A 47,910-nucleotide genomic window follows, 5' to 3' on the forward strand; every position below is an offset into this window, starting at 1 on the left:
AGTCGTAGCGTCACGTCTCACGATCATGCCGCCGTGGCGCATGGCGCACGATCACCGCAGGTCAGCAGCCCAGTGCAGAGTTCTGGCACCCCACAGGGTCGGAGAACGCGAACCGGGCTCCGTGCCGGGCGCTGCGGCCGCGGGCGCCGGGTTGCCGTGGTGGGGCGGGGAAGGCCAGCACCCGGTCGGATCGCAGTCGTACCAGTACCCGGACCGGGAGATCGGCCAGCAGGAACGCCAGACGAGGGCCGTCGTAGCCGCTGTCGCCGATGATCCAGATCTCCGGGTCGCCCTCGCGTCGGTGTCCGGCGGTGATCAGCGCGTCCACCACGGTGCGCAGTTGGGTGGCGGCCATATCGGTGTGATCATCGCTCGGGCGCACGACATCGAGCAACGCCGTCCACGACGTGCGACCGGGTTCCAGGGCGGCCACGAACGAGTAGGGCCAACCGGGGATCATCCGGGCTTGCCCCCTGCCGCGTGCGTAGGTGTGGCAGAACAGCCTGTCGGGACTGGTGTTCGCGTCGGGGCGTAGCCAGTGGCTGATATCGATGGCCAACATGATCCGGCCATCGTCGCCGCGCGGAACCTGCTGGCGGGCAACAACATTGCGGAACCGGTCGATATCGATCCCGCCTTTGTTGAGCCCCTCGTACAGGCTGCCGTGACCGCGCCGGTGCTCGGGTTCCAACGACAGTTCGACCAGCGAGGTGACCGGCCCCTCGGCGCACAGCGCCGCGTCAGCCAGCTCGAACAACGCGTCCGCCCGCGCGGTCACACACTGGTAGAAGTCCTGACGGAACCCGGACAGGTCCCCCAGCGCGGCCGCCGCACCGGTGTAGTGCACACTGATCAACTGAAGCCCTTGGTCGATCTTCCGTCTGTCGCAAGAAGGAATGATCAACCAAGGGCTTCACCCATGATCAACCGGGTGCCCCGTCGGCCTTGAGACCTTAAAACTCAAGCTAAGTCACTGGTATTGAGGCTAGGGCGCGTATCGAGTCGTGATCAATCTGTGGGATTCGCCCTCACGGTGGGGCCTGGGTGGCAGATCGTCCTGCAGGACGCACGTGCACTCACTGTGGCCGTCCTAGGCGCACGCCGCGGCAGCGATCCGGATCAGGCGTTCCCCGACGGTGCCGTTACGGCCGTCCTGCGGTAGGTGGCGGGGCTGGTCCCGAAGCGGGACTTGAACGCCCGGGAGAAGTGGGAGGCGTCCTTGAACCCGACGCGCGGCGCGATGCTGCTGATGCTCTGAGCGTCGTATCCGGCCCCCGACAGCATCGTGCGGGCGCGGTCGAGCCTCTGGGCGTAGAGCCATGCGCGAGGTGTGGTGTCGGCCTCGCGGAACAGCTCGTGCAGATAACGCAGTGAAAAGCCCAGGTCGTGGCTGGCGGCGAGCAGCGTCAGGCCGGGGTCGTGGAGCCGGTCGGCGAGGTAGGCTTTGGCCCGCCGGAGATCACGTCGATGAACGGCCGCACTCGTTTTCCCGGAGACGTCCGAGCCAAGAGCGTCGCACGCGGTGGCCAGGAGATCGAGAAGGTTCCTCATGAACGATTCGGCGGTCGCCTCGCCGAGGTCATGACCTTGTTCGGCCAGGGCGCGCAGGACGGGACTGACGAAGGCACCCATGCCGCGCGCGGTCCGGAACGGTACGGCGGTGACGTGCTCGGCGACGGCGCAGCGGGAGGTGAGCATCGCGCGGGGTATCTGCAGGACCACCGAGCGGAACGGGCGGTCGAAGCGGAACACGTAGGGGTGGGTGCTGTCCACGAGGGCGAAGTCGCCGGGACCCACCTCGGCGGCGCGGTCGCCTTGCCGGAGCCTGGCCGACCCCTCGGTGAGCAGCGTGAGGAAGAAGTCCTCTCCTGCCGCTCTCCTGACCAGGTCAGGCGTACGAGCGGCCTCATGCGGATCCGCCCGCATGGTGCTGACCAGCAGCCCGCCCGTCACCCGGGCGACAGCGGAAGCGGCGAAACCGTGCTTCGCGGAGACGGGGACCGCGTCGGGCAGCGCGGCCGCGCGCATGGCGACGAACGCCGTACGGGTCACTTCGCTCCAGTAGTCCCACTGGTCATGGTCGAGACCGAGCGTGGTGAAACGCCGTTCGGCGTCCGCGCCGGCGTCGTCGCTGCGTTGTGGTGCCGGAAACGGCGCGTTCCCAGTCATGTCACGGACTCCCAGGTTTCCTTAGCGTTACCGCACGGCTCAGAGGATGCCACGCACCGAGTGGAACGAAAAGGGCCGGTCAGAGAGGAATGACCCATGCTCACCACTATCTTCTCGGAGCAGCGGAACGGGCTTCGTTTCGATGTGTTCGCGGGTTCCGAAGCGGCTCTGTCGCCGAACTGCGTCCTCATCAGCGGCGAGCACGACGCGATCCTGATCGACGTGCAGTTCGTCATCGACGAGGCACGCGAACTCGCCGACCGCGTCCGTGACAGCGGCAAGCAGCTCAAGGCGGCCTTCATCACGCACGCGCACCCGGACCACTACGGCGGCATGGGTGAGATCGCCTCCGCCTTCCCCGACACCCCGATCCTGGCCCGGCAGGGCGTCATCGACGGGATCCTGGAGTGGCCGGCCAAACGCCTGCACTGGCAGGAAGCCTATGGCGACCAGATCCCGGACGAGATGCCGGTGCCCGAGCCGCTGACCGGGGACAGCTATTCCCTGGAAGGGCACGCAGTGGTCTTCGTGGACCTCCCGGTGGCCGAGACGGTGCACGCGACCGCCTTCCACGTGCCCGACGCGCAAGCCGTGATCGCCGGGGACCTGCTCAACCACCACTCGCACTGCTACATGGCGGACACCAACAACCCCGCGTCATGGCTCACCGCCCTGGACCAGGTCCAGGCACTGGGAGAACACCGGATCGTGGTCCCGGGCCACGGCTCGGTGGGCGGGGAAGAGGTGATCGACGACACCCGTGCCTGGCTGGAGGACTACCAGGAGGTGGCCAAACCACGGGTACCCGTCGCCGACATCGCCCGCGAGATGAGCCGCCGACACCCCGACCGGGCCCTGCCCCTGCTGCTCTGGCTCACCCGCGGCCCCTCCTTCGGACTTGTCGGACCCAGGGAACTGGGAGTGCCACCGGAGGTGTTCGGAGGCTGAGCCGGAACGTACCCACCTCGCAGCCTCTTGCGACACGGCTGCGCAACAACGGCTATGGAGGTTCTGCCCCGGCGTCAGCGACGCCAGGGCGGAGTCTTTGGAAGGGCGAACTGACCAGCTCCAGGTGCTGACGTCGGTTGCCCCACGCCTCGACCGCGCGGTGCGATGATCGGGGCGGTGGGCCGCTTATGCGAGGCAAACTGGACTGGGGGTTGGAGATGAGCGATGACCGGCCGCGCCGCGGTCTGCTGGGCCGCCTGTCGCCACCCGCGGCACGGGCTCTGCTCGACTCCGGCAGCCCGGTCGGCTACGGGCCGGGCGACGTTCTGATGCGGCAGGGTGCCGACGACGGTCACGCCGTGCTGTTGCTCACCGGTGCGGTCAAGGTGCAGGCCATTGACGAATCGGTCCCGGCTCTGCTGGGCGTGCGGTCCGCGGGCGATCTGGTCGGCGAAATGGCCGCCCTGGACGACAAACCCCGCTCCGCCACGGTGATCGCCTGCGGCCGCGTCGCCGCCCGGCTGATCCGTCGACACCAGCTCCGAGCCGTGCTCGACAGGCACCACGAACTACTCGTGGAGCTGGCCAGGGTTAGCGCCGATCAGATCCGCTGGGCCAACGACCTGTGCCGGGCCATGTCCCGACCGGCCGCCACCCGCATCGCCCAGGTGCTGGTCCACCTCGCGCATCACCACGGAGACCGCAGCCCGGACTGATCCTCCCCTGGTTGTACGGAGTCGGGTTACTGGATGATCAATCACTCCAGTGGTCCGGAGGACAGCCCACGATACCCAAGAGGTGCCCACCCGGGTTCCGGCGCAAGGTGCTCGACGTGGTTGATGGCGGTGACTTCCTTGTGGGTCAACGCCCGGCGCACGGTGGGCAGCGGCCGGGGGATCGCCACGTGATGGCGGGGTCGACGCCGGATCTGAGCAGGCGCTGGCGATGGTGAGCCGGAAGAACATGCGCATCGTCCGCACCGCGGACTCGCCTGCGCGCCTGCCTCTGCGTTCGTTCGAACACACTTGTGCCTGTCGGGTCGCCCGTTGCCGCAGCGCCAACACGTCGCTGGACTCCGGTGAGTCAATCGGATCGAGTGCCACCCGGCCGTGGTCATGTCGCGTCGTGATCCCGGTTCGAAGGCCTCGGAGGACGGCGACGGCCGTTGGTCCGTCTGGGTGGGAACACGTCGACCCCCGTCACGGCTTCCGGTGCGGGTCGTCCCATCGGTGTCTTGTCGGTCGATGCGAAGGTGGTCACGGTGATGGCGTCACGATCGGAAGATCCGGATTTGCTCGGTGCGTGGTTGCGGACTACGGGACCTACTGTGCGCCGGAAACGGTCGGAGGATCCGTTCGTCCATCTTGGACTGCGTTTTGCGTTCTACGGAAGGATGTCCACTTCGGAGTTTCAGGATCGGCGGACGTCTCGGTTGTGGCAGCGGGAGGTCGCGGAGCGTCTGGTGGCGGGTCACGGTGTGATCGTCGCCGAGTATTTCGAGGCCGGGTGCACCCGGCTCAGGGCGTGGGCGGATCGGCCGCAGGCTTCCCGGTTGTTGGCCGCGTTGGAGGATCCGGATCGCGGGTTCGACGCGATCGTGGTGGGGGAGTACGAGCGGGGGTTCTGCGGTGACCAGTTCGTGCGGATGGCGCCGTTGTTCGAGCGGCTCGGGGTGCAGGTGTGGTTGCCGGAGGCGGGCGGACGTGTGGACATGGCGCGTCCGGCGCATGAGGCGTTGGTGGTGATGTTGGGGGCGCGGTCGGATCTGGAGATCCGGCGGGTGCGGCATCGGGTGATCGGGGCGATGCGGGCGCAGACCTACGACCAGGGCCGCTATCTGGGTGGCCGTCCGCCCTACGGGTACCGATTGGTCGACGGTGGCCCGCATCCGAACCGGGCACACGCGCGCTGGGGACGGCGACTCCAGCGGCTCGCGCCGGACCCGGCGACCGCGCCGCACGTCCGGTGGATCTTCACGGAGCGGCTGGCGGGGCGCAGCATCGCCGGGATCGCCCGGGAGCTCAACGAACGCGCCGTACCGTGTCCGTCGTCCGCCGACGCGGATCGCAACCCGCACCGGTCGGGCGAGGCGTGGACGTTGATCACCGTCGCGAAGATCCTGGAGAACCCCCGCTACACGGGGCGGCAGGTGTGGAACCGAGTGGCCAACGACCGCGAACACCCGCATCCGACGAGCGGCCGGCCGGCCCAGCGCGCCAACGACCGCGAGGACTGGGTGATCTCCGCGAACATCGCCCACACGGCACTGGTGAGCGAGGCCGACTTCCTCCTGGCTCAGGCGCGCCGGGCGGCACGTCCGACCGCGGACGGCAGCGTCCGGAGGTATCACCTGTCCGGGCTGCTGGTGTGCGGGGTGTGCAGGCGGCGGTTGGAGTCGCACTGGGTCCACGGGCGTGCGGGCTACCGGTGTCGGCACGGGTACACCAGCGCACGGTCCCGCCCGGCCGACGCGCCCCGCAACGTCTACCTGCGTGAGGACCATCTCGTGGACGTCATCGTGGAGCAGCTCGTGAGGGAAAGGCACCACGTCGGGGTGGAACCGGCCCAAGTGGCCGCCTACCTACTCGACAACCGGCTGACGGTCACCTGCGACGCGCACGGCGTCGGTCTCCGACTGGTGCCCGTTGTGTGAGCACCGGATGAAGCCGCAGGTCAGCGCCCCAACGTACAAACCCCACGAGGCCCTGATCTGGTAAACTCAGATCAGGGCCTCGTGGGGTAATTATATGTCCGAAAACGTGGGCTGCGGCCCACCTCCACAGTGGTGGTGGCAGCGCATGTGTCAAGTATAGCAACAACTTCCGCCGATTGTCCAGGTGGGCCGGAGCCCACATCGGCGACAGCATTCGTCGCCTCACGGGGTAGGCGAGCAATGATTCTCCAGCGCTTCAAGGAATTTTTTCCCGAAGTGGGTCACGAAGTCATTCTTCGAGGCTCTGTCCATCTTGAACAGGGCCCGTGTCGTTTCGGTGGCGCAGCTTCGTCGGATCGGTTCGGCGGTCGGCGGGGTGTGCGGGCGGCTCGGTGGGACTCTTCGTCCTCGGCCGGATCTCGTAGGTGTTCTGGGAAGCACTTGGACGTCCGACTGGTGTCGATGATTCGGCGGGAGGCAGCCGGGCGGCATTCGGGTTGACGCTCGCGATGGAGCGCCGCCTGGGCGGCCTGCACGCGCTGATCAGGTAGGCCTCCGAGGTGTACCTGCCGCAGGCGGTTCGTCGGTTGGTCGAGGTCTTGTGGCGGGGTTGCGGCGGGAAGTCGTTGCCGGACAAGCGCTCCGCGTTGGGGTACGGGGCGTGGTCCGCGTTCACGACATTGTCTTCGACAGCGGGCATCCGGCGTCGTTGGCCCGTTTCTGGGCTGCGGTCCTGGACGGTTACCGCGTGGCGCTGTACGACGAGGCGGAGTTGCGGCGTCTGAGGGAGAAGGGGGTCGACGATCCCGAGGACGATCCGACGGTGCTGGTGGAGGCCGGTCCCGGCCTGCCGCGTTACTTCTTCGTGCTGGTGCCCGAGGGCAAGGTGGCGAAGAACCGTGTCCATCTGGACTTGGGCGCCGACGACCCGGCCGCCGAGGTCGCCCGTCTGGTGGGCCTCGGCGCGGTGGCGGTGCGGGAGTTCGAGGGTTGGGTGCGGATGGCCGACCCCGAGGGCAACGAGTTCTGCGTCCTGCGTTGACCTGTCGCCCGGATGGTCCTCCAGAACGCGTCGTCGATGGGGTGAGGGTGTGCCCGTCAGGTCGTCGGCGGCAGTCGGTCGGTGACCTCGCGTTCAACGGTGCCGACGAACCGTTCGGCGTAGCAGTTCGCTTCGGGCAGCGTGGCGGGGTCTTCACGACCTGGATGCCGGGGTCGGCGAGGACGGTGTCGAACGACGTGGTGAATCGGCCGGCTCGATCGCGGATCGGGAAGCGGGAATTGTCCGTCTGCTCGCCGAGGTCCATCGGCAGGTTGCTTGTGGCCTGGGGGCGGAGGGACAGCAGCCAGGAGGTGTCGGTGTTCCGGGTAGGTGCGGGCGGTATCCGCAGGCGCTTGAGCATGCGACGGACGGTCGACGCGGCTACCCGGTGGCCGAGCTTGAGCAGCTCGCCCTGGATCCTGCGGTAGCTCCAGCCGGTGTTCTCCCTCGCCATCCGCTGGATCAACGCCACGACGGTGTCGTCGACCGGCGGGCGCCCGGTCCGGTTCGGGTGGGTCCGCTTCCTGGCCACCAGGCGTCGGTGTCATCGCAGGACGGTGCCCGGTGTCGCCAACCGGTGCTCGCGCAGCAGCCGGGGGAGTTGCCGAGCCAGTGCGGCGAGCACCGCGCGATCGGCCCGGTCCAGCCGCGTGCGGGCTCGTCCGGCGCAGCACGGCGACCTTGTGCCGCAGCACCGGTAACTCGACGTCCTTGGCCGTCGACGAGCGACCGAGCAGAACCAGCCAGCCGACTAGCCGGACGAAGATCAGGTACAGCAGTCGTAACGCCACGCTTCACGATCACGCCTCTGTGATCCATGGCGCACGATCACCGCAGCTCAGCGGCCCAGTGCAGAGTTCTGGCACCCCACAGGTCGGCGAGGTGCCGGACCAGGCTCCTGGGAATGCGGAATGGGTTAGTGCTGCGTTCCTCAATTATGCCGTATCTTGATCGTCGATCATGGTCGGTGGACGAGGAGTGGTTCGTGCCGAAAGTGCTGGTAGCGCGGTTACCGATCGACGCTGCGGAGGAGCGGGCGGTCCGGAAACTGGCCGGTGCCCGACACGCTCCCGGTGACTGGATCAGGCGGGCGCGGATCGTGGTCGCCAGTTGGGAGGGCGGGTCGACCAAGGGCGTCGCCGCCGAGGTCGGGTGTCATCCGCAGACCGTGCGTGAGTGGCTGCATCGGTTCAACACCAACGGGTTGGACGGTCTGGGCGACCGTCCGGGAGCGGGCCGGCGCCCTCGGTTGACCGAGGACGAGCGCAGCCGGATCGTGGCGATGGCGCGCACCCGGCAGCCGCCGGGCCGGTTGACCCGGCAGTCCGACGGCACCCTGGACGCCGAACAGGAGGGCGGTCCGGCGCACTGGACACTGGACTCGCTGAGCGAGGCCCTGCAAGCCGAGGGCATCACGGTCGGACGCAGCCAGGTCCGTCGCATCCTGCTCGCCGAAGGGGTGAGGTGGCGGCGGACCCGTTCCTGGACCACGAGCAACGACCCGGAGTTCGTCCCAAAAGGACACGCATCGTCGGGCTCTACACCGATCCGCCGGAGAACGCGACGGTAGTCTGCGCCGACGAACTCGGCCCCGTCATCCCCCGCACCTTCCCACCCGCACCCGGATGGTCCGGCGACGGACACCGCATCAAAGCACCCCTGGACTACTCCCGCGGACCGGAGAGAACTTGGGTCTACGGAGCCGTCCGCGTGCGCGACGGCCAGGCCGTCACCCTCACCGCATCATCGCGCAACAGCCTCTACTACCAACGGTTCCTGGAGATGCCGGAACAGGCCAACCCGGTCGGCGACATCCACGTCATCACCGACAACCTTTCCAGCCACAACAGCAAGTCCACCCGCGAATGGCTGCTCGACCACCCCCGCATCAAACACGCGTTCATCCCCGTCGGCGCCTGCCGGCTCAACCTCCAGGAACCCTGGTGGCGCCTGTTCCGCCGCGAGGGACTGGCCGGACAGAGCTTCGCCGATCCCAACGAGATCGACCACGCCACCCGACAAGCCACAGCCGCCCTCAACGCCCGCGCCAGACCCTGGGTATGGGGCCGCCCGGCACCCAAACCCAGGAAGCTGCGACGCCGGTTTATCTACCACCTTTGAGGAACGCAGCATTAGGCGCGGTTGCCGCGGCGTCGGGCGAGGTAGCGCTTGCCGGCGCTGGCGGCCAGGGTGCCGCCGGCGCCGATTCCGGCGGCGGCGGTGGAGGTGCCGAGGATGATCATGCCCGTCGTGATGATCGCTCCCAGGAGCAGCATCAGGATGATGGCGCGGATGAACGGCGCCCAGGCGTCGTTGTTGAGCATGTGGTTGAGCAGGGACCAGCCGTTGTGGTCCGGGTCGTTGGTCATGGCGACCCCTTTCGCGGTGCTGTCATCCAGTGACTCTCGTGACCGGGCCGAATGTGAACCTGTGGTGTCGAGACTGGTCTCGACACCACAGGCTGGTAGGGGTCGTGTTCCGGTGTGGCCGGGCGGTCGCCCGGTTCATGGCGCGTCCGGAGTTGGGACGTCTGCGAACGGGCGTGTGGCGTTCCTGCGGCAGGGGCCCGGTGGCCTACTGCGGCTGTGCCCGCTCCACGAGTCCCGCCACGAAGTTGTGCAGCTCGTCGAGCGTCATCTCCTTCAGCTGCGCGATCTGGTCCGCCTTGGTGTTCGCGAGGTCGCGCAGCTCGGCGCGCACCTTCATCCGCGCGTCGGCCCAGGTGTCCGCGGTCGCCGCGTCCGCGTCGGCCCGGCGCAGGGCGGCGTACTGCGGGCCGCGGCGTGCGGCCGGGCAGCCTGTACTCGGCCACGAAATGGGCCGTCACCGGCCTGGCCCAGTCCATCCGCGCCGAGTGCGTCGGCACCGGCGTCCGGGTCACCCTGGTGCAACCCGGCCTGGTGGACACCGGCGGAATTCCTCCCGAACGGTCCCACGACGCCACACTCGATCCCGCTGACATCGCCCGCGCGGTCCTCTACGCGGTCAGCCAACCGACCACCGTGGACGTCAACGAGATCCTGATCCGCCCGGTCGGTCAGGACTCCTACCGCTGAACCGCACCGGTGTTCCGGGTCCGTCCCGACCTCGGCGCCGCGTGGTGAGGACGCCGTGCTCGCCGATCTTCCGGTACCGGGGGTGGGCGTCCCGCTCGATCGTCCCCTGTGGCCCGACCAGGTATCTCCCGACCAGGTATCTTCGGGGGGTGTCCCGGGGGAGTCGTGTCCGCGCCGCACCGTCCTGGCCGCGCCTGTCCGAGACGGGACGTGACGTGCTGCTGGAGCTGCTCGTCCACGGCGCCAGGCCGCGCAGTGAACTCGCCGACCGGCTGCGGCTGTCCCGGCCCACGCTGTCCCGCGTGACCAAGGCCCTGGTCGCCCAGGGGCTGCTGGTGGAGGGCGCCACGGAACTGCGCTCCACCACCGGCAGGCCCTCGGAGCTGCTGCACGTGCACGGCGCGTCCCACCGGTTCCTCGGGGTCAAGCTCACCGGCGACCGGTTGTTCGCCGCGGTGACCGATCTGACCGCGACGGTGGTGGACTCGGTCGAGCAGCCGCTGCCCAACCGCGACCCGGACGAGGTGATCGCCGCGATCACCGAGGTCTCGGCCGGGTTCCCCGGGCTGACCGGACTGGGCGTGGTCCTCGGCGGCGTCGTGCGCGCGGGCCGGGTCGTCCGGGCCGGTTTCCTGGACTGGACCGACGTCCCGCTGGGCCCGCGGCTGACCGAGACGACGGGCGTGCCCACCGCCGTGGACAACGACGTGCAGGCCCTCACCGCGGCCGAGCACTGGTTCGGCGCCGGCGCCGGGACGACGTCCATGGTGGTCGTCACCATCGGCGCGGGGGTCGGCACGGGTCTGATCGTCGACGGCAGGCTGGTCGAGGGCTCCCACGGCCTGCCGCCCCGGCTCGGCCACATCCTCGTCGACTCCACCGGCCCGCACTGCGGCTACGGCCACCGGGGCTGCGCCGCCGGCTTCCTCATGACCCACGTGATCCTCCGACAGCTCGACGGCTCTCCCACCTACGACGAGGCAGTCGCACGGGTCCGCGCCGGGAACAAGCAGGCCAGGGACGTGTTCGAGCGCTCCGGCTACGCACTCGGCGTGCTCATCGGCACCGCGGCCAACTTCCTGGACCCGCAGAAGATCCTGCTCACCGGCGAGGGACTGCCGCTCTACGAGCTGACCACGCCGACGGTGCACAAGGGCATCGAGGACACCTACGAGGACGACCCCACGCTGATCGACCTGGACGTACAGCCGTTCGACTTCGGCGAGTGGGCCCGGTCGGCAGCCGCCCTCGCCATCAGGAAGACGATCACCGGAGCGGCTTGACGACAGGCGATGAGCGCGGTCGAGCTTGTGACAGGCATTGTCAGGTTTGCGACGAAACAAAGCCGAGGAGGCCGTCTCGACCGGTCCAAGGGGTTGACTTGGTTTCGTCGTGAACCTAAGAATCGTGGGGTCAGTCCGCTCTTCGAGCCATCAAAGGAGAGGTTCGATGACCGTGAGGAGCATGCCGGCCCGCTTGGGCCGGCCGGCCATGATCGTCGCCGTGATCGCCGGGTTGCTGAGCTTCGCGTCTCCGGCGCAGGCCGCGGTGTACTCCACCTGCGACCGGTGGGGTCAGCACACCCAGGGCACCTGGACGATCTACAACAACATCTGGGGTGCGAACCACGGCACGCAGTGCCTGACCGTCAACAGCATCAAGTCCTGGTACGTCGATGCGAACCACTCCGGCGGCGGGATCAAGTCCTACCCGAACACCTCGGTCCGGCCCCAGACGCCGCTGTCGCAGTTGAACTCGGCGGGCTTCTGGTACAACACGTCGTCGGCTCCCGCCACCAGCGGTGACAACTGGGGCTGGACGGCCGACCTCTGGTCCACCAACAACCAGGACGAGATCATGATCTTCACCAGCTGGAACCCGGGACCGCTGGGCGGCTGGGGAAGGCAGATCGCGTCCAACGTGACCATCGGCGGCGCCCTGTACGCGTCGGTCTGGCAGGCCGATCCCGGCTGGAACGTCCTGCAGTTCATCCCCGCCCAGCAGAGCAACACCGGCACCATCGACGCCGCGCAGGTCTGGCGATGGGCCGCGTCGCGGAACCTCCTGCGCAACACCACCTTCGACACGATGCAGTTCGGCTTCGAGGTCACCTCGACCAGCGGCGTGCAGAAGCGGTACTCGCTGAACGCCTACAGCGCCTGGTGGTCCAACACCTCCGGCGGCGGATCGACCATCTGACCGCAGCCTGCGACGGCCGAGGGCTTCCTCGGCACCGTGCCGCCGAGCCTCGAACGACGGGGCCCGGCGGCATCGCGTTCATCGGGGCGCCTGGCCTGTGAGCACACCGCCGCCGTACAGGGAGCTACCGCTCCGGCCGCGCCGAACTCGACGTCGCCTTCCGGCCGACGAGGCGTAATTGGGCCGTCATCAACCTCCCACCGGAACGGGAGCAGGGTCTGTCAATCGAGCGGCTCTGGCCCGTAGTCGGTGGTGACTCCGGGTATCTGTCAGGTAGGAGGATGCGGTGGCGGAGAAGGTCGAATCCGGCGCGCCCGTGCATCTGTCTCATGATCCTTTTGGTGCGGGTGTTGACGCCTTCGGTGCGACCGTTGTGATAGGGCAAGGTAAGACCGGCGTCCACAGCGGACCGATCGATTTCGAGACCGTTGGTGAGACTGCGCAGGTGCGGCAGGTCGACCGCGCGGGCCGCCGCGATCCAACATCGCTGCGCCGCGTGAACTCAACCCGCAGAATTCAGAATCGGCAGGTCCACGTCTGTGACGGGCCCGTACGCTGACAGCATTGGGCTGTGCCGCTCGGAAAGTCATCGCTGCTGGTCAAGCGGCGTGCTTGTACTCGTTGACGACTCCGCCGAGGATCCGCGTGCGCGCCAGTCCGAGGGCACCGAGGTCGTGTACGGCGGTGGGGTGCTGCCGGACAGCAGGAACACGATCACCCGGGCATGCTCTCAAGCGGGTGTCTGCACTGCTCTACCAGCGGCGATGACTTTTCGAGCGGCACAAGGTATCCCGCCCTGTTCGACGACATCCTCACCGATGCGGGCATCCAGGTCGTCCTCAGCGGCGTTCGCGTCCCGCGGATGAACGCGATCATGGAACGCTGGATCCGGACCTGCCGACGCGAACTCCTCGACCGCACCCTCATCTGGAACCGGCGGCACCTGCTCCACGCCCTGCGCGAGTACGAGAAGTTCTACAACACCCACCGACCCCACCAAGGCATCAACAACACCCGACCACTACAGCCGCTGCCGCAGCCAGCCACCGATCAAGCAGCCGCCACCCGGCTCGACATCCGCCGACGACAACGACTGGGCGGCATCCTCAACGAATACCACCACGCCGCCTGACCAGCACGGACGACATTTTCGGCAAGCACAGAGTCCTCCGATGCAGCGGCGGCGCCGTGTCGGGGTCGGCCAGTAACTCCGCCATCCGCAGACACTCCACACACGGCGGCAACGCGGCGATGTCGACGCACGTGTCACTGCGATACATGTCGTACGCAGTGTCGATCGCCCACTGATCTTTGCCCCAGACCGGACGCTCCGGAGCCGAACACAGCGTGAGACCCGTCTTCCCGCCCTCCACGCTTGCGTCGTCGAGATCCACGGACAGATGCTGCAACGTGCCGTCCGTACACGGTTGAGGTGACATCGGGTCCTCCTCACCACCGGATGCTTCGCCGGTCGCCCGTGACAACAAAGCCTATCCATGCCCGCAACGGGCCCGCCCCACGCCGTGGAGGGATGCGTCGGGTCCTGACGACGCAGGCTGGAAACACCTCCGCGTCATCGGCTCCTTCCTGCCGGTCTACGACAGCGCCACGATCCCACCCGACATGGCCAAGCCCGGCAATGTCGATGGTGCCCGATCAGCATGGCGCTGATCGACAGGAAGATCCCCGCGCGTGCGGGGACGAGGTGATTGGCTCGGCGCAGCAGGGCGACCTCGTGTCGCAGCACCGGTAACGCGACGTCTTTGGCCGCCGACGAGCGGCCGAGTAGAAACAGCTGGCCGGCGAGCTGGCCGAAGATCAGGTACGGCAGTCGTAACGCCACGCTTCACGATCATGCCCCTGTGGTCCATGGTGCACGATTACCGCAGCTCAGCGACCCAGCGCAGAGTTCTGGCACCCCACAGGGGTGTTCCTGGGCCTCGGGTGGTAGCTGGTCGTGGGCTTGGTGGGGCCGGTGCCGGTTGTAATGGACTTCGTAGGTCTTGAGGATCTGACGTGCGTGGGCCTCTCCCGCGACGAGGACGTGGTCGAGGACCTCGCGGCGGATGCTGCCGACGACCCGTTCGCAGTGCGCGTTCATCCGAGGCGACCGCGGGGCACTGGTGAGCACCCGCAGTTCGTCGGCCTCGAAGACGGCGTCGAACGCCTCGCCGTACTTGCTGTCACGGTCCGCAGTGGGAAGCGCAGGGACTCGATGCGGGTGCCGAGGTCGGCGGCGGGGTTCCTGGCCTGCTGTCCATGCCCGTGTCGAGTGGGCGGTGATGCCGGTGATGTGCAGGCGTCGGGTTCCGTGTTCGAGGAAGACCAGTGCGTAGAGGCGTGTGCCGAGCATGGTGTCGATGTGGGGGAAGTCGGCCGCGATGGTGCCGTGGGTCTGGGCGGCGGGGAACTCCCGCCGGGTCGGGCCGGTGCGGCGGGGTGCCGGGTCGACGTCTGCGGTGTGGAGGTCCTGCCGTTCGACCACGGCGGCACGATCACCACGTACCGTCCGACGACCTGAACGCCCCGGTCACCTGCGTCGGCGGTCCCACCCGCCGCAACCCGCTGCCGCCGATCCTCCGGGCGGTCGCCGACGCCGGACACACCGTGCTGTGGGTGGCATCCGACTTGCTGCGCGGGCTGGTCGACCGGGCAGGGTTCGCCTTCCACCGGCCAGCCCCACCGCCACGGCCGGCCCGCGCACCCGCATGCCGCTGCTCGTACCGGACGCCGAGCAGTACACCGCGCCCCGCCGTGCGTACGGGGTGCAACCGCCGCCCACCGCCGCGCCTCACGATCATGCCCTGCGGCACATGGTGCACGATCACCGCAGCTCAGCGGACCTGTGCAGAGTTCTGGCACCCCCACAGGACCAGCAGCACTCTCTCCGGCCGGCCAGATAGTCCAGGACGGCTTCCGCCGGATGACGCGCTGTGCGCGACCGTAGGCCCAGAGTGTCCGCCAACGCCTGGGCCAGCAGGTCCTCCCTGTCCAACTGGGCGAGGCCGACCCACCGGACGTCGTCGACGAACCCTGTGCGCAGGCTCGACGCCACACGGAGGGCGAGACGGGATTTCCCGACACCACCGGCGCCGGTCAAGGTCGGCAGCCGGGTGCGGGCGAGCATCCGCTTCACCGCCGCCACTTCATGGCGACGAAACTGGTCACATCGGCGAGCAGGTTACCGACCAGCCCAGCCGACAGGGCTTCGGGCATGATGTTTTCACGCTATGTCCACATGAGCCCCTCGGTGAGATTCACCAACGGTAACAAGCCACACGCTCTCCGCGAAGTCGCGGTCGAGAGGTCGGCCCCTTGCTCACAGGGTAACCCTGGCAACAGCTGCCACTGACGAGGGCACGCCGGGCGCCGTGGTTGCGTCGGGCCGGGGCAGTGGGACAATGGTGTTGAAATGGGAACTATCCCAGGCTCGAACGAGCAGTTTGGTAAGCCATGGTCGCAAAGCCACCGTTGGGAAATCTTCCCGATGACGTGTCGAGTTTCGTCGGCCGCACCCATGAGGTCGCCACGGCGGGCCAGCTGTTGTCGGGAACTCGGCTGCTGACCCTGACCGGTCCCGGCGGGGTGGGCAAGACGCGGTTGGCGCTACGCATCGCCGCTAAGGTGCGCAGAGCGTTCCGGGACGGCGCCTGGCTGGTGGAACTGGCTCCGCTGGAGGATCCGGACCTGCTGGTGCAGTCCGTCGCCACGACACTGGGAATCCGGGACTGGTCGTCCCGGCCCACCCTGGACGTGCTGCTGGACTACCTGGCGGACAAGCACATCCTGCTGGTGCTGGACAACTGCGAGCACCTGATCGAGGCCTGCGCGGACTTGGTGCAAACGTTGTTGGGCATGGCCCCCGAGTTGCGGGTACTGGCCACCAGCCGCCAGTCGCTGCGGACCTCCGGCGAACAGCTCATGTTCGTGCCGCCGCTGTCGCTGCCGGACCCCGACCACATGCCGCAACCGAACGAACTCGACCGGTACGAGGCGATCAACCTGCTGAGCCAGCGAGCCGCGGTCGTGGCCCCCGGCTTCGCCATCACCTCCGACACCATCTCGCCCGTGGTCCGGCTCTGCCGGCGGCTGGACGGAATCCCGTTGGCCATCGAGCTTGCCGCCGTACGGTTGAGGACGCTGTCGATCGAACAACTGCTCTCCGGGCTGGAGCACCGTTTCAGCTTGCTCGCGGGCGGCAGCCGCACCACACTGTCCCGCCACCAAACCCTGCAGGAGACCGTTGACTGGAGCTTCGACCTCTGCCCGCCCGACGAACAACGGTTGTGGGCCAGGACATCGGTGTTCGCCGGGGAATTCGACCTCGACGCCGCCGAGAGCGTCTGCTCGGGTGACGGCATCGCCATCGAGGACGTCGTCGTCCTCGTGGAGGACCTGGTGGACAAGTCCATCCTGGTCCGGTCCGACCCCCCACACAGTCAACACGCGCGCTACCACATGCTGGATACGCTTCGTCGGTACGGACAGGAAAAGCTCCGCGCCGCAGGCGAGGAGCGACGGATGCGGCAGCGGCACTGCGAGTGGTACCAGCGCCTTGCCGAGCAAGCCGCGGCAGAGTGGTTCGGCCCGAATCAGGTGCAGTGGGTCACCCGCCTGCGCAGCGAGCACACCAACCTGCGGGCAGCCATCGAGTTCTGCCTCGCCGAACGGACCGAAGTTCAGGCCGGGTTGCGCATAGCCGGAGCGCTGTGGTGTTACTGGATGCCGTGCGGGGTCCTCGCGGAAGGACGGCAGTGGATCGACCGCCTGCTCCCACTGGACCACGAACCGACCAGGGCACGCGGCAACGCTCTGTGGGTCTACAGCTGGGCGGCATCCCACCAGGGCGAACCGGCCGCGAGCGATGCCAGCGCCGAGCAGTGCCGCAGGGTGGCCGAGCAGTTGGCGGACTCGCAGATGGCGGCCTACGGCCTGCAGGTGGCCGGGCTGAGCGCGCTGAGCAGCGGTGATCTCGCGGGCGCGCGGTCATTCTGCGCCGAGGCGTGGCGCAGCCACCGTGCTCTCGGCCAGCTCGCCAGCCCCGCGGTCATGGCGCTGATGCAGCAGGGTTTCGTCGCGGGGCTGCAGGGCGACTTCGACCAGGCCGTCGCGTACGCACAGGAGTGTGTCCGCATCGCCAAGGAACACGGCGAAGACTGGACCCGCTCATGGGGGCTCGTTGTACTCGGCCTCGCCCTGTGGCTTCGAGGCGACCATCAGCAGGCTATCCCGCCACTGCGGGAGAGCACCGCGACCAAGCGCACTCTCCACGACCTCTTTGGTCTCGGCATGGCGGTGGAATTCCTCGCCTGGTCGCTGACCTCTACCGGCCGCCACGAGGACGCGGCCCGGCTGTTCGGGACGCTCGAGCGCATCTGGCCGTTGGTCGGTGTCCCGCTGATGGGAATCGAGCCGCTCGCCGAATACCACCGGGAGAACGAGGCGAAGGTCCGTGCCGCCCTCGGTGAAGCGGCTTTCGACAACGCGTGCAAGAAGGTCGCAGGGTTGGATCCGTACCAAGCGCTGGACCAGGTACTTGGCGACAAAGCCACCCGGCGAGAGCCTTCACCGAAGCGCGATGACCAAATGTGGTCACCATTGACACGCCGGGAGCGCGACGTGGCCCTGCTGATCGCCGAAGGCCTGTCGAACAAGGACATCGCCGCAAGGTTGCTCATCGGGCAGCGTACTGTCGAGTCACACGCGGAACACATCCTGTCCAAGCTCGGCGTGACCTCACGCTCCCATGTCGCAGTCTGGGTCGCCGAACGACAAGCCACCCACTAGCCCGTGCTTGCTTTTCGATGTGACTGGTGTCATGAACGGTGACTGGTGTCATGAACGGAGAAAGGAATCAGCTGATCGCGTTCGCGACCAACACCTACACGGACAGTATGCCGATCTCCGGAACGGTGTCACCGCCGCCGGGCCACGGCGAGGGCGCCGCGCCGTCAACAGACCGGCCCGACCACTCCCGTGTCGCCAGGACCGCACCGCCAACCGCCAAGCAGAACGACCCCATCACAGTCGGAACGTCGGTAGGCCACCCAGACCTACGCGGCGTCTCACGAGAGATCCGGCTGTCTAGCGCTCAGCGAGGCCCATACCGGTCGAGGCGTTCTCCTCGCCGCGCATCTGGCCGAGCAACGTTTCGTTGTCGTAATAGACGCGCTCAGCGACGAGCTTGGCCGACTCGTCCCCGTCCCCGAAGAGATAGAACGCGGCCACTTCCACTGAAACCGGCCTGCCCTGCGGCATGACTCCGCAGTACTCGCCGCGGTGTGTCCCCGCGATCGTCACCTCACGGACGGATGCGCCAGGGGTGTCGTATTCGCCGGTGACGATGACACGAAAGTCCGGTATGGCCGCTTCGATGAGCTGGTAGAAGTCCTGGACACCCTGAAATCCAGGGAAACTGGTGCTCAGGGGGACGACGTCGTAGTATGCCCGGTCGTCCTTCAAAAAGGTTCCATATACGCGCGCCCAGTCATGCTCATTCTCGCCTTTGATGTGCTCGTCGATCGTCCGGCGTTGGGCAGCGATCCGCTCCTGGTCGGTCATGGTCATGATTTTTCTCCTGCTCCACCAATGTTTTCAGTGTTCCACCGCCGGTCTGCGCCGGCAACCGGTCGTGCCCTTCAAGCCTCCACATTCGACGATCATCGATTTCGGGGCGCGGCAGGGCTAAGACCTTGGCTCATGTGGCGTTGACGGACATGTCATGATCCTGGTTCGTGGTTGATCGTCTGTCGTTGCGGTTGGTACCTGACGAGTTGTGGGCGTTGGCGGAGCCGTTGATTCCGAAGTTCGCTGCTCGCCCTGTACCGCTCGAAAGTCGTCGTCGCTGGTAGACCAGGGCCGACACCCGCTTGAGAGCATGCTCCCGTGATCCTGTCCCTGCTGTACGAGGTGACCCGGAAGCTGCTGTCCGTGCCGTCGGTGCTGCTACGCAGCGAGGCCGCTGAGGACGACGAACTGCTCGTGCTGCGCCACGAGAACGCAGTCCTTCGGCGGCAACTCGCGGGCCCAGTCCGTTATGAGCCCGCGGACGGTTCTGGTTCGCGGCTCTGTCCAGGCTGATGGATCGTCGGCGATGACAGGAGGTCTTCCCGGTCACGCCCGGCACCCTGCTCGCCTGGCACCGCAGATTCATCGCCGGACGGTGGGACTACACCGCTCGTCGACACACCGGGCGCCCACCGACCAGAGCCGCGATCAAGACGGTCGTGCTGCGACTCGCCAGGGAGAATCCGCGGTGGGGACACCGCCGCATCCAGGGTGAACTCGCCAGGCTCGGCCACAGGATCGCTCACTCGACGGTCTGGCAGATCCTGCACGAAGCGGGCATCGACCCGGCGCCACGCCGCACAGGCCCAACGTGGCGGGAGTTCCTCGCCGCCCAGGCCGACGGCATCATCGCGGCGGACTTCCTCCACCTCGACACCGTGCTCGGCAAGCGGCTCTACGCGTTGGCGTTCCTCGAACACCACACCAGGCGCCTTCACATCACCGGCGTCACCGTCCACCCGACACAGGCATGGACAGCGCAGCAGGCCAGAAACCTCGCCGCCGACCTCGGACACCGGATGAAGTCCCTGCGCTTCCTGCTCCGCGACCGCGACGGCAAATGCGGCCAGACCTTCGACACCGTCTTCCGGGCCGACGACATACGGGTGATCAAGGGCGCGCCGCAGGCACCCCGGATGAACGCCCACTGCGAACGAGCCATCGGCAGCATCCGACGCGAGGTCCTCGACCACATCCTGATCGCTCAACGAGTACAGACATGGCGTTTGACCAGCAGCGATGACTTTTCGAGCGGCACAGGGTTCCAGCGGGCACCACAAGCCGTTGTCACGCGATCTCTTGACAGAATCAGGACCCTGGCTGAGTATCGAAGCGCTTCGATGATGAGGGTGGATCCTCCGCTACTGCGGGGAACACCCACCGCTCCGCACCTTCGGCTCTCGGTCCCCCCCCCACGCGTGAGGAAGCTGATCTCGTATGTCCTGGCTCCAACACCCCCACAGCCGCCGGAGAGTCATGGCGGCCACCGCCGGCCTGGTTGCGGGCGCCACGCTGCCGGCGATGGGCGCGATGCGCGCGGTGGCGGGCACGACGGCCCAGCAGGAGCAGTTCACCAACCCGGTGATCTGGCAGGACTTCGCCGACCTCGAGGTCATCCGCGTCGGCGACACGTACTACTACACCGGTTCGAGTGGATCGCCCTTGGCCTGCGCGCGGGCATGGAAAGCGTCCTGGCCGTGTGGCGGCGGCCCGGCGCGGATGACGTCGTCGACCTCCCGATGCCGCACCTGCGCGGCATCGACGCGGAGATCGACGTGCTGTATCCGCGGCGACTGACCGCCTGGCCGGCCGACTGGGACGCCGACGCCGGCGTGCTCCGCCTCGTGGGCGGGCCGGCGCCCGCCGCCCGGGTCCTCCGGCTCCGGAATCCGAACTGACGCGCCTCCCCGCGAGCGCGCGACGCGCTCACGGCGTTCCGGCGTCCGTTCACGGGGTGGCGCCGACAGCCCCCCGTACGTCCTGAAAGGACAGGTCATGAAGACCTTCACCCTGCCCGGCACCGAGATCATCGCGCCGAACGTCGTGCTCGGCCTGATGCGTATCGCCGACAAGACCGATGACGACATCCAGGAACTCGTACGCACGGCCCGCGACGCCGGCATCGACTTCGTCGACCACGCCGACGTGTACGGAAACGATCTGCACGACTGCGAGCGTCGCTTCGCCGAGGCATTGCGGCTCACCCCATCGCAACGCGACGAGATCACGATCCAGACCAAGGCGGGGATCGTCAGGGAGGGGCCCTACTTCGACTTCTCCTACGAACACCTCATCGACTCGGTCGAGGGATCGCTGCGGGCCTTGCGGACCGACCGCATCGACATCCTGCTGCTGCATCGCCCGGACGCGCTGGTCGAGCCCGAGGAGGTCGCTCGCGCCTTCGACGATCTCGAGTCGTCGGGAAAGGTCCGCCATTTCGGGGTCTCGAATCACACGCCACGCCAGATCGACCTCCTGCGGAAGTCGGTGCGCCAGCCGATCGTCGCCAACCAACTGCAACTGTCGATCACCCACCAGCCGATCATCGCCCAGGGGATCGCGGCGAACATGCTCGACGAGCAGCAGTCGGTGACCCTCGATGGCGGCGGAATCCTCGACTACTGCCGGCTGAACGACATCACCGTCCAAGCGTGGTCGCCGTTCCAGGCGGGCTTCTTCAACGGCGTCTTTCTCGGCTCTCCTGACTACCCCGAGCTCAATACCGTGATCGACCGGCTCGCCGCTCAGTACGAGGTTCCGGCGATCGCCATCGCGACAGCGTGGATCACCCGCCATCCCGCGCAGATGCAGGTCGTGCTCGGCACCACCACCCCCGACCGTGTCAGCGGCGCCGCCGAGGGGTCCGACCTGCCGCTCACCCGAGCCGACTGGTACGAACTCCTCCGCGCCGCCGGGTATCGAGTGCCATGACCTGCACAACCGCCGAGAAGACGAGCGGTATGACCAGTGAGAACACGCCACGACCGGCCCTGCCGAGACGACTGAGCCCAGGGCTTCGGCGGCGGTGGAACAGCGGTTGATCGACCCGGATGCGGCGCCGATCCGGCCACGCGCTGCCGCTTACCGGGGGTCGGTGCCGCACGGCGTCGCGGAGGAGGGCGTGCCGCCCCAGGCCATCGCCGAGGCGATCGGCCGGGGCCTCGGCCTGTCGAGGGCGTCGCGCGGCTCTCCCCGCTCAAGCACAAGAACCTCAACGTGCTCGGCCGCTACAGCTTCACCGCCTCTACCCCGGTTGGCGGCGGCCTGCCCCCGCTGCGCGACCCTGACGCGCCGGAGCTGGACGAGGACGACGACGGTGAAGAGGGCTGAGCGTCGGGAGCCGACCAGGGCGCTGATCAGTTCGCGCGCCGCCGCCTTTGTCAGCCGCTTCGCGACGCCCGGATCGACAGGCGGTAGGCATTCCTGATGTGTTCCCCGCCGACGCGGGGATGGTCCGCACGAGCAGCGCGCGGTGGCCATCGTGTCCGCGTGTGGGCCCTGGCAGCGCGTACGGTGTGCTGCTCGGCGGCTCCACGCAGGCTCCACCGCCTGTGCAGGTACGGGTCTCCTGCGCGGAACTGGCGCAACCGGTGTTGCTGATGGTGCCGCCGCCGCACCGGTAACTACCGATCACGATCACCGCGCCGCCGTGCTGCGCTGTCCGCCATGCCCAACCCAAGCGGCGTCGCTTGGCCTTGTGTTTGCTGAAATCAGTGTCCGTGCAGGTCAGCTGACGTGGTGACGGGCCGACTTCTTGACGATGCCGCTCAACCATTGCCGTCGGCGGATGTCGGGTTGGGTCATTCTTCTGGTGGCCGGTGATTGGCGATGGCAGTGGTATTGCGGCACTGTTCGAGCATCGGATCGTGCGTGGTGGGGAGGAATTGTCAAATCCTGTGGACTGACCGGACAGTCAAATGACCGGTTGATCAAGCAAGCGGCTTGCGGTAACGGACGTACTCGTTCTGCCGCCGGAACCCCACACTCTCGTAAAGATCGTAGGACCGGTGCGGATTTGCCGTGCCCGTGAACAGCCGCGCAGTCGTTGCACCCTGCTCGCGAAGACTTCGCAGCCCATCCAGCAGCAGGACCCGGCCGATTCCTAGGCGTCGTTGGTCCGTCCGGACACTCAACTCTTCGACCTCGCCCACAGTGTGGTGGTGACGGCGGATGGAGCAGAGGACGACGCCGACCATGTCCTGCCCGTTCCATGCTGCTCTCCAGCATGCCGGGTCAGCGGTGTCGACGAAGTCCTGGAAAGTCCATTTCCGAGTGAAACCGGTATCCGCATACGAATCGACGACCGTCCTCCAGGCGGCACGGTAGTGGCTTGTCCCGATCGGCCCCGTCCGTATCCCGACCGGCAGTTCGCTGCCCGGCTCGGGCAACTGCTGGAGATCGCCCAGCTCCAGCTCGACCAGGCTGAAGACACGTCGGTAGTCGGCTGCGAGCAGTAGCGCCGTGGCGTCCTGTTCGGAGGCCATGGCGTTCGCGCCGATCACTGCCGTGCGGGCCGTTCCATGCTGTTTGACGAGCTGGCGGATCCGCTCTTCGGCCCAGCTCAGCATGGCTGAGCCGATGCCCTGACGGCGATGTTCGGGCAAGAGGTAGCCGCGGTGCAGGTACAGCCACGTGTCGTCCCGCTCCCGCCACCACCGGATCGTCGAGTAGCCGACCACGCTCCCGTCGTGCACCACCAGGATCTGGTTCTTGGACGGCTCCTCCAGCTTGGCAGAGGCTTCGGCGATCTCGGCCGCTGTCGGGAGCCCTTCCACAACCGAATGGGCATCGATCCGGTCCCGTTCAGCACACCCCAGCCGCACCGCGGCCATGGGGCCGTGGTCTTCGTCGCCGCGATACGGCCGGAACCCGAAGCCCACCGGAAGGATTTGTCCTGGCGCGTCATCCGACATGGTCGGATGATCTCGAACTTTGAGGAAGGTCCGCCACCCTGTTCATGCCGCAGTCATCCGTGGCCGCTCAACGAGCCGGCCGCGTTCGAAGCGGGCTCCGGCGCGGACGAGGGCGACGAGATGGGGTGCGTTCACGGCCCGCCACCGATGCTGGGCGGACTCGACGAGCTTGAACACCATGGCCAAGGCGGCGGCCGCGCTGCCGGCGCCCTTGGTGACCTTCGTGCGCAGGCGGACGGTGGCGAACGTGGACTCGATGGGGTTCGTCGTGCGCAGATGGATCCAATGCGCGGCGGGGAAGTCGTGGTACGCCAGCAGTTCGTCCACGTCGTCGGTGAGCTTCTTGACGGCCTTGGGCCATTTCTCGCCGTAGGTCTTCTCAAACGCCGCGACCGCTGCGAGTGCGTGGTCGCGGTCCTCGGCGTTGTAGATCTCCCGCAGGGCCTTCTTCCCTCCCGGCTGGGCTGACCTCGGTAGGCCGTCGAGCACATTTGCGATCTTGTGAACCCAGCACCTCTGATGGCGGGTCTCAGGGAACACCTCGGCCAGGGCCTTCCAGAAACCGAGCGCGCCGTCGCCGACCGCCAGGACGGGAGCGCGCATCCCGCGCCGCCGGCAATCGCGCAGCACATCGGCCCAGGAGTCGGCTGATTCGCGGTAGCCGTCGCTCATGGCGATCAGCTCCTTGGTGCCGTCCGCGCGCACGCCCATCAGCACGAGCACGCACGACTTCGCCGCCTGCAGGCGTATGCGCAGGTGGATGCCGTCGGCCCAGGCGTAGACGTAGTCGCTGCCGGACAGATCGCGCTCGCCGAACGCCTGGTGGTCGGCCTGCCACTGCTGGGTGAGCCGGGTGACCGTCGCCGGTGACAGACCCGCCGAGCTGCCGAGGAACTGCTCCAGGGCGGGCACGAAGTCGCCGGAGGACAGGCCGTGCAGGTAGAGCAGCGGCAGCACCTCGCTGATCTTCGGGGACTTTCGGCACCACGGCGGCAGGATCGCGGAGGAGAACCGCTTGCGTTCGCCCGTGGCCTCGTCGACGCGCTTGTCGTTCACCCGTGGCGCCTTCACCTCGACCACGCCGGCCGCGGTGGTGACCTGCCGGGGCTGGTGATAGCCGTTGCGCACCACCAGACGGCGTCCGTTGTCGTCGCGCTCATCGGCCAACTCGGCGATATAGGCGTTCACTTCGGCCTCCAGCGCGGCGGCCAGCATCCGCCGCGCGCCCTCCCGGACGATCTCGTCGATCAAGGAGGAGACGCTGGTCGTGCCCTCGTCGTTCACTACGCTGAGCACACACGTGCCTTCCCGACCGGTGCTGCGAACACCGGTCTTGCTCGGTGACCTATCGATCAATCGCCCGGGAAGGTACGTCCTCCCGAGCCGATCCACAGGTCATGAGCATTGCTCGATCGCTACCGACGGCAGCGTCTGGGCTCCAAAGACGGCCTGTTCGGCGTCGCCGTGGACGGGCCCGAACCGCAGCCCTGTCAAGCAGTTCCTCACCGTGCCCATCGGCGCGGAGACTCGCGGCCCGACCATCCAGGACCACGGGTCGTCGTAGCCGTGCAGCACCCCGGAGAGGTCGACGGCGCGACCGTGGAGAAGCGCGCCCACCTGGCCCGACAGTCCCGGCGCGCTCGTGCGGCCCTCGGTGGTTGTGGTGACGCCGTCGCGGCGCGTGCGTGAGCGACTGGAAGAAACTCCTGCTCCCGATGGCCGGGTAATCCGTCAGTGGGAACGACTGACCTCCCGGGCGTCCGCATCGGGGCTCCGGGAATCGCCCGCAGCTCACCTTTCGAGAATCACCTGCGCGCCGTACTGGCGATGTACATCGTCGAGACCGCCGATGATCTGGAAGTACAGGATCACCGCCCTATCGACAGACGGCATGTCTTTGACCAGGTTCCACAGTTCCTTCAACGCCCGGTGGATCACCGCCTGACCGAGTTCGGGCATGACCAGGTCGAGCGCTGCGGTGGAGGCTGCCGCCCGGCTTGCTCGGCCTTGACCGGAGAGGAACGTCAGAACCGCGAGGTTGGCGAGCACCTCCTCGTGATGGTCCTGGGCAGTCGCGTCCCGTAGCCCGCTGATCGCCCAGAATGCCCAGGACTTCAGGTGGTCGTCGGGCGCGTTGCGGTACGCGGTGAGGAAGAGCTCGAGCGCCTGTCGACGGTCGACCCACGTGGGACCACGCCCGAGGATGATGGCAACTGACCCAGCGTGCCAGTCCTGTTCCGCTGCGACCGCCTCAAGCATCGCGTAGTCGGCTGGCAGGTCGACGACGTGCTCGCGGATCAACTCACAAATGGTCTGGTCGAAGGTCTCCGCGTCGATGCGCTGGCGCTCGTACGCGATGGTCAGCAGGGCGTGGGTGCTGAACGTTTTGATGCCCAACGAGTGGGCCACTCTGCGCAGGCCGGTGTCGTCTGCCCAAAGCGGGATGTTCCCGTGCTTGGCGGCGTCCAACGTAAGCGCCCAAGCGGGTTCCCGGTCCTCCCGCATGGACTTCAACACCACCATCTCGGGATGCGGGATGCGGCCGTCCGGGGTGCGCAGACCAAGGCCCGCGAGGTGGGACAGGGACGGGCGGAAGCCGGTGCACCAGATGATGGCGTCGGCGGAGCGCAGGACCTCGGAGTCCATCGGCCGGGCGAGGAGAAGTCCCCGGTCGCGGGCTTCGCGGACTGGTGGCACCATGACGATGTCGCCCAGCGCCCCGACTCCGCCGGGGTTGTGGGTGGCGATGTCGAACAGCGCCTTGCCGTCGATCTCGTCGGGCAGGTAGCGCTGTGCCTGCCGATAACCTCATCCATGCAGGTAGAGAGCGTATGAAGCTCAAGACCTCGAAGCGTTCACGGGCAGGGTTGCCATCCGCCGTAACGTCGACCAGCACGGCATGATGACCGGCTGTGCTGCTTCGACTGGCCTACCTGGGCGTGGCCAACGCGTTCGCGTTGCTGCGCCTGCTGCCCATGAGCGACCGGGACAAGGACGCGGAGATCCTGGCGCTGCGGCACCGGATCACCGTCCTGGAACGCCAACTCGCTGAGCGCCCTCCGGACGAGGGGCTGAACAGCGCGTTTTCGTGCGTCTGGGACACGAAACGATTACTGCGGCAACGAATCGCGCCCGTGCTCGGATAGTTCTCCCGTGGGGCACCGATGAGGGAGGGGACTTGGCCGAGTCTGCGTTCCGTGGTCTGTACGCCTTGCTGTCGGCGGTCAAGGACCTGAGCGAACGACCGCTGTGGTCGAGGTCGAAGCACGGCGGTCTGCGCGGCGATCGGCCGCTGCCGCTGTTGTGCCTGATCAACGGCCAGACGGATGGGTTCCTCGCCGACCTCGGCAAGCTCATGGACGGCGCGGGCGCGGCCAGAATTCCGGTCGTCCGCGTCGACGTGGACGAAGCGAAAGCCGCCTCCGAGGCCCGGTGGGCGGGTCTTGAGAGCGAAAGCCCTCTGCTGAAGCGCGACAGCCCTTTGTTGCCGTTGCTGGACGAGATCCGGCACAGGTTGTCCGCCGACCGGTTCGGCACGCTGCGGCCGAGCCGGTTCCGCCGCTACCGGCTCGTGGACTGGCTCACCGGCAAACGGCTCAACGAGGGTGACAACCGCAACGAGCTGACCGACATCACCCACCTGTTGCGACTGTGGCACGCGCGCTGGGAGCGCCCGGAGGCGGCTCGCCAGGCGGCGATCGAGGTGTCGGCGTCGTTGCCCGCACCGGTGCGGTTCCTGGTGGCCCTGCTGTTCGCGTGGCACCGGCCGTTGCGGTTCTGGTTGTGGACGCGGGGTTCCCGATTAACCGGCGGCGAGCCGAGGTGGCTGATGCGCCAGCCGTTCATGCTGCCGGGGCACTCGACCAGCTTCACCGGTTTCGCCGAACTCCTCACGGTGGGCAGGCAGAACGACGACAACCTGCCGCAGCTCAAAGAGCTCCTCGTGCACGCCTTCCTGCAAGATCTGCGCGAACTGTACGGGCCGGGCACGTGGCGGCTGCGGCGCTGGCGCCGGACCGCCTACACGGTGGTGCTCCTGGACAACGTCCGGGAGGACAACGGCGGCTGGGAGCTGCTCGGCCTGATCAACGATGTCCGCAACCAGTCCACCGAGCACGACCCCGTGCTCGTCGTGGCCACGTCGCCGTCGCTGCCGGCGCGGCTCGAGCAGCGGACACCGCAGCCGGCGAGCGAGATCACCGACGAGATCCGCGACTGGTACCGGGAGCTGCCCGCACGCAGGCAGACCCTGCGCCGGGACGCGCGGTTCATCACCGTCGCCCTGCCGTCGACCGGCGGCGAGGAGGCAGGGGAGCGGGACCGCCGTGCCTGGGACACCCACCGCGACCTCCTGCGCCCGCGTCCCGTCCCGGTGCCCGCGCGCCGGTCGTTCATCGCCGTCACCGTGGCGTTGGCGCTGCTCGCGGCGGGCTTGACCGGCGGGCGGTGGCTGGTCGCCCGGATCGCCGAGGACTGCCTGCCGTCCGCCCGCGCCGGCGTGGTGACCGCGTGGATCGAGACCCAGAACGGCGGGGAGTGCGTCGGCTACAGCGACAGCGCGGCACAGGTGTTCGGCAAGGACGAGCGGCTGCGGAAGGCGCAGCTCGCCGTCTTCGAGCTCAACCGGGAAGCCGAGCGGCTGGCCGAGGCGTCCGGCCACAGGCCCCTGGTGACCGTCGTCTACTTCGCCGAGTTCACCAGCCCGACCGTCCCGGACGACTCGGCCGGCGCGATCACCGAGGAGCTGACCGGTCTGCTGATCCGGCAATCGCACGACAACACCGAAGGCGACCTGCCGCTGCTGCGGGTCGTCGTGGCCAACGGCGGCCACAAGATGCGGCACGCGCGGACCGTCGTGGACCGGCTGCTGGCACCGCTGTTCGCCGCCGACAGCACCGCGATGGGCGTCATCGGGATGGGGCGGACGGTGCCCTCCACGGAGAGTGCGATCGGGGCGCTGGGCGACCTGGGCATCCCGGTGGTGGCGACCACGTTGACCGGGCAAGGGCTCGGCGACCGGTCCCCGATGTACTTCCAGCTGGTGCCGGGCAACGAGAAGCAGGTCGCGCTGCTGCGCGAGTTCTCCGAGCGGCAGGGCAAGGAGGTGACGGTCTACCAGCCCGCGGACGTGGAGGGCGACAGCTACATGAAGACGTTGCGGGAGAGTCTGAAGAAAGCCCTCGGCGCGGACGAGTCGTGGCTGGTGACGTGGCGCGGCCCGGTACGCGGCATCGAGCCGCGCTGCGACACCGAGGAGGTCGACCGGATCGCGTACTTCGCGGGCCGGGAGTACGACTTCGACGGTTTCCTGGACACCCTGTTCGAGGAGTGCGAGGGTCGGACCCCCGTGGTGGTCGGCAACGACACCACGTCACGGTTCATCGCCGACGGCGGCAAGCGTACGGAGAAGCACCGCGGGCGGTCGATGTCGTACGTGTCGCTGGCCAACGCGGTCGTCCACGAGAACCGGACGTGCCTGTCGTCCGATCGCGAGGGCGCCGACGAGCCGTCCCGGTTGTGCGCCGGTCTGCTGGACCTGCGCTCCGGCAAGGCGGGCCGCCCGGCGTGGAGCGAGTTCGGGCGCAAGCTCGAGGAGGACGCCACCGTGCTGCCGTGGATCGGCGAGCGCATCGGCGTGGCCTACGACGGCGCGGGGCTGTTCGTCCACGCGGTCAAGGAGAACCGGTTCAAGCGGCCGCGCGTCGACGCTGCGGGCGCGCCGCTCGACGGGGCTGCGGTCGGACCGCCCAACCGGGCCGCCATCGGTCAGGAGTTGCGGGAGCTTTCCTGCCCACCGGAAGACCGGGACGCAGTGCGCGGCAGCTGCTACAAGGGGGTCTCCGGCAAGATCGGCTTCAGCGTCGACCGGACCGGCGAGTCGCGTCCCGTGGCGTTGCTGGCGATAGCGGACATCGCCGACCTGGGCATGGTGCCGACCTGCGTCTACATGCTCCCGCCCGCCGACGCCTTGTGCCCGCCGCCGACGCCGTGACCGCGGGCGCGGAACCGGCCGAACAGTCAGTGACCGGGCTTGTCCGGGGCCGGGTCAAGGCGGAACTCCCTGGTGGCATGAACTGTTCGTGCGTCTCGACGGTGCCGCGGCGGTCGGCGTCCACGGCGCCGGTGTGGCCTTGGAGCGGGACGCCGAGGCGACGTCTCGTGCCCACGTCCCACAGTTGTGCCTCGGCGGGTCGTTCCGGTCCGACCAAGGACGCGAACGTGACCGTGGCGAAGGTCCCCCCGTCGGGGCTGAACGCGATCGACCGCACGTCGTTGCCCAGACCTATCAGGGGTTCACCGTTCTGGGTGCGGGTCGCCACGTCCCAGAACTGCACGACCTGCGCGAAGCTGCCCACGGCGAGGGTCTTGCTGTCCGGGCTGAACACCATGCGGGACACGCTGGGGGATCGGGATCTGCTCGCCGAGCGCTTGGCGGGTGTCGAGGTCCCACAGGCGTACTCCGATGCTGTCCGACACGGCCAGCACGCGTGCGTCGGAGCTGATCGAGACCTCCGCCCGCGAATCGTTCGGCGGCAGGTGTGACACGACTTGGCGTGTCGTGGTGTCGACGACCTGGACACCGTCTTCGGTGGCCACCACGAGGATGTGGCCCTTCGGGCTGATTGCCATCTCGGTCGCGTCGAGGTCGAGCGGATCGCCGATCCGGTGGTGTGTGGTCGCCTCCCAGAGGCTGATCTCGCTGTCTTTCACGAGACCGGCCAGCAGTCGGCCCTCGTCGCCGAACGCCGCGCCGATGACGTTGGCCCTCGATGAGCGGTTCGCCGAGCCACCGGTGGCCGGTGGTGTCCCACAACCGCAACGACGAGCCCGTGGAGACGGCCAGCGACCGGCTGTCGGGGGAGGGGAACGCGTCGGTTCACCCCCCCATGCGCCGGTTCGAGGTCTGCCATTCGTGGTCGACGCCTGGGGAGCGCTTCCCGCTGGCGGGGCAGCGCCACCGGTCGACGGCGCCGAGCACCCCTTTTCGGCAGTGGGGATCACTCGAATGGCACAGAGGCGAACGGGTGACGTGCGAACGCTCCTCCTGGTGTTCCGATCGCCCGCCGGCAGAGTGCGGCGCGAAAGCGTTGCCTCCCGACAGCCGGAGGGGGATCCGGTTCGAGGCGGCGTTCTCGACCATGATCGGGGGATCGGGGCAGGTGTTCTCGCCATCGGCTTGCGCCGACCTCTCGTTCCACCCGGAGGAAGAGGGGGATCTTTCTCGTGCGCAGATCTCGTTCCGCGGTCGCCTGGGTACTGGCGGCCTTCGCCGCCAGCCTGCTGACAACGGGCACCGCGACCGCTCAAACGGCCACATCGGACACACCGGCCGGCCTGGTAACCGACCGGGTCACTCCTGCTGGTGACGTCGTCAGGGTTCCCGTCGAACAGGTGACCCAGACCAACCCCCCGCCCGCGACGTTGCACGAACGCACGTCCTGGGAGCAGACCGACAAGCAGCAGAGCTTCACGAGGGACATCGCGGACATCGTGACCCCGGGTCCTTCCGCGCAGATCGCGGTCGATCCCGTCACGCTCGACGAGTGCGACGACCACGACTTTCCGTCGGGTGACCCGGTCTGGTGGCACAAGAACCACTACTCGACGTGCTACGCGGGCTACGACAACCTGGTCAAGCCGGCGTCCTGCCCGATCCTGTGCAGCCCGTCGATCAACTCGTTCCGGCTCGTCGTGATCGGGGTGGGCGACACCAACGTCGTTCCCCCTGGTGACACGAGCGCACCGGTGCGCAAGGCCCGATTCACCATCCGCACCGACACCGGTCAGAAGTCCGGTCCGGAACCCGCGCCGGACAGCACGTTGATCCAACTGCGCCTGGACTGCGTCGCACTCGATGACTCGACCTGCCAGAACTCGCAGAGCGGTGGCGTCACCAAGACGCTCGGCGAACTGCGCGCGGGGTTCGAGACCAGCTTCGACCTGACCATCTCCGGCAACGGGGCGTTCCCGGACGACCCCGACAACAAGACCTACTACAACACCTCGTTGACGATCACGAACTTCGCTCCCGATTACCTGCCGCCAGAGGTGAAGCTGCCCAACGACGCCCTGCGCTGCGACACCTCGACGTACACGTACAACGTCGACACGCAGCGTCGTGACAACGGTGCATGCATCTTCACCGACGTCGACGCTGTGCTGACCTACTCCAAGGCGACGGGTTCACCCGTGAAGGCCGTCGCGGAACACATCGAACTCGCGCAGACCACACCGGAGAACACCAAACCCGGCGGGGTCGGCAGGATCATCCCGGGTGCCAAGGAGTCCGGGCGCAAGCTGTCGAGGCTCGTACCGGAATTGGGCGTTGGTCGTGACGACAGGTACGAGGCGAACCGGCTGCTGGCTGTCGCGAACTGCATCCGCTTCTGGGGCCTGAACTACTCACAGGGCGGCACGCTCGACTGCGACGAATACCCGTTCGCCTCGACCTACGAGGGTGCGGCGTACAACCTGTGGAACGGTGGTGGCACCGCGGTCTCGTTCTCGTCGATGCCGCTGGACAGGAGCCAGAACCGTGCCGCGGGCCGGGCGCTGGGCATCTGGTACGCCGTGGACCACATACTCGAAGGCGACGCGTTCTACGTCGATATCGTCGGGTGACGTGATCCAGACGAAGCCGGAGGTCGGGAGTGCCGAACCTGCTTTCAGCCCGGGACACCCCGGTGCCCGTGACGTACGGGGCGTTCTCCCTGGTCACCGGCGCGGGTGGCGATCCGCTCGCCGTCGAGCGCCCCGTGGCGTCCGTGACCGGTGGCGGTGTCGGCTTCTTCAGCGCCGCCAACGACCACACCGCGAACGTGCGGGTGGAGTTCTGGGACGGCGAACCGTCCGAGGACCCGTCCGGTTCGGAAGCCGTGACCGGCGCCGTTGACCTGGAAGCGCCTGTCGTGGTCCTGCTGGCGATCGACACCGGCTTCTCCGCGGAGATCCCCACACCGTTCACCGGCCGAGCCGGAGTTCGCGTGAGCTGCACCGGCCGTGACGAAGCGGCACGGCTCGCGTTCGAGGAGCACGAGTTGTTCTTCACCGACGTCGAGCACTGGCTCGTGAGGATCTGGCCACTCGAATGAGCACCGCCTGGTGGCGGCGATCGCGCCCTTGCGGCCGGTCGCCGCCACCGCCGTGGTTCGGCCGAGATCGAGGTGGTGTCCACAGCGGACTGCTCAGCGCGCCCGACGGGGTGTGACTGACCCCAGTGGGTGCACCCGACACCGAGCCCTTTCATCGTGACATTGCGGGTTACGGAGCAGGCGAGTGGCGGCAGGCGGGGCTCTCAGTAAGAGGGCATCTGATCTTGGTTTGTGGTGGTCTGTCCGGTTTCGTGGCCGCCCTAGAGTTGATCAACTATGAGCTCTCGACGTGGGTACCCCAGTGACCTGTCCGATGCCCGGTGGGCGTTGATCGAGCCGACGCTGACGGCGTGGCGCGCGGCCCGGCGCGGGCCGGGGACCGCAGCGCGGGTGCACGACTTGCGGGAGATCGTGAACGCGATCCTGTACGTGTGTCGAACCGGGATCGCGTGGGCGTATCTGCCGCACGACTTCCCGCCGTACAAGACGGTCTACGACTACTACGCCAAGTGGGAGGCCGACGGCACCGCCGAGGCGTTACACGACCTGCTGCGAGAGCAAGTTCGTGTCGCGAATGGACGGTCGGCCGCCCCGACGACGGCGATTCTGGACTCCCAGAGCGTGAAAACCTCCTGCAACGTCAACGAATCCAGCCAGGGCATCGACGCGGGCAAGAAGAGCAAGGGACGCAAACGGCACCTCGCCACCGACGTACTCGGACTGCTGCTCGTCGTGGTCGTCACCGCTGCGTCGGTCCAGGACTCGACCGCCGGTCGACACCTTCTGGACCACCTGGCCGTCACACACCCGGAGGTGTCATTGGCATGGGTGGACGGAGGCTACAAAGACGAGGTCGTCCGCCACGGCGTCAGGCGCGGCATCCGCGTCGAAGTCGTCAAACGTATTGCCGCCAAAGGGTTTCACGTGTTGCCCAGGCGTTGAGTGGTCGAGCGGACCCTGGGGTGGCTGATGCAGCACCGTCGCCTCGCGCGCGACTACGAGGCGCTGCCGCAACGCTCGCGCACGATGGTCCACCGGGCGATGGCTAACATAATGAGCCGCGTTCTGACGGGTGAATCCACCCAAACCTGGCGAAACGATCTACTCAAACCGGACAGAACTACCCAAAAGTAGATCAGATGCCCTCTCAGTGAAAACCGAGACTGTGTCGATGGTCGCGCTCGGTGACCGGTGGCAGGTTGGGTGAAGCCCTGTCGATCGCATCAAAGCCATGTATTGAACGACTCGATCGGTGCGGTCGTGACGCTCGTGCAGCAGCTTCGCGGCTGATCCGGGGTCGAGCCCATCCTCCGGGTCCTGGGCGTCCTCCTACCACGACTGGGTGGCCCGCCAGGTGCTGCGTCGTCGAGGCATCCGGGTCTCGCGCAAGCGCGTCGAGCGGCTGATACGCCAGACCAGCCTGCAGGGTGCCTTCCTGCGTAAACAGTGGCGGGCGCCCTCGACCAGGCGGGATCTGCGGGCCGCTCGCGCCCGCCCGACGGGGTCGACCGGGTTGCACTCGGCCGTGTGGCCTGCTGTCGAACAGACGCCGCTCGACGCGAACATGCGCAACTTCACCATCTTCCTGCACGGTGATCTGCTGTTCGGCTACTGCGAGCACATCGGGGAGGACACGACGCCGACCAGACCCGCATCGCCGCGGACCCGGAAACGCAGCGGTAGTGGGCGTCCATGCAGGAGGTCTGGCACCTGGATGACCCCGCTTCGTCCTGACCGGGCCGAAGACGGGCGTGGCACCCGGAAGACCCCGGGTGCCACTTGTCGATTCAGCCGGATTCAGGAAATCGTGCCGGTTACCGTGGTGCCCGTCCTGGTCACGTGGTAGGTGATGGCGGCGCCGCTCCAGAAGTCGAAGGTGAGCGTCACGGGGGCACCGTCGGTGAGGGCGTTGAGGAAGGCGGGGGTGAGCACGAGCGTGCCGTCGGCGTACTTCGGGTAGAAGGTCTGGTGGAACTCCTGGTACGGAGTCCAGGTGGCGGTGCCGGCGTTGCTGCCGTCCGCGTACCGGGCCTGCATGGTGGCCAGCACGTCGCCGCGGAACTGGGTGGGGATGGCGAACGAATCGGTGGTGCCGGTCGTGTCGGTCTGGGCGGGCAGGTCGTGGGTGATCACGTCGATCGGCCACGGCGCGCCGGCGGAGAACCGGGCCTGGAGCGAGGCATTGACGCCGTAGGCGCGGCTGCCGACCAGCCTGGTCAATGCGGCGGAGGTCAGCGTGAGCCGGTCGCCGGAGACCGTGTAGTCGCGGCCGGAGGCCAGTCTGGTGTCGCCGTGCCACAGCCCCCGGAACGTGGTGCCGTTGAGGTCCAGGGTGAGGGTGTGGTCGGTGATGGGGGAGGACCTGGGCACGAACACCTGGTCGGAGGACGCGGTGCCGGACCGGGACCGCCAACTCGCCCGGATCAGGTCCATCAGGCCCTGCTCACGCCACTGGAGGGTGTTGCGGTTGATGAAGGAGCCGGCATCCCACAGGGCGGTGGTGACGCCGCTGATCCGGGCCTGGTAGCCGAGCAGTTCGAAGTACTTCAACACCTCGCCGCGCTCCACCGGGGCCGCAGGCTTGGTGTAGTCCGGGTGGGACAGCAGGCCGTACTCGCCGAGGTAGACCGGGATGCCCTTGGCCACGAAGATGTCGCGCATCCGCGCGAAGGTGTCGAGGAGGTCCTTGCGGCTGGTCTCCTCGAACCGCGTGAAGCCCGCGATGTTCACGCTGAACGGCCAGAATCCGTAGAAGTGGACGGTCGCGGCGATGTTGGGGTCGTGCAGCCCGGCGATGGTGGCGGCCAGGTCTTCCATGAGGGTCTGGCCAGGGGTGCAGCCCAGGGTCGGCAGCACCAGCACGCGGGTGGTGTTGCCGCCGCCGGACGCGCGGACGAGGGTGTGGAAGGACGTGTTCAGCTCGTCCATGTACTGCTTCTTCTGGGCGTCGGTGGCGTTGTCGAAGGCCGGTTCGTTGACGCTCTCGAACAGCAGGCGGCGCGGCGCGTCGCGGAAGGTCGTGGCGATCTGCCGCCAGGTCGCGTCGAACCGGGCGCGGACGGTGTCGTGGTCGTCCGCCATCTTCGAGATCCACTGCCACGAGTCGTGGTGCACGTTGAGCACGACGTAGAGCCCGTCGGCCAGGGCGAAGTCAACGACCTGCTTGACGCGGGTGAGGTAGGCCGGGTCGATGGTGTAGGGGGCAGTGGTGGACTGGGCGTTGCTCCACGTCACTGGGATGCGGACGCTGCGGAAGCCCTTCGCGCGCACCGCGTCGAACAGCGCCTTGGTGGCGGGCGGGTTGCCCCAGGCGGTCTCGTTCGGGATGGCGTCCAGCGAGTTGCCCAGATTCCAGCTCGGCTGCATCGCCGCCACCACGGCCTGCGCGGTGCCGGGGACGTGGCTCGCGGCGGGCAGGGGGTCGGCCAGCGCGGGCGCCGTAGCCATCCCGGCCGCGGTGAGCAGTGCCAGACTTACGGCCGCCCACCGCCGGCGGGCTCTCCCGGTTCCGTGTACCTCGGTCATGTTCCGTCCGTTCTGTCGAAGCGCTTCACCAGCGTTCACCGGCGGGTTAGCGCTGTCAACCAGGGCTACCAAACGAGATTTACCGTGCTATGGCGATGATCCGATGATCCGCCGGTTCAGCGGCCCGCCACGAATTTGAGCGCTTCGACGCCTCCCGCCACGATCGCATCTCCGTCACCAGGTGCTCGGCAGCGGCGGCTCGACGACTTGGCGCGGCACGTCGTCGACCACCTGACACCGTGAACCACCTCGCCACAGAAGCCCTTCGAACCGGGACGTCGTTTTGTCGCAGTCGGGGACGTGTGGCGCGTCAGTCTCGGGTGAGACGCGCGCACCGAGGGAGGCGCCGGGTCGATCTGAACGGACACCGGCCGCAACGAGGACGCGGTGCGGAAGTACGTCGAGGCTTGGTCGAGGCTGTCCAGGTCTTCGCACCCGGTGAGCGTTTGTCGTACTGCAACAGCGGCTATGTGGTGCTGGGCAGGCTGGTGCTGGTGGAGGTGCTGCGCGGGAAGTCGTTCAACCGCGCGCTGCGCGAGCAGTTGATCACACACTGGGGCTGGTCCACGTCGCGACGTGCGTCGACGAGGGCGATCCTGGCCCAGTCCCGCAGTTGGGTACGAGCGGGCGCGGCCGGACGTGTCCCTGGAGCCGGTGAAGACGTGGTCGCTCGTACATGCCACGGCTCCCACCGGCGCGATGCTCGCGATGAGCGCACGTGATCTGCTCGGCTTCGTCCGGCACCACCTCTCGACGCCCGACGACGTGATGCGAGAGCACCAGGTCGGCGTTGCGCCTGCCGATAATCTCATCCACGCAGGTAGAAGGCGTACGAAGCTCAAGACCTCGAAGTGCTCACGGGGACGGCTGCCGTCTGCCGTGACGTCGACCGGCACGGCATGATGACCTGCTGTGCTGCTCCGACTGGCCTACCTGGGCGTGACCAACGCCTTCGCGTTGCTGCGCCTGCTGCCGACGAGTGATCGGGACAAGGACGTCGAGATACTGGCGCTACGGCACCAGATCACCGTGCTGGAACGCCAACTGGGCAACACTCGTCCACGGTTCTCCCTCGGCGACCGGGCGTTCCTTGCGGCACTGCTGCACCGACTCTCGGCCAACGCACGTCGCCAGCTCCGACTGCTGGTGCGCCCAGAGACAGTGCTGCGGTGGCACCGGGACCTCATCGCACGCCACCACACGGCCCGATCCCGCCCCAAACGGCCCGGCCGCCCCCGAACCGTCCGCTCCATCCGACTCCTGGTACGGCGCCTGGCGCGGGAGAACTGCACCTGGGGCTACCGTCGCATCCACGGCGAGCTTCTCGTACTCGGCATCAAGGTCGCCGCGTCCACGGTGTGGCAGATCCTCAAGGACGCAGGAATCGACCCGGTGGACCAGCGCACCGCCACCACCTGGTCGGCCTTCCTCCGCTCGCAGGCTGACGCGCTACTGGCCTGCGACTTCTTCGAGACATCCACCCTGATCGGCACGCGCCTGTATGTGCTTGCGGTCATCGAGCACGCCAACCGCCGGATCAGGATCCTGGGCGTCACCGCGCACCCGACCGCGTCCTGGGTCACCCAAGCCGCCAGGAACCTCGTCATGGATCTCGAGGACGCGGGCAGCCCCGCACGGTTCCTGATCCGCGACCGGGACGGGAAGTTCCCGGCGCTGTTCGATGCCGTCCTCGCCGACGGGGGCATCCAGGTCGTCCTCACCGGTGTCCGGATACCGCGGATGAACGCGATCATGGAGCGCTGGATCCGCAGTTGCCGCCGTGAACTCCTCGATCGAACGCTGATCTGGAACCAACGGCACCTGCTCCACGCACTGCGCGAGTACGAGCACTTCTACAACACCCACCGACCCCACCAAGGCATCATCAACGCCCGTCCACTACAAGCGCTGCCACCACCGGCCACAGATCAAGCTGCGACCACCCAGCTCAGCGTCTGCCGACGACAGCGACTGGGCGGCATCCTCAACGAGTACCACCACGCCGCCTGATCTGCACGGACGCCATTTTCGGCAAGCACAGGGTTCGCCATGTCCACCGGCGGACCGCCCAGCGACATGCCCATCACCGTCCGCAACAACTCCTCCACGTCCGCGCCGGCCGCGACGCTGGTGTTATCCCTGCCCGAAGGGGTGCAGGTGGTCGGCCCCGGCAACAACCTGCGGGGTGGGCCGCTGGTGCGGTTCGACGGCGTGGCGGACCAGACCGTCGGGTGCCCGGCCGGAGAGGGGACGGTGACGTGCACGGCGGAGCAGGACCTGCCCGCCGGCGGCTCGGTCACGTTCGTTCTCCGGCTGCTCGCCGGTCCGAAGTCGGCGAGCGGCACGATCACCGCCGGCTCGGGCGCGCCGGTGCCCGTGGAGGTGCCGCTCACGATCACCCCGAAGAGGTAGGGCCCGGACAATGGAGCCGCGTCCGGCCTGACGCGGCTCTTCGATCCGGCCGGGACCTGGTCGGCGGACCGGCCTGACTGTCGAGGCGATCCGGTTCTGCTCGGACGGCGGGATCGTGCGGCAGTCCGGCCGGTCTCCGTGTGTCCGGCGCCGACGCGGTGGCCCGTTTTGGAGTTCGTGCGGAGGCTGCGCGACCGTGGCGACCACGAACGTCTACCCCGGCACCACGAAGCCATGGTCCGCGGTGCACGACCTCGACACCCGCAGACTGCTGCGCACCCGCATCCTCGGCGGACTCGTCAACGAGTACGAACATGCCGCCTGACCTGCGGCAATGACTCTCGGGTGGCACGGTCCGCAGTGTGCGGGTGCTCTACACCGGCAGCGGCCGTACCCGACCGCGCGACCCGCCCCGTCCTGCCTTGTCGCCCGGTGCGGGTCACCGGCGGGGCCGCAGCGCCTGGCGGTGGGCGTGGCCGATGAGACCGAACTGGTGGTCGGTGAGCGGGGCGGTCAGGCCGTCCTCGTCCTCTCTGCCGGTGATCGCCACCGTGCCGTGCCAACGGCCGGCGGGCGCGCCGAGGATGGTCAGCATCGCCCAGGCCAGAGGATTGGGCGGGTACAGCTCGGGCATCGTCGCGGCCACGTCGGGCGAGACGTCGGCGACCTTGGCGCGCATCCCGTGCTCCAGGGCGATGCCGTTGACCAGACGGCGGTGCGGGTCCACCGCCGCAGCGACCGCCGCCCACAGGGTCTCCTGGTAGAGGGCACCCCACTCGTCGGGGACGGCGTGACCGTCGACGCCGCGGGTCAGCAGCCCGCCGGTGGGGGTGATCAGCACGAACGACACCGGCCCCGGACCCGCCGGCGGCGGGGTGTCGGCCAACAAGGGCGTCCCGGGCCCGGCTGCGGGCCGCGCGCCGTGATCGGTAAGGGCGTGCACACAGCGTCACGGTAGTGGCTACCGCGGGCGACGGGCAGGCGCCGACACGCAGATTGGACCGATCGTGGCAACCGTTTCCCGACTTCCCGAACCACGCAGGCGACACGGCCGCTGATCGGCTCTGCGACTCGGCCCGCTGCACGCAAGCCACCACCTTCCAGGCGTTCCTCGGCAATCCCAGGATCCGTGCCAGGGAGGAGGCTTGACTGCGACGTGAACACGGCCGGGTCCACCGAGTACTCGACGCCCTCGACACACCCGCGACCAGGCCGGCGGCCCGACGACCAGCTCGGAGGGCACGTCATGCCGCTGACCGCCGAACAACGCCACCGCAACGACGCCGGCATCCGCGCCGCGATGGACCGCCTGCTCGGCGGGCACCTACCGCCTCACGGCGGCTGCGACCTCAACTCCCACCCGCGAAGCCGGGGTCGCCAGAACGGGCTTGTACGCACGCACCGACCCACAGGGCAACCAGCGCCCAGGGCCCTGCCGGCACGAGCCGGACGAAGATCAGGTACAGCAGTCGTAACGCCACACCTCACGATCATGCTCCTGCGGTTCGTGGTGCACGAGCACCGCAGCTCAGCGGCCCAGCGCGGAGTCCGGGCACCCCACACCCGTCCGGCATGGAGCCTGCTGTTGCGGGCGGCGCGTCCGGTGGCGAGGCTTGGACCAGCGGGTTTTGCCGGCGAGGTTCGCGAGCACGTGGTGGGTGATGCCTGTGCGTCAGCTGAGCGGCTTGCCCGTCGAGGCGACGAGCTTCATCGACCGGCGGCGGGACGTGGTCGAGGTGAAGCGGCTGCTGGGCCACGCGCGGCTGGTGACCCTGACCGGCACCCCGGGCGTCGGCAAGACCCGGCTGGGCCTTCGCGCGGCGAGCGAGCTCGCGCACGCGTTCCCGGACGGCGTGTGGCTGGTCGACCTGTCAGGGTTGCAGGAGCCGGAGCTGGTTCCCGACACCGTGATGATGACGTTCGGTATCCACGACCGGCAGGGCTGGTCCCCGATCAATACGCTGCTCGACCACCTGCGCGGTAGACACCTGCTGCTGGTCCTGGACAACTGCGAGCACCTGGTGGACGCCTGCGCCGCCCTGGCCCACGACGTGCTGAGCGCCGGCGGGCAGGTGCGAATGCTGGCGACCAGCAGGTGGCCGCTCGGCGTGGCAGGGGAGCACATCCGGCCTGTTACACCACTCGCCGTGCCCGACCCCGGCCGACCGCTGCCGGCGCGGTCCAGCCCCCGCCGGGCCGCGCTGACCCTGCTGGAGGAGCGGGCGGCCGCCGTCGCGCCGGGGCTGTCGCCGACCCCGCGGGAACGCATGGCCATGGCGGGGATCTGCCGCCGGCTGGACGGGATACCGCTGGCGATCGAACTGGCGGCCGTGCAACTACGCGGCCTGTCGCCCCGGCAGGTGCTGGACCGGCTGGACGACCGCTTCGGGCTGCTTACCGGCCACGACCGGCAGGAGCTGCTGCGAGCCACGCTGGACTGGAGTTTCAGCCTGTGCACGCCCGCCGAACGATCGCTGTGGAGCAGGCTGTCGGTCTTCGCCGGCAGCTTCGACCTCGCCGCCGCCGAAGACGTCTGCGGCGGGAACGGCATCGAACACGCCGACGTGCTCCACGTGCTGGCCGGCCTGGCCGACAAGTCCGTGGTGCTCCCGGAGCAGCTCGACGGCGACACGCGGCTGCGCCTGCTGCAGACGGTCCGCGAGTACGGGCTGGACAGGCTTCGCGCCGGCGGTGACGAGACGGCCCTGCGGATCCGGCACCGGGACCACTACCTGCGGCTGGCCGAGTCGACCGAGGCCGGCTGGTTCGGGCCGGACCAAGTGCGGCGATGCGAACTCGTGCGACGCGACCACGCCGACCTGCGCGCGGCACTGGAGTTCAGCCGGGCCACCCCGGGCCAGGCACGGACCGGACTGCGGCTGGCGGCCTCGCTGTGGTTCTACTGGATCGCCGGCGGTCTGCTGCCCGAGGGGCGCCACTGGCTGGAGCAGCTGCTCCAGGTCGAACCCGACCCCAGCCGCGAGCGCGTCGACGCCCTGTGGGCTGCCGGCTACATCGCCGTCCTGCAAGGCGACGTGACCGTGGGGTCGGTTTTCCACGAGCTGTCCCGCATCCTGGCCGACCGGCTCGGGGACGATTCGGCGGCGGCGCGGGCGACCTCCGGCCTCGGCCTGGCGGCCATGCTCCGCGACGACAACCGCCGGGCCGTCGATCTGGAGAATCAGGCGCTGGCGCGACTGCGCCGACCCGGATCGGACCAGTCCGCCGGCATCACCGTGCTGGCCATGGTTTTCCAGGCCGCTGCGCTGGTGTACCAGGGGGAGATCGCCCAGGGAATCCACGTGTGCGAGGAAGCCCGGTCGCTGGCCGACCACAGCGGCGAGCAGTGGACCATGTCCTGGGTCCAGTACGTGCTCGCCCGCGCCGCCCTCGCGTCCGGCGAGCCGTCCGACGCGCTTGCCCACGCCTGCCAGAGCCTGCGCATCCACCAGGCGTTCCACGACCCGCTCGGCGTCGCGACGAACCTCGAACTGCTGGCATGGATCACCGTCGCCACCGGCGACCGCGGTGAACGTGCGCCCGTACTGCTCGGCGCCGCCCACCACGCCTGGACCGGGTTCGGCGTGCCCGGATTCGGGTCGCGGAACAACTTCGACCGCCCACACCGCGAGTGTGAGAACGCGGTTCGAGACGCGATCGGGGACCGGGCGTTCGACAACGCCTTCCGGCGTGGTACCCGGCTGAGTTTCGAGCAGGCGGTGGAGTACGCGCTTGCCGAGTGATCCTCGATCTGCGCCCCGCCGGGTTGGTCTGCGAGCCCATGTCCGGCGCCCCGCAACGGCAACACCTCGCGGCCGGGTCTGCGGTGATGGCGCCGAGTTCAGGGCCCATGCTTCGACTGCACGGCCCTCGGAGCGCAACTCGGTCGAGCAATGCCCAGAGAAGTTGCGGCAAGGGCTGCATCGTGACCGTGTGCCGTTCGAAAGGTCATCGTTGCAGGTCAGCGGCGTGTTTGTACTCGTTGACGAGTCCGCCGAGGATGCGGGTGCGCAGCAGTCTGGGGCACCGAGGTCGTGCACCGGGGCGGGGTGCCGTCGCGCTTGGGGTGGTAGTTGGTCGCGGGCTTGGTGGGGTCGGTGTCGGTTGTAGTGGTTTTCGTAGGTCTTGAGGATTTGTCGTGCGTGGGCTTCTCCCGTGATCAGGATGTGGTCGAGGAGTTCGCGTCGGACGGTGCCGATGAGTCGTTCGCGGTGGGCGTTCATGCGAGGGGCTTGCAGCGCGCTGGTGACCACACGGAGGTCGTCGGTCTGAAAGACGGCGTCGAATGCCTCGCTGTACTTGCCGTCGCGGTCGCAGAGCAGGAAGCGCAGCGACTCCATCCGGGTGTCGAGGTCGGCGGCGAGGTTTCTGGCCTGCTGGGTTGTCCAGGCTTGGGTCGGGTGGGCGGTGACGTCGGTGATGTGCAGGCGCCTGGTGCCGTGTTCGAGGAACGCCAGTGCGTAGAGGCGTTTTCCGAGAATGGTGTCGATGTGGAGAAGTCGGTCGCGATGATGCTTGTGGATTGGGCGGTGAGGAACTCCCGCCAGGTCGGGCCTGCGCGGCGGGGTGCCGGGTCGATGCCCGCGGCGTGCAGGATCTGCCGGACGGTTGAAGGAGCAATTCGGTGGCCGAGTCGGGCCGGTTCACCCTGTAATCCGCCGATGACCCCACCGCGGGTTCTCCCTGGCAAGCCGTAGCACGAGCGACCTGATCGCTGCTTGGGTGGGTGGGCGTCCGGTGTGTCGGTGGGCTGTGTAGTCCCACCTTTCGGCGATGAATCCGCGGTGCCAGGTGAGCAGGGTGCCTGGAGCGACGGGGAAGACGGCCCGCTGCTGGCGGCGGCGGGCCACCAGTCTGGACAGAGCGGCGAAGCGGAACCGGTCTGAGGGCTCGTGGCGGACCGGGCCCGCGAACTGTCGGCGAAGGACCGCGTTCTCGTGTCGCAGCACGAGCAGTTCGGCGTCCTTCGTTGCCTTGCTGCGCAGCAGCGCCCGGACGTCCAGGTGTGCCAGTTCCTGCCGCGCGGTGGTCGGGTTGAGCCGGTCGAGGACGGCGGTCACCCGCTCGTCCTCCGGTCCGGTCAGGACCAGGACGTCGGCGAACTCGGCCTGACCCACGACCAGTTGCGCCGCGGTGCGGTCGTTGCCGGCCGCGGCGCCCAGTCCCCGGTCGGCCAGGAGGTCGCCGCCCATCGCGTCGGCCGGCCAGGTGGCCCGGTCCACGACCGTGACGACGGCCTCGACGCGGACCGGCTCGTCCATCAGCGCGAAGCACACCGCCTCGGGTTCCAGTGCCGGGTCCAGGTGCACCACCACCGGCCCGTCCAGGCGTCTCAGGAGTGGCAGCAGGTCGTGGCGCATCGTGCAGGACACGCAGCCGTGCGCCAGGCGCAATTCGGTCGACACGCCGTCGACCCAGCGGCGCACGATGCCGTCGGCCAACCTGCTCAGGTCGTGGCGGACCAGCACCGCGCCCGGAAGGGCCCGCCATACCTCCTCGGCCACGGTGTGCTCGCCCAACCCGGCAACCAGAACGACGGAGGTGTCCATGACACCACTACCAATGACAATCATTTTCAGCTCAAGCCACATCGGCGGAGAGGTGGTACGTCCGTTCGAGTGGGTGTGAGAGCGGCGGCATATATGCGCATGGCCTAATATGTTGTTGCGCTCGGTCACGAGCGTTGAGACATCCGGGTGCGGATGAAGCCCCGGTGGCACCGAAAGGCGGATCGCCCATGACCACTGCACACCTTGAGCACACCGACCACGAGCACGCGCACGGCGAGGGTTGTGGCCACGTGGCGGTCCCGCACGTGGACCACGTCGACTACGTGCACGACGGCCACCTCCACCGGGCGCACGAGGGGCACTTCGACGAGTGCGAGCCCGCCGACCACGGGGCCCACGACGAGCACGGCCACGCGCACGGCGAGGGTTGCGGCCACGTGGCGGTCCCGCACGGCGATCACGTGGACTACGTGCACGACGGCCACCGCCACGCCGTCCACGGCGAGCACTACGACGAGCACTGAGCGGCAGCGCGGGCCGGCGTTCGGTCCTGGCGTGGTGCCATGAACGCGTACGAACACCTCATCCCGGCTCGGCGGCGTGAGGTCGCGAGGGTGTCGCTGCACGCGTTGGGAGCCCATCGCGCGGACCACCGACGGCTGGATGTCCGGTGCAGTCGCAGCCACCACGTGGCGGCCGTGTACGACACGAGTTCGGGACTGGTCTACGCGGCATCGGCCGGGACGCAGGCGCACGGGTCGCGTGCACGTGTCGACACCCCGCACCACGGCGACCGTCACGGTGCCGAACACGTCGACCTGCTCACCGAGATCGACACACGGGTGATGGACGACCGACTGCCGGCGTGGTGCGGCTGCGGGCCTCGGACGTTGTCGAGAGCCGACCTGCGGCGTGCCATCGCCGACGGCGAGCGGCACGTCCAACTCCTGTAGCCCCGGGCATCGCGCGGCTGGGACCGGACGCGCTGTCGGTGACGCGCACCCAGCTGGAAGACCTGTTCGCGGGCCGCGCCGGAGGTGCAGAGCCCGGAGTGGCCCACTCCGGCCACTCCGGCAGGGCGACCGCGTCGGTCGAGGACAGTGCTTTACCCGCTCTTTGCTCCTGGTTCGGTGCAGGGTGATACCGGGCGGGAGGGGAGTGGTTCCGCGGGGTCTGCCCGGTCAGTGCGGACACCCCGTCGGTGTCTCCGGCAGGCCGCCCCGATGGGGTGAAGGAGACCTCGAACGCGTCGGTGTTCGAGGAGGTCCCATGCCCGGTTCATTATTCTGCTTTCGCCGCTCCCGTCGAGTCCATCGGGTCGCCGGTCTTGTGGGATGCCGGCATCACGGTCTGGTGGGCTGCCGGTCGCCGATTTCGTGGTGACGCGCCGCCCCGAAGAAATCGCCACCGTCGCCCTGTTCCTCGCCTCCGACGACTCCAGCTACGTCAACGGCGTGGAACTGGTCACCGACGGCGGCACCACCGCCATCTGAACCACACGCCAGGAATGCCGTGCTGGCGGGCGCCGGATTCGTCGCGGCCGACGCCCTGCGCCGGCACGAACGAGACAGAGCCACACCTCGAGGACAGGAAGAGAGCACACCTCATGAGCAGCATCACCCTCATCGGTACGGGGAACATGGCCCGTACCATCGGCACGCTCGCGGTGGCGGGCGGCAACACCGTCGAGGTCATGGGACGCGATCAGTCCAAGGCCGATGACCTGGCCAAGGTTCTGGGCGGCGGCGCGACGACGGGCAAGTGGGGCGCCGTCCCGGCCGGGGACATCGTCATCACGGCCCTGTTGTACGACGGTGTCATTCCGGTCGTCGCCGAGTACGGAGACGCCCTCGCGGGCAAGGTCATCGTCGACATCAGCAACCCCTTCAACGCCACGTTCGACGGACTGGCCCACAGTGAGGAGACCTCGATCGCGCAGGAGGTCGCCAGGGTGGCCCCGGCCGGCACCAGCGTGGTTAAGGCATTCAACACCATCTTCCGTAATGTCCTGGAGAGGGCCGGCCCGACGTCTTCATCGCCGGCGACAATGCGCAGGCAAAAGCGGGCGTGGCGGCATTCATCGAAAGCCTCGGGTTGCGCCCGCTGGATGTCGGCGGCCTGAAAATGGCGCACTGGCTGGAGGGAGTGGGCGTGGTCACGATGGGCCTCGCCGGCAACGGGGTTGGCCACTGGGACTTCGCCCTCGGCGTCAACGAATTCACCGGCTGAGCCCCGGGGTCGGCTCGATCTGGCGCCACCTCCAGCATGCGGTACGAGCGACGCTCTACGCCTGCTCATCGGCAGACGCGTAAGCCGACAGGATCAGGCCACCGTCACCCTGCGTGATCCTTGAGCGCCGGCATCCCGGCGTCTTGGCGATGTCGGCTCCTCGAACGCCGATCATCTCTGTACACGTCTCGGGGCTCTGTCGCCGATCTTGTGACCGAGCTGGGTGTTAGTTGATCATGTCCGAGGTGTGTTGATGATCTTCTCCCGCATCTGGCGGGGGTCGCGGTGGACGTCGTGGAGCGGGCGTTCGGCTTGGTGACGCTCCATGCCCGTGTTCGGGCGGACGAGGGCGTCTGTCCGCGCTGTGGTGCGGTGTCGGGCCGGGTACACGGCCGTTATCGGCAGCGACTGGCCGATGTCGCGCTCGGTGGAACCCGGACGGTCCTGGCGTTGACGGTGCGCCGGTTCAAGTGCCTGAACGCCGGGTGCGGGGCGGTGACGTTCGCCGAGCAGGTGGCGGGACTGACCAGTCCGCACGCCCGGTACACGCCGCTGCTGCGCGACGCGTTGGCCTCGGTCGCCGTGGCGATGGCGGCCCGCGCGGGTGCCCGACTGACGGCCAGGCTCGGGTTTCCGGCGGCCAAGGACACCCTGCTGCGTCTGACAAGGGCTCGGCCCGTGCCCCCGTCGGGGCCGGTGCGGGTGGTGGCGGTGGACGACTTCGCGCTCCGCAGACGCGAGCGGTACGCCACGATCGTGGTGGACCCGGAAGCCCGCCGCCCCATCGACGTTCTGCAGGGCAGGGAGGCCTGTGGGGTGCCAGAAGTCGGCCACATGGTCTGACCTGCGGTTAGGCAGCTGCGGGTTCGTACTCGTTGATCATGCCGCCGAGGACTGGTCGGCGGCGTATCGAGGTGCAGCCTGGCTCTGCGATCGGGTGGTCCGGTCGTGGTGGGGTGAGTTGCAGGGCTTGGTGTGGTCTGCGGTGGTTGTAGTGGTTCGCGTAGCGCTGCAGCACCGCCCGCAGGTGGTGTTCGTTGATGATGAGCAGTCGGTCGGTGACTTCGCGTCGGACGGTGCCGACGAACCGCTCGGCGTAGGCGTTGGCTCGTGGACACCGTGGTGGGATCTTCACGACTTGGATGCCGGTGTCGGCGAGGACGGCGTCGAACGAGGCGGTGAACTGACCGGCCCGGTCTCGGATCAAGAGCCGGAAGCCATCGGCCCTGTCGCCCAGGTCCATGAGCAGGTTGCGGGCTTGTCGGGTGGTCCAGGGGCCGTCGGGGTTGGCGGTGGTACCGAGGATGTGGACGTAGCGGGTGGCGACTTCGATCACGAAGAACACGTGAACCCGTTTGAGGGTGACTGTGCAGTCGACATGGCAGAAGTCGCAGGTCGACATGCTCGCGGCCTGGGTGTGTAGGAATCGTCGCCACGAGGTGTCGGTGTCGCGCTGGGGCGCGGGTGGTACCTGCAGGCGCTTGAGCACGCGGCGGACGGTTGAGGCGGCTACTCGGTGGCCGAGTTTGAGCAGTTCGCCTTGGATTCGGCGGTGGCCCACCCGGCGTTCTCCTGGACCATCCGCTCGATCAACG

44 protein-coding genes and 5 pseudogenes are annotated in these 47,910 nt (G+C 68.2%); 33 read left to right on the plus strand and 16 right to left on the minus strand.

The window, feature by feature from the left end; genetic code table 11:
- Positions 1–61: 61 nt before the first annotated feature.
- On the minus strand, positions 62–847 hold the full coding sequence (locus ALI22I_RS02740; protein WP_238598046.1) for a transposase: 786 nt from the start codon (positions 845–847) through the stop codon (positions 62–64).
- Positions 848–1,119: 272 nt separating this feature from the next.
- Positions 1,120–2,169: a helix-turn-helix domain-containing protein gene (locus ALI22I_RS02745; RefSeq protein ID WP_083751369.1), complete on the minus strand. Its 1,050-nt coding sequence runs from the start codon at positions 2,167–2,169 to the stop codon at positions 1,120–1,122.
- A gap of 96 nt (positions 2,170–2,265) precedes the next feature.
- Here ALI22I_RS02745 and ALI22I_RS02750 point away from each other — a divergent pair, with 96 nt between their 5' ends.
- From ALI22I_RS02750 to ALI22I_RS02780, 6 genes are all read left to right on the plus strand, one after another.
- On the plus strand, positions 2,266–3,117 hold the full coding sequence (locus ALI22I_RS02750) for an MBL fold metallo-hydrolase (RefSeq protein WP_077003984.1): 852 nt from the start codon (positions 2,266–2,268) through the stop codon (positions 3,115–3,117).
- Between the two features lie 188 nt (positions 3,118–3,305).
- Positions 3,306–3,833 carry a Crp/Fnr family transcriptional regulator gene (locus ALI22I_RS02755; protein WP_077003985.1) on the plus strand — a complete coding sequence of 176 codons (528 nt, stop codon included), beginning with the start codon at positions 3,306–3,308 and terminating at the stop codon, positions 3,831–3,833.
- A gap of 611 nt (positions 3,834–4,444) precedes the next feature.
- Positions 4,445–5,770: a recombinase family protein gene (locus ALI22I_RS02760; protein WP_274522737.1), complete on the plus strand. Its 1,326-nt coding sequence runs from the start codon at positions 4,445–4,447 to the stop codon at positions 5,768–5,770.
- A 661-nt stretch (positions 5,771–6,431) separates the two neighbouring features.
- Positions 6,432–6,812: a VOC family protein gene (locus tag ALI22I_RS02765; RefSeq protein ID WP_077003987.1), complete on the plus strand. Its 381-nt coding sequence runs from the start codon at positions 6,432–6,434 to the stop codon at positions 6,810–6,812.
- Between the two features lie 985 nt (positions 6,813–7,797).
- Positions 7,798–8,382 carry a helix-turn-helix domain-containing protein gene (locus ALI22I_RS02775; protein WP_077004017.1) on the plus strand — a complete coding sequence of 195 codons (585 nt, stop codon included), beginning with the start codon at positions 7,798–7,800 and terminating at the stop codon, positions 8,380–8,382.
- On the plus strand, positions 8,277–8,933 hold the full coding sequence (locus ALI22I_RS02780) for a transposase (protein ID WP_077003989.1): 657 nt from the start codon (positions 8,277–8,279) through the stop codon (positions 8,931–8,933). Before ALI22I_RS02775 ends, ALI22I_RS02780 begins: the two co-directional genes overlap by 106 nt.
- An 11-nt stretch (positions 8,934–8,944) precedes the next feature.
- Here the strand turns inward: ALI22I_RS02780 and ALI22I_RS02785 are convergent, their stop codons facing one another.
- Together ALI22I_RS02785 and ALI22I_RS54380 are read right to left on the minus strand one after the other, a co-directional pair.
- Entirely contained in the window at positions 8,945–9,181 is a 237-nt protein-coding gene (locus ALI22I_RS02785; RefSeq protein ID WP_077003990.1) for a hypothetical protein, read from the minus strand.
- A 205-nt stretch (positions 9,182–9,386) separates the two neighbouring features.
- Positions 9,387–9,518 (minus strand): hypothetical protein, encoded by a 132-nt coding sequence (locus ALI22I_RS54380; protein WP_274522741.1) that lies wholly within the window; start codon positions 9,516–9,518, stop codon positions 9,387–9,389.
- Between the two features lie 65 nt (positions 9,519–9,583).
- Between ALI22I_RS54380 and ALI22I_RS02790 the strand changes: the two are divergent.
- The 3 genes and pseudogenes from ALI22I_RS02790 to ALI22I_RS02800 form a co-directional block, all read left to right on the plus strand.
- Positions 9,584–9,868, plus strand: a pseudogene (locus ALI22I_RS02790) (SDR family oxidoreductase); the annotation flags it as partial.
- A 149-nt stretch (positions 9,869–10,017) separates the two neighbouring features.
- Positions 10,018–11,151, plus strand: coding sequence for an ROK family transcriptional regulator (locus ALI22I_RS02795; RefSeq protein ID WP_238598038.1), 1,134 nt, complete (start codon positions 10,018–10,020; stop codon positions 11,149–11,151).
- 166 nt (positions 11,152–11,317) lie between these two features.
- Positions 11,318–12,067 (plus strand): hypothetical protein, encoded by a 750-nt coding sequence (locus tag ALI22I_RS02800; RefSeq protein WP_143531917.1) that lies wholly within the window; start codon positions 11,318–11,320, stop codon positions 12,065–12,067.
- Positions 12,068–12,341: 274 nt separating this feature from the next.
- On the opposite strand, the pseudogene ALI22I_RS02805 reads toward ALI22I_RS02800, so the two are convergent.
- Positions 12,342–12,548, minus strand: a pseudogene (locus tag ALI22I_RS02805) (transposase); the annotation flags it as partial.
- Positions 12,549–12,791: 243 nt separating this feature from the next.
- Between ALI22I_RS02805 and ALI22I_RS02810 the strand changes: the two are divergent.
- Positions 12,792–13,199, plus strand: coding sequence for an integrase core domain-containing protein (locus ALI22I_RS02810; protein WP_077003993.1), 408 nt, complete (start codon positions 12,792–12,794; stop codon positions 13,197–13,199).
- On the opposite strand, the gene ALI22I_RS02815 is transcribed toward ALI22I_RS02810, so the two are convergent.
- Positions 13,174–13,461 (minus strand): hypothetical protein, encoded by a 288-nt coding sequence (locus tag ALI22I_RS02815; RefSeq protein WP_202970603.1) that lies wholly within the window; start codon positions 13,459–13,461, stop codon positions 13,174–13,176. The two genes, ALI22I_RS02810 and ALI22I_RS02815, sit on opposite strands and share 26 nt — an antisense overlap.
- A gap of 458 nt (positions 13,462–13,919) precedes the next feature.
- The gene (locus ALI22I_RS02820; protein ID WP_077003994.1) at positions 13,920–14,552 is read right to left on the minus strand and encodes an integrase core domain-containing protein; all 633 of its coding nucleotides are present in this window, start codon (positions 14,550–14,552) and stop codon (positions 13,920–13,922) included.
- 968 nt (positions 14,553–15,520) lie between these two features.
- Here ALI22I_RS02820 and ALI22I_RS02835 point away from each other — a divergent pair.
- A complete protein-coding gene (locus ALI22I_RS02835) occupies positions 15,521–17,854 on the plus strand; it encodes an ATP-binding protein (RefSeq protein WP_077003997.1) in 2,334 nt (777 codons plus the stop codon).
- A 297-nt stretch (positions 17,855–18,151) separates the two neighbouring features.
- Here ALI22I_RS02835 and ALI22I_RS02840 read toward each other — a convergent pair whose 3' ends face one another.
- The gene (locus ALI22I_RS02840; protein WP_077003998.1) at positions 18,152–18,634 is read right to left on the minus strand and encodes an ester cyclase; all 483 of its coding nucleotides are present in this window, start codon (positions 18,632–18,634) and stop codon (positions 18,152–18,154) included.
- Positions 18,635–18,801: 167 nt separating this feature from the next.
- On the opposite strand from ALI22I_RS02840, the pseudogene ALI22I_RS55295 reads away from it, so the two are divergent.
- From ALI22I_RS55295 to ALI22I_RS02860, 4 genes and pseudogenes are all read left to right on the plus strand, one after another.
- A pseudogene (locus ALI22I_RS55295) lies at positions 18,802–18,888 on the plus strand (IS5/IS1182 family transposase); the annotation flags it as partial.
- A gap of 64 nt (positions 18,889–18,952) precedes the next feature.
- The gene (locus tag ALI22I_RS51895; RefSeq protein ID WP_238598040.1) at positions 18,953–19,147 is read left to right on the plus strand and encodes an integrase; all 195 of its coding nucleotides are present in this window, start codon (positions 18,953–18,955) and stop codon (positions 19,145–19,147) included.
- 146 nt (positions 19,148–19,293) lie between these two features.
- Entirely contained in the window at positions 19,294–20,532 is a 1,239-nt protein-coding gene (locus tag ALI22I_RS52855; RefSeq protein WP_338013455.1) for a hypothetical protein, read from the plus strand.
- 97 nt (positions 20,533–20,629) lie between these two features.
- Positions 20,630–21,565, plus strand: coding sequence for an aldo/keto reductase (locus ALI22I_RS02860; protein WP_077003999.1), 936 nt, complete (start codon positions 20,630–20,632; stop codon positions 21,563–21,565).
- 998 nt (positions 21,566–22,563) lie between these two features.
- Here the strand turns inward: ALI22I_RS02860 and ALI22I_RS02865 are convergent.
- From ALI22I_RS02865 to ALI22I_RS48490, 3 genes are all read right to left on the minus strand, one after another.
- Positions 22,564–23,547 (minus strand): GNAT family N-acetyltransferase, encoded by a 984-nt coding sequence (locus ALI22I_RS02865; RefSeq protein ID WP_077004000.1) that lies wholly within the window; start codon positions 23,545–23,547, stop codon positions 22,564–22,566.
- 42 nt (positions 23,548–23,589) lie between these two features.
- Entirely contained in the window at positions 23,590–24,843 is a 1,254-nt protein-coding gene (locus tag ALI22I_RS02870) for an IS256 family transposase (RefSeq protein WP_077004001.1), read from the minus strand.
- Positions 24,844–25,338: 495 nt separating this feature from the next.
- Entirely contained in the window at positions 25,339–26,193 is an 855-nt protein-coding gene (locus tag ALI22I_RS48490) for a hypothetical protein (RefSeq protein WP_143531918.1), read from the minus strand.
- Between the two features lie 266 nt (positions 26,194–26,459).
- Here ALI22I_RS48490 and ALI22I_RS52865 point away from each other — a divergent pair, with 266 nt between their 5' ends.
- The 7 genes and pseudogenes from ALI22I_RS52865 (at position 26,460) to ALI22I_RS52870 (ending at position 34,485) form a co-directional block, all read left to right on the plus strand.
- Entirely contained in the window at positions 26,460–26,693 is a 234-nt protein-coding gene (locus tag ALI22I_RS52865; RefSeq protein ID WP_077004003.1) for a hypothetical protein, read from the plus strand.
- Between the two features lie 32 nt (positions 26,694–26,725).
- The gene (locus tag ALI22I_RS02890; protein WP_077004004.1) at positions 26,726–29,539 is read left to right on the plus strand and encodes a hypothetical protein; all 2,814 of its coding nucleotides are present in this window, start codon (positions 26,726–26,728) and stop codon (positions 29,537–29,539) included.
- A 227-nt stretch (positions 29,540–29,766) separates the two neighbouring features.
- Complete coding sequence (locus ALI22I_RS48500) at positions 29,767–30,090, plus strand: hypothetical protein (protein WP_143531919.1); 324 nt, start codon at positions 29,767–29,769, stop codon at positions 30,088–30,090.
- An 849-nt stretch (positions 30,091–30,939) separates the two neighbouring features.
- A complete protein-coding gene (locus tag ALI22I_RS02900; protein WP_077004006.1) occupies positions 30,940–32,169 on the plus strand; it encodes a NucA/NucB deoxyribonuclease domain-containing protein in 1,230 nt (409 codons plus the stop codon).
- Between the two features lie 68 nt (positions 32,170–32,237).
- Entirely contained in the window at positions 32,238–32,639 is a 402-nt protein-coding gene (locus ALI22I_RS02905) for a hypothetical protein (protein ID WP_143531920.1), read from the plus strand.
- A 276-nt stretch (positions 32,640–32,915) separates the two neighbouring features.
- A pseudogene (locus ALI22I_RS02910) lies at positions 32,916–33,773 on the plus strand (IS5 family transposase).
- 208 nt (positions 33,774–33,981) lie between these two features.
- Positions 33,982–34,485: an L-rhamnose mutarotase gene (locus ALI22I_RS52870; protein ID WP_238598041.1), complete on the plus strand. Its 504-nt coding sequence runs from the start codon at positions 33,982–33,984 to the stop codon at positions 34,483–34,485.
- On the opposite strand, the gene ALI22I_RS02920 is transcribed toward ALI22I_RS52870, so the two are convergent.
- Positions 34,437–36,086: a cellulase family glycosylhydrolase gene (locus ALI22I_RS02920; protein ID WP_238598042.1), complete on the minus strand. Its 1,650-nt coding sequence runs from the start codon at positions 36,084–36,086 to the stop codon at positions 34,437–34,439. The genes ALI22I_RS52870 and ALI22I_RS02920 overlap by 49 nt on opposite strands.
- A 485-nt stretch (positions 36,087–36,571) precedes the next feature.
- On the opposite strand from ALI22I_RS02920, the gene ALI22I_RS50325 reads away from it, so the two are divergent.
- The 4 genes from ALI22I_RS50325 (at position 36,572) to ALI22I_RS54385 (ending at position 38,901) form a co-directional block, all read left to right on the plus strand.
- A complete protein-coding gene (locus ALI22I_RS50325) occupies positions 36,572–36,886 on the plus strand; it encodes a serine hydrolase (protein WP_077004009.1) in 315 nt (104 codons plus the stop codon).
- A 190-nt stretch (positions 36,887–37,076) separates the two neighbouring features.
- Positions 37,077–38,174, plus strand: coding sequence for an integrase core domain-containing protein (locus ALI22I_RS52875; protein ID WP_077004010.1), 1,098 nt, complete (start codon positions 37,077–37,079; stop codon positions 38,172–38,174).
- 39 nt (positions 38,175–38,213) lie between these two features.
- Positions 38,214–38,576 carry a hypothetical protein gene (locus tag ALI22I_RS02935; protein ID WP_077004011.1) on the plus strand — a complete coding sequence of 121 codons (363 nt, stop codon included), beginning with the start codon at positions 38,214–38,216 and terminating at the stop codon, positions 38,574–38,576.
- A 196-nt stretch (positions 38,577–38,772) separates the two neighbouring features.
- Positions 38,773–38,901: a hypothetical protein gene (locus ALI22I_RS54385; protein ID WP_274522739.1), complete on the plus strand. Its 129-nt coding sequence runs from the start codon at positions 38,773–38,775 to the stop codon at positions 38,899–38,901.
- 114 nt (positions 38,902–39,015) lie between these two features.
- On the opposite strand, the gene ALI22I_RS02940 is transcribed toward ALI22I_RS54385, so the two are convergent.
- Together ALI22I_RS02940 and ALI22I_RS52880 are read right to left on the minus strand one after the other, a co-directional pair.
- Positions 39,016–39,519, minus strand: coding sequence for a hypothetical protein (locus tag ALI22I_RS02940; RefSeq protein WP_143531922.1), 504 nt, complete (start codon positions 39,517–39,519; stop codon positions 39,016–39,018).
- A 1,393-nt stretch (positions 39,520–40,912) separates the two neighbouring features.
- Positions 40,913–42,799, minus strand: coding sequence for a transposase (locus ALI22I_RS52880; RefSeq protein WP_238598048.1), 1,887 nt, complete (start codon positions 42,797–42,799; stop codon positions 40,913–40,915).
- Between ALI22I_RS52880 and ALI22I_RS51920 the strand changes: the two genes are divergently transcribed.
- Entirely contained in the window at positions 42,719–43,273 is a 555-nt protein-coding gene (locus ALI22I_RS51920; protein WP_202970614.1) for a hypothetical protein, read from the plus strand. The genes ALI22I_RS52880 and ALI22I_RS51920 overlap by 81 nt on opposite strands.
- Here the strand turns inward: ALI22I_RS51920 and ALI22I_RS52885 are convergent.
- A complete protein-coding gene (locus ALI22I_RS52885; protein ID WP_238598043.1) occupies positions 43,220–44,125 on the minus strand; it encodes a hypothetical protein in 906 nt (301 codons plus the stop codon). The two genes, ALI22I_RS51920 and ALI22I_RS52885, sit on opposite strands and share 54 nt — an antisense overlap.
- A gap of 188 nt (positions 44,126–44,313) precedes the next feature.
- On the opposite strand from ALI22I_RS52885, the gene ALI22I_RS02955 reads away from it, so the two are divergent.
- The 6 genes and pseudogenes from ALI22I_RS02955 to ALI22I_RS02975 all read left to right on the plus strand — a co-directional run bounded on the left by ALI22I_RS02955 (position 44,314) and on the right by ALI22I_RS02975 (position 47,158).
- Positions 44,314–44,610 (plus strand): hypothetical protein, encoded by a 297-nt coding sequence (locus tag ALI22I_RS02955; RefSeq protein WP_077004014.1) that lies wholly within the window; start codon positions 44,314–44,316, stop codon positions 44,608–44,610.
- A gap of 39 nt (positions 44,611–44,649) precedes the next feature.
- Positions 44,650–45,039: a hypothetical protein gene (locus ALI22I_RS02960; protein ID WP_238598044.1), complete on the plus strand. Its 390-nt coding sequence runs from the start codon at positions 44,650–44,652 to the stop codon at positions 45,037–45,039.
- Between the two features lie 435 nt (positions 45,040–45,474).
- Positions 45,475–45,579, plus strand: a pseudogene (locus tag ALI22I_RS02965) (SDR family oxidoreductase); the annotation flags it as partial.
- A gap of 113 nt (positions 45,580–45,692) precedes the next feature.
- Positions 45,693–46,208 carry an NADPH-dependent F420 reductase gene (locus ALI22I_RS02970; RefSeq protein WP_238598045.1) on the plus strand — a complete coding sequence of 172 codons (516 nt, stop codon included), beginning with the start codon at positions 45,693–45,695 and terminating at the stop codon, positions 46,206–46,208.
- Positions 46,181–46,315 (plus strand): hypothetical protein, encoded by a 135-nt coding sequence (locus tag ALI22I_RS54390; protein WP_274522740.1) that lies wholly within the window; start codon positions 46,181–46,183, stop codon positions 46,313–46,315. The genes ALI22I_RS02970 and ALI22I_RS54390 overlap by 28 nt, the downstream gene beginning before the upstream one ends.
- A gap of 285 nt (positions 46,316–46,600) precedes the next feature.
- Positions 46,601–47,158: a transposase family protein gene (locus ALI22I_RS02975; RefSeq protein WP_077004015.1), complete on the plus strand. Its 558-nt coding sequence runs from the start codon at positions 46,601–46,603 to the stop codon at positions 47,156–47,158.
- Positions 47,159–47,165: 7 nt separating this feature from the next.
- Here ALI22I_RS02975 and ALI22I_RS02980 read toward each other — a convergent pair.
- The coding region (locus ALI22I_RS02980) for an integrase core domain-containing protein (protein WP_338013456.1) at positions 47,166–47,910 on the minus strand (745 nt) is incomplete at its 5' end.

Source organism: Saccharothrix sp. ALI-22-I, assembly GCF_001984175.1.
Classification (GTDB): domain Bacteria; phylum Actinomycetota; class Actinomycetes; order Mycobacteriales; family Pseudonocardiaceae; genus Actinosynnema.

Excerpts from the sequence above, each read along its gene's own strand:
- ALI22I_RS02835 (WP_077003997.1), top strand. The coding sequence starts at position 15,521 with ATGGTCGCAAAGCCACCGTTGGGAAATCTTCCCGATGACGTGTCGAGT.
- ALI22I_RS02810 (WP_077003993.1), top strand. The coding sequence starts at position 12,792 with ATGCTCTCAAGCGGGTGTCTGCACTGCTCTACCAGCGGCGATGACTTT.
- ALI22I_RS52880 (WP_238598048.1), bottom strand. The coding sequence starts at position 42,799 with ATGAACGCCCACCGCGAACGACTCATCGGCACCGTCCGACGCGAACTC.
- ALI22I_RS02970 (WP_238598045.1), top strand. The coding sequence starts at position 45,693 with ATGAGCAGCATCACCCTCATCGGTACGGGGAACATGGCCCGTACCATC.
- ALI22I_RS02750 (WP_077003984.1), top strand. The coding sequence starts at position 2,266 with ATGCTCACCACTATCTTCTCGGAGCAGCGGAACGGGCTTCGTTTCGAT.
- ALI22I_RS02745 (WP_083751369.1), bottom strand. The coding sequence starts at position 2,169 with ATGACTGGGAACGCGCCGTTTCCGGCACCACAACGCAGCGACGACGCC.
- ALI22I_RS52885 (WP_238598043.1), bottom strand. The coding sequence starts at position 44,125 with ATGGACACCTCCGTCGTTCTGGTTGCCGGGTTGGGCGAGCACACCGTG.
- ALI22I_RS54380 (WP_274522741.1), bottom strand. The coding sequence starts at position 9,518 with ATGAAGGTGCGCGCCGAGCTGCGCGACCTCGCGAACACCAAGGCGGAC.
- ALI22I_RS02960 (WP_238598044.1), top strand. The coding sequence starts at position 44,650 with ATGAACGCGTACGAACACCTCATCCCGGCTCGGCGGCGTGAGGTCGCG.
- ALI22I_RS02800 (WP_143531917.1), top strand. The coding sequence starts at position 11,318 with ATGACCGTGAGGAGCATGCCGGCCCGCTTGGGCCGGCCGGCCATGATC.
- ALI22I_RS02755 (WP_077003985.1), top strand. The coding sequence starts at position 3,306 with ATGCGAGGCAAACTGGACTGGGGGTTGGAGATGAGCGATGACCGGCCG.
- ALI22I_RS02840 (WP_077003998.1), bottom strand. The coding sequence starts at position 18,634 with ATGACCATGACCGACCAGGAGCGGATCGCTGCCCAACGCCGGACGATC.
- ALI22I_RS02920 (WP_238598042.1), bottom strand. The coding sequence starts at position 36,086 with ATGGCTACGGCGCCCGCGCTGGCCGACCCCCTGCCCGCCGCGAGCCAC.
- ALI22I_RS02865 (WP_077004000.1), bottom strand. The coding sequence starts at position 23,547 with ATGTCGGATGACGCGCCAGGACAAATCCTTCCGGTGGGCTTCGGGTTC.
- ALI22I_RS02955 (WP_077004014.1), top strand. The coding sequence starts at position 44,314 with ATGACCACTGCACACCTTGAGCACACCGACCACGAGCACGCGCACGGC.
- ALI22I_RS48490 (WP_143531918.1), bottom strand. The coding sequence starts at position 26,193 with ATGGACTCCGAGGTCCTGCGCTCCGCCGACGCCATCATCTGGTGCACC.
- ALI22I_RS02935 (WP_077004011.1), top strand. The coding sequence starts at position 38,214 with ATGTCCACCGGCGGACCGCCCAGCGACATGCCCATCACCGTCCGCAAC.
- ALI22I_RS02785 (WP_077003990.1), bottom strand. The coding sequence starts at position 9,181 with ATGACCAACGACCCGGACCACAACGGCTGGTCCCTGCTCAACCACATG.
- ALI22I_RS02860 (WP_077003999.1), top strand. The coding sequence starts at position 20,630 with ATGAAGACCTTCACCCTGCCCGGCACCGAGATCATCGCGCCGAACGTC.